The 56,211-nt window shown below is 65.9% G+C and carries 52 protein-coding genes, 1 tRNA gene and 1 pseudogene (2 of these 54 cut by a window edge); 29 read left to right on the top strand and 25 right to left on the bottom strand.

Going from position 1 to position 56,211, the window contains the following annotated elements; translation table 11 throughout:
- On the bottom strand, positions 1-1,212 hold the 5' portion of the coding sequence (locus OB916_RS09250) for a cytochrome P450 (protein ID WP_315909006.1). The gene continues 120 nt to the left of window position 1, outside the view; 1,212 of the gene's 1,332 nt are visible here — the first part of the coding sequence; its start codon is at positions 1,210-1,212; its stop codon lies beyond the left edge, outside the window.
- A 152-nt stretch (positions 1,213-1,364) separates the two neighbouring features.
- Here OB916_RS09250 and OB916_RS09245 point away from each other — a divergent pair, with 152 nt between their 5' ends.
- Positions 1,365-2,018 (top strand): HAD family hydrolase, encoded by a 654-nt coding sequence (locus OB916_RS09245; RefSeq protein ID WP_315909005.1) that lies wholly within the window; start codon positions 1,365-1,367, stop codon positions 2,016-2,018.
- A 328-nt stretch (positions 2,019-2,346) separates the two neighbouring features.
- On the opposite strand, the gene OB916_RS09240 is transcribed toward OB916_RS09245, so the two are convergent.
- Both OB916_RS09240 and OB916_RS09235 read right to left on the bottom strand, forming a co-directional pair.
- Positions 2,347-3,579, bottom strand: a complete 1,233-nt coding sequence (locus tag OB916_RS09240) for an MBL fold metallo-hydrolase (RefSeq protein WP_315909004.1) — start codon at positions 3,577-3,579, stop codon at positions 2,347-2,349.
- A 134-nt stretch (positions 3,580-3,713) separates the two neighbouring features.
- Positions 3,714-3,944: pseudogene (locus OB916_RS09235) on the bottom strand (RNA-guided endonuclease TnpB family protein); the annotation flags it as partial.
- A 105-nt stretch (positions 3,945-4,049) separates the two neighbouring features.
- Between OB916_RS09235 and OB916_RS09230 the strand changes: the two are divergent.
- From OB916_RS09230 to OB916_RS09215, 4 genes are read left to right on the top strand one after another with little or no spacing between them, the layout of a single operon-like run.
- Positions 4,050-5,150: an ABC transporter substrate-binding protein gene (locus OB916_RS09230; RefSeq protein WP_315909003.1), complete on the top strand. Its 1,101-nt coding sequence runs from the start codon at positions 4,050-4,052 to the stop codon at positions 5,148-5,150.
- The gene (locus tag OB916_RS09225; RefSeq protein ID WP_315909002.1) at positions 5,143-6,264 is read left to right on the top strand and encodes a FecCD family ABC transporter permease; all 1,122 of its coding nucleotides are present in this window, start codon (positions 5,143-5,145) and stop codon (positions 6,262-6,264) included. The genes OB916_RS09230 and OB916_RS09225 overlap by 8 nt, the downstream gene beginning before the upstream one ends.
- Complete coding sequence (locus OB916_RS09220) at positions 6,261-7,088, top strand: ABC transporter ATP-binding protein (RefSeq protein WP_315909001.1); 828 nt, start codon at positions 6,261-6,263, stop codon at positions 7,086-7,088. Before OB916_RS09225 ends, OB916_RS09220 begins: the two co-directional genes overlap by 4 nt.
- 47 nt (positions 7,089-7,135) lie before the next feature.
- Entirely contained in the window at positions 7,136-7,939 is an 804-nt protein-coding gene (locus tag OB916_RS09215; protein WP_315909000.1) for a DUF7839 domain-containing protein, read from the top strand.
- A gap of 51 nt (positions 7,940-7,990) precedes the next feature.
- Here the strand turns inward: OB916_RS09215 and OB916_RS09210 are convergent, their stop codons facing one another.
- From OB916_RS09210 to OB916_RS09200, 3 genes are all read right to left on the bottom strand, one after another.
- The gene (locus OB916_RS09210) at positions 7,991-8,851 is read right to left on the bottom strand and encodes a translation initiation factor eIF-2B (RefSeq protein WP_315909008.1); all 861 of its coding nucleotides are present in this window, start codon (positions 8,849-8,851) and stop codon (positions 7,991-7,993) included.
- Between the two features lie 157 nt (positions 8,852-9,008).
- Positions 9,009-10,238: an RNA-guided endonuclease InsQ/TnpB family protein gene (locus OB916_RS09205; protein ID WP_315908999.1), complete on the bottom strand. Its 1,230-nt coding sequence runs from the start codon at positions 10,236-10,238 to the stop codon at positions 9,009-9,011.
- Positions 10,183-10,653 (bottom strand): NUDIX domain-containing protein, encoded by a 471-nt coding sequence (locus OB916_RS09200; RefSeq protein ID WP_315908998.1) that lies wholly within the window; start codon positions 10,651-10,653, stop codon positions 10,183-10,185. The genes OB916_RS09205 and OB916_RS09200 overlap by 56 nt, the downstream gene beginning before the upstream one ends.
- Positions 10,654-10,789: 136 nt before the next feature.
- Between OB916_RS09200 and OB916_RS09195 the strand changes: the two genes are divergently transcribed.
- Positions 10,790-11,284: a metallophosphoesterase family protein gene (locus OB916_RS09195; protein ID WP_315908997.1), complete on the top strand. Its 495-nt coding sequence runs from the start codon at positions 10,790-10,792 to the stop codon at positions 11,282-11,284.
- Positions 11,285-11,374: 90 nt separating this feature from the next.
- Here OB916_RS09195 and OB916_RS09190 read toward each other — a convergent pair whose 3' ends face one another.
- Positions 11,375-11,593, bottom strand: coding sequence for a hypothetical protein (locus tag OB916_RS09190; protein WP_315908996.1), 219 nt, complete (start codon positions 11,591-11,593; stop codon positions 11,375-11,377).
- A 159-nt stretch (positions 11,594-11,752) separates the two neighbouring features.
- On the opposite strand from OB916_RS09190, the gene OB916_RS09185 reads away from it, so the two are divergent.
- Positions 11,753-12,505, top strand: a complete 753-nt coding sequence (locus OB916_RS09185) for a coenzyme F420-0:L-glutamate ligase (protein WP_315908995.1) — start codon at positions 11,753-11,755, stop codon at positions 12,503-12,505.
- Positions 12,505-13,485, top strand: a complete 981-nt coding sequence (locus OB916_RS09180) for a 5,10-methylenetetrahydromethanopterin reductase (RefSeq protein ID WP_315908994.1) — start codon at positions 12,505-12,507, stop codon at positions 13,483-13,485. The genes OB916_RS09185 and OB916_RS09180 overlap by 1 nt, the downstream gene beginning before the upstream one ends.
- On the opposite strand, the gene OB916_RS09175 is transcribed toward OB916_RS09180, so the two are convergent.
- A complete protein-coding gene (locus OB916_RS09175; protein ID WP_315908993.1) occupies positions 13,439-13,669 on the bottom strand; it encodes a hypothetical protein in 231 nt (76 codons plus the stop codon). The two genes, OB916_RS09180 and OB916_RS09175, sit on opposite strands and share 47 nt — an antisense overlap.
- A gap of 75 nt (positions 13,670-13,744) precedes the next feature.
- On the opposite strand from OB916_RS09175, the gene OB916_RS09170 reads away from it, so the two are divergent.
- The 7 genes from OB916_RS09170 (at position 13,745) to OB916_RS09140 (ending at position 19,730) form a co-directional block, all read left to right on the top strand.
- Positions 13,745-14,062, top strand: a complete 318-nt coding sequence (locus tag OB916_RS09170) for a DUF7573 domain-containing protein (RefSeq protein WP_315908992.1) — start codon at positions 13,745-13,747, stop codon at positions 14,060-14,062.
- A 171-nt stretch (positions 14,063-14,233) separates the two neighbouring features.
- A complete protein-coding gene (locus OB916_RS09165) occupies positions 14,234-15,193 on the top strand; it encodes an AAA family ATPase (RefSeq protein ID WP_315908991.1) in 960 nt (319 codons plus the stop codon).
- Positions 15,194-15,225: 32 nt separating this feature from the next.
- A complete protein-coding gene (locus OB916_RS09160; RefSeq protein WP_315908990.1) occupies positions 15,226-16,230 on the top strand; it encodes a DUF58 domain-containing protein in 1,005 nt (334 codons plus the stop codon).
- A complete protein-coding gene (locus tag OB916_RS09155; protein ID WP_315908989.1) occupies positions 16,227-18,515 on the top strand; it encodes a transglutaminase domain-containing protein in 2,289 nt (762 codons plus the stop codon). Before OB916_RS09160 ends, OB916_RS09155 begins: the two co-directional genes overlap by 4 nt.
- A 27-nt stretch (positions 18,516-18,542) precedes the next feature.
- Entirely contained in the window at positions 18,543-18,836 is a 294-nt protein-coding gene (gene yciH / locus OB916_RS09150; RefSeq protein WP_229122039.1) for a stress response translation initiation inhibitor YciH, read from the top strand.
- Between the two features lie 95 nt (positions 18,837-18,931).
- Positions 18,932-19,270, top strand: a complete 339-nt coding sequence (locus OB916_RS09145) for a high-potential iron-sulfur protein (protein WP_315908988.1) — start codon at positions 18,932-18,934, stop codon at positions 19,268-19,270.
- Positions 19,271-19,472: 202 nt separating this feature from the next.
- Positions 19,473-19,730 (top strand): DUF7123 family protein, encoded by a 258-nt coding sequence (locus OB916_RS09140; protein ID WP_315908987.1) that lies wholly within the window; start codon positions 19,473-19,475, stop codon positions 19,728-19,730.
- A 35-nt stretch (positions 19,731-19,765) separates the two neighbouring features.
- Here the strand turns inward: OB916_RS09140 and OB916_RS09135 are convergent, their stop codons facing one another.
- The 3 genes from OB916_RS09135 to OB916_RS09125 all read right to left on the bottom strand — a co-directional run bounded on the left by OB916_RS09135 (position 19,766) and on the right by OB916_RS09125 (position 21,878).
- The gene (locus OB916_RS09135) at positions 19,766-20,179 is read right to left on the bottom strand and encodes a CopG family ribbon-helix-helix protein (protein ID WP_315908986.1); all 414 of its coding nucleotides are present in this window, start codon (positions 20,177-20,179) and stop codon (positions 19,766-19,768) included.
- A 103-nt stretch (positions 20,180-20,282) separates the two neighbouring features.
- A complete protein-coding gene (gene npdG, locus OB916_RS09130; protein ID WP_315908985.1) occupies positions 20,283-20,948 on the bottom strand; it encodes an NADPH-dependent F420 reductase in 666 nt (221 codons plus the stop codon).
- Positions 20,949-20,987: 39 nt separating this feature from the next.
- Complete coding sequence (locus tag OB916_RS09125) at positions 20,988-21,878, bottom strand: TIGR01548 family HAD-type hydrolase (protein ID WP_315908984.1); 891 nt, start codon at positions 21,876-21,878, stop codon at positions 20,988-20,990.
- A 96-nt stretch (positions 21,879-21,974) separates the two neighbouring features.
- On the opposite strand from OB916_RS09125, the gene OB916_RS09120 reads away from it, so the two are divergent.
- Together OB916_RS09120 and OB916_RS09115 are read left to right on the top strand one after the other, a co-directional pair.
- The gene (locus OB916_RS09120) at positions 21,975-22,496 is read left to right on the top strand and encodes an archaemetzincin family Zn-dependent metalloprotease (protein WP_315908983.1); all 522 of its coding nucleotides are present in this window, start codon (positions 21,975-21,977) and stop codon (positions 22,494-22,496) included.
- A 385-nt stretch (positions 22,497-22,881) separates the two neighbouring features.
- Complete coding sequence (locus OB916_RS09115) at positions 22,882-23,673, top strand: inositol monophosphatase family protein (RefSeq protein ID WP_315908982.1); 792 nt, start codon at positions 22,882-22,884, stop codon at positions 23,671-23,673.
- 139 nt (positions 23,674-23,812) lie between these two features.
- Here the strand turns inward: OB916_RS09115 and OB916_RS09110 are convergent, their stop codons facing one another.
- Entirely contained in the window at positions 23,813-24,070 is a 258-nt protein-coding gene (locus OB916_RS09110) for a glutaredoxin family protein (protein WP_315908981.1), read from the bottom strand.
- Between the two features lie 53 nt (positions 24,071-24,123).
- Between OB916_RS09110 and OB916_RS09105 the strand changes: the two genes are divergently transcribed.
- Positions 24,124-25,077, top strand: a complete 954-nt coding sequence (locus OB916_RS09105) for an oxidoreductase (protein ID WP_315908980.1) — start codon at positions 24,124-24,126, stop codon at positions 25,075-25,077.
- A gap of 6 nt (positions 25,078-25,083) precedes the next feature.
- Here the strand turns inward: OB916_RS09105 and OB916_RS09100 are convergent, their stop codons facing one another.
- A complete protein-coding gene (locus OB916_RS09100) occupies positions 25,084-26,550 on the bottom strand; it encodes a right-handed parallel beta-helix repeat-containing protein (protein ID WP_315908979.1) in 1,467 nt (488 codons plus the stop codon).
- 171 nt (positions 26,551-26,721) lie between these two features.
- Here OB916_RS09100 and OB916_RS09095 point away from each other — a divergent pair, with 171 nt between their 5' ends.
- The 3 genes from OB916_RS09095 to OB916_RS09085 all read left to right on the top strand — a co-directional run bounded on the left by OB916_RS09095 (position 26,722) and on the right by OB916_RS09085 (position 31,024).
- Positions 26,722-29,361, top strand: a complete 2,640-nt coding sequence (locus tag OB916_RS09095) for a cation-translocating P-type ATPase (protein ID WP_315908978.1) — start codon at positions 26,722-26,724, stop codon at positions 29,359-29,361.
- 234 nt (positions 29,362-29,595) lie between these two features.
- Positions 29,596-30,810 (top strand): hypothetical protein, encoded by a 1,215-nt coding sequence (locus OB916_RS09090; protein WP_315908977.1) that lies wholly within the window; start codon positions 29,596-29,598, stop codon positions 30,808-30,810.
- Positions 30,803-31,024, top strand: a complete 222-nt coding sequence (locus OB916_RS09085; protein WP_315908976.1) for a hypothetical protein — start codon at positions 30,803-30,805, stop codon at positions 31,022-31,024. Before OB916_RS09090 ends, OB916_RS09085 begins: the two co-directional genes overlap by 8 nt.
- A 111-nt stretch (positions 31,025-31,135) precedes the next feature.
- Here OB916_RS09085 and OB916_RS09080 read toward each other — a convergent pair whose 3' ends face one another.
- The 4 genes from OB916_RS09080 to OB916_RS09065 all read right to left on the bottom strand — a co-directional run bounded on the left by OB916_RS09080 (position 31,136) and on the right by OB916_RS09065 (position 36,062).
- Positions 31,136-32,275, bottom strand: a complete 1,140-nt coding sequence (locus tag OB916_RS09080; protein WP_315908975.1) for a glycosyltransferase family 4 protein — start codon at positions 32,273-32,275, stop codon at positions 31,136-31,138.
- An 11-nt stretch (positions 32,276-32,286) separates the two neighbouring features.
- Positions 32,287-33,336, bottom strand: coding sequence for an NAD-dependent epimerase/dehydratase family protein (locus tag OB916_RS09075; RefSeq protein ID WP_315908974.1), 1,050 nt, complete (start codon positions 33,334-33,336; stop codon positions 32,287-32,289).
- A gap of 142 nt (positions 33,337-33,478) precedes the next feature.
- Positions 33,479-34,471, bottom strand: a complete 993-nt coding sequence (locus OB916_RS09070) for an NAD-dependent epimerase/dehydratase family protein (protein ID WP_315908973.1) — start codon at positions 34,469-34,471, stop codon at positions 33,479-33,481.
- 226 nt (positions 34,472-34,697) lie between these two features.
- Entirely contained in the window at positions 34,698-36,062 is a 1,365-nt protein-coding gene (locus OB916_RS09065; protein ID WP_315908972.1) for a glycosyltransferase, read from the bottom strand.
- Positions 36,063-36,139: 77 nt separating this feature from the next.
- Here OB916_RS09065 and OB916_RS09060 point away from each other — a divergent pair, with 77 nt between their 5' ends.
- Positions 36,140-36,400: a hypothetical protein gene (locus tag OB916_RS09060; RefSeq protein WP_315908971.1), complete on the top strand. Its 261-nt coding sequence runs from the start codon at positions 36,140-36,142 to the stop codon at positions 36,398-36,400.
- Here OB916_RS09060 and OB916_RS09055 read toward each other — a convergent pair.
- From OB916_RS09055 to OB916_RS09045, 3 genes are read right to left on the bottom strand one after another with little or no spacing between them, the layout of a single operon-like run.
- Positions 36,323-37,546 (bottom strand): glycosyltransferase, encoded by a 1,224-nt coding sequence (locus OB916_RS09055; protein ID WP_315908970.1) that lies wholly within the window; start codon positions 37,544-37,546, stop codon positions 36,323-36,325. The two genes, OB916_RS09060 and OB916_RS09055, sit on opposite strands and share 78 nt — an antisense overlap.
- A 1-nt stretch (position 37,547) precedes the next feature.
- On the bottom strand, positions 37,548-39,992 hold the full coding sequence (locus OB916_RS09050; RefSeq protein ID WP_315908969.1) for a DUF2206 domain-containing protein: 2,445 nt from the start codon (positions 39,990-39,992) through the stop codon (positions 37,548-37,550).
- The gene (locus tag OB916_RS09045) at positions 39,989-41,164 is read right to left on the bottom strand and encodes a glycosyltransferase (protein WP_315908968.1); all 1,176 of its coding nucleotides are present in this window, start codon (positions 41,162-41,164) and stop codon (positions 39,989-39,991) included. Before OB916_RS09045 ends, OB916_RS09050 begins: the two co-directional genes overlap by 4 nt.
- 216 nt (positions 41,165-41,380) lie before the next feature.
- Here OB916_RS09045 and OB916_RS09040 point away from each other — a divergent pair, with 216 nt between their 5' ends.
- Positions 41,381-42,637, top strand: coding sequence for a glycosyltransferase family 2 protein (locus OB916_RS09040; protein ID WP_315908967.1), 1,257 nt, complete (start codon positions 41,381-41,383; stop codon positions 42,635-42,637).
- Between the two features lie 51 nt (positions 42,638-42,688).
- On the opposite strand, the gene OB916_RS09035 is transcribed toward OB916_RS09040, so the two are convergent.
- The 3 genes from OB916_RS09035 to OB916_RS09025 all read right to left on the bottom strand — a co-directional run bounded on the left by OB916_RS09035 (position 42,689) and on the right by OB916_RS09025 (position 45,425).
- Positions 42,689-43,138: a DUF1616 domain-containing protein gene (locus OB916_RS09035; RefSeq protein ID WP_315908966.1), complete on the bottom strand. Its 450-nt coding sequence runs from the start codon at positions 43,136-43,138 to the stop codon at positions 42,689-42,691.
- 106 nt (positions 43,139-43,244) lie between these two features.
- Complete coding sequence (locus tag OB916_RS09030) at positions 43,245-43,871, bottom strand: hypothetical protein (protein WP_315908965.1); 627 nt, start codon at positions 43,869-43,871, stop codon at positions 43,245-43,247.
- A gap of 42 nt (positions 43,872-43,913) precedes the next feature.
- Positions 43,914-45,425, bottom strand: a complete 1,512-nt coding sequence (locus OB916_RS09025) for an oligosaccharide flippase family protein (protein WP_315908964.1) — start codon at positions 45,423-45,425, stop codon at positions 43,914-43,916.
- 147 nt (positions 45,426-45,572) lie between these two features.
- Between OB916_RS09025 and OB916_RS09020 the strand changes: the two genes are divergently transcribed.
- The 3 genes from OB916_RS09020 (at position 45,573) to OB916_RS09010 (ending at position 52,380) form a co-directional block, all read left to right on the top strand.
- Entirely contained in the window at positions 45,573-48,242 is a 2,670-nt protein-coding gene (locus OB916_RS09020; protein ID WP_315908963.1) for a glycoside hydrolase family 31 protein, read from the top strand.
- Between the two features lie 89 nt (positions 48,243-48,331).
- Positions 48,332-51,019 carry a glycoside hydrolase family 31 protein gene (locus OB916_RS09015; protein WP_315908962.1) on the top strand — a complete coding sequence of 896 codons (2,688 nt, stop codon included), beginning with the start codon at positions 48,332-48,334 and terminating at the stop codon, positions 51,017-51,019.
- An 80-nt stretch (positions 51,020-51,099) separates the two neighbouring features.
- The gene (locus OB916_RS09010; RefSeq protein ID WP_315908961.1) at positions 51,100-52,380 is read left to right on the top strand and encodes a dihydroorotase; all 1,281 of its coding nucleotides are present in this window, start codon (positions 51,100-51,102) and stop codon (positions 52,378-52,380) included.
- 131 nt (positions 52,381-52,511) lie between these two features.
- Here OB916_RS09010 and OB916_RS09005 read toward each other — a convergent pair whose 3' ends face one another.
- Together OB916_RS09005 and OB916_RS09000 are read right to left on the bottom strand one after the other, a co-directional pair.
- Complete coding sequence (locus OB916_RS09005) at positions 52,512-53,678, bottom strand: DUF4382 domain-containing protein (RefSeq protein ID WP_315908960.1); 1,167 nt, start codon at positions 53,676-53,678, stop codon at positions 52,512-52,514.
- A 275-nt stretch (positions 53,679-53,953) separates the two neighbouring features.
- Positions 53,954-54,028, bottom strand: a tRNA-Val gene (locus tag OB916_RS09000).
- 266 nt (positions 54,029-54,294) lie between these two features.
- On the opposite strand from OB916_RS09000, the gene trpD reads away from it, so the two are divergent.
- The 3 genes in view from trpD to trpE are tightly spaced (each overlapping or abutting the next) and all read left to right on the top strand, a layout consistent with a single transcriptional unit that may run on beyond the window.
- Positions 54,295-55,296, top strand: coding sequence for an anthranilate phosphoribosyltransferase (gene trpD, locus OB916_RS08995; RefSeq protein WP_315909007.1), 1,002 nt, complete (start codon positions 54,295-54,297; stop codon positions 55,294-55,296).
- The gene (locus OB916_RS08990; protein ID WP_315908959.1) at positions 55,293-55,928 is read left to right on the top strand and encodes a phosphoribosylanthranilate isomerase; all 636 of its coding nucleotides are present in this window, start codon (positions 55,293-55,295) and stop codon (positions 55,926-55,928) included. The genes trpD and OB916_RS08990 overlap by 4 nt, the downstream gene beginning before the upstream one ends.
- A protein-coding gene (gene trpE, locus OB916_RS08985) for an anthranilate synthase component I (RefSeq protein WP_315908958.1) crosses the window boundary here: on the top strand, positions 55,925-56,211 show its start. It continues 1,408 nt past the right edge of the window; 287 of the gene's 1,695 nt are visible here — the first part of the coding sequence; its start codon is at positions 55,925-55,927; the stop codon falls past the right edge of the window. Before OB916_RS08990 ends, trpE begins: the two co-directional genes overlap by 4 nt.

Below are 56,211 nucleotides of genomic sequence, written 5' to 3'. Positions count from 1 at the left end.
GATGACCTGCGCCTCTAGCATTGCGAGGTGCTTACCGATACAGTGGCGTGGCCCGCCTCCGAACGGGAAATACGCGAACCGGGGTCGGTCGCCCTGGTCGAGCCAGCGATCCGGATCGAACTGGTCGGGGTCGTCCCAGAAATCGGGCGATCGGTGGACTGCCCACTGTGGAAGCATGACTGCCGATCCTTTCGGGACGCGGTAGCCGCCGAGTTCGACGTCGCGTGTCGGCTGACGGAACATCACGTAGACGGGCGGATACAGCCGCATGGACTCCTGAATCACCCGCTCTATCAGGTCCAGTTCCCGGACGGCCTCGAACGTGACCGGCCCCTCGACGGCGTCGGCCTCGGCCTGGACTGCCCGCTCGGTCTCCGGGTGGTTCGCCAGCAGATACCAGCTGTAGGTCAGCGTCAGCGCCGTCGTGTCGTGTCCGGCCAGCAGCATCGTCACGACCTCGTCACGCAGCTGCTTGGCGGACTGCTCGCCGCGGTTCCGCGCACGCAGCAGGATCGACAGCACGTCCATCGGCGGGTCCTCGTCGTCCTCGTAACCCTCGGTCCCGCGACGCTCGGCGACGATTTCCGAGACGACCCTGTCCAGTTCGTCCAGGGCCGCCTGGTACTCGCGGTTGTTCGGCGTCGGGACCCAGTCGGGCGTGATGAACCTGATCGGATCGGGTTCGAACCGCGCGCCGATCGGCGCGAGGTTCTCCCGGATGGTCTCGCGCTGGCCCTCGGTCAACTCGACGTCCAGCATGAGGTCACAGATGACGTCCAGGGTCACCTGTGTCATCTCCAGTTCGACGTCGCGGCTGTCCCCGTCCCGCCACGCGTCGATCATCGCTTCCGCGTGACCGGCGATTGTGTCGGTGAACTCGCCCAGCCGGGTCATCGCGAACGCGGGATTGGCGAGGTCGCGCTGGTGCCGCCAGGTGTCGCCTTCGCTCAGTAGCAGCCCCTCGCCAAGGAGGTCGCCGATCGCGTCGTCCTGGAAATCCGGTTTGACGTAACTGTCCGCGTCGGCGACGAGCACCTGCTGGATCTCGTCGGGATCGGTGAGCATGTACGTCTCCAGCGGGCCGAGATCCAGACTGACGACGTCACCGTACGATCGTTCGCAAGCCGTCAAAAACCGAAACGGGTCGTCGGCGTACTGCCTGGCGTTGCCGAACAGCGGCTCGCCTTTGGGCTGAGGCGGGGTCGGGCGCATCACTCTTCGAAAGGGATCAATCGTGATAAGTCCCCGCACAGCGGCGAGCACCGGGTGTTTTCGGCCGTCGCGACTGGGGATGTCGATCGCGCCAACTGTCCTGTCAGTACAGTCGGCAGAATTGATTTACTGTCCCCACCCTGAGTGATGCTGTGGCATACGAAACGATCCTGTTCGACATGGACGGCGTGTTGCTGACTGGCTACCACACCGATCCCGACGTCTACCGCCAGGCAGCGGCTGCGACGCTCGCGGACTTCGGGATCGACTACGAGGGCGAGCCGCCACCGGGACTGGTCGGCCCCGACGACGTCGCAGAAGTGCGGACGACCTGTGACGACCTCGGCCTGCCGGCTGCTCCGGCCTGGGCCTATCGCGAGCGGGCCGCGACGACGATCGAAAACGAGCAGATCGTCGCGGGCGACCGCGTGCCTTTCGACGATACCCCTGTCCTCTCTGATCTCGCCGGCGACCGCACGCTCGCCGTCGTCAGCAACAATCGCCAGGGAACAGTCCGATTCGCTGCCGACCACTTCGACTGGCCGATCGAGGCCGCACGCGGCCGATTTCCGACGCTGTCGGAGTTCGGTCAGCTCAAGCCCGACGCGCACCTGCTTCGGTGGACGCTCGACCGACTCGAGGCCGACGACGCGCTGTTCGTCGGCGATCGTCACACCGACATCGAGGCCGCCCACCACGCCGGGATCGACGCTGCTCTGCTGTCTCGTGACGGCGACGTGCCCGACGGCAACCCGGAACCGACCCACCACATCGAGTCACTTTCCGAACTCCCGGATCTGGTGTGACCAGCGACGGCCCGTCACTCGGCGTTCCAGTCTGAATCAGTCTTCGACCAGAAACATAGGACTTTAGTGGAAGATTCCGTAGTTATTTCGGATTTTGGTTCTGCTTTCGAACTCATAGTACGGATAACTGTTCCTGATTGTTGTATTTATGTCTGGCCCTAAGTGAGTCGGTACCGATCTAGGCTGATCGATACAATATAAGGGGCTCTCGGGAAGTAGTCCGCGACGCGACTTCCTCTTTGGATCGAACTCCTTGCGGTTCGAACGAAGGACGCTCTACGCCAACTTGGATATTATCGAAATACTGCTTCGTCGGGCAGCCGACCTCTCACACCCGTCTGGCCGCCCCGAGGTCGGGTGCGCTCGCGTCGTAGCCGTCCTCGCGGAGTTCGTCCGCGAACGCCGGGCAGCGATCGCCGTGATTGACCAGGATCTCGGCGTCGCGATACGCGTCGAGAAAGTCCAGCAGTCCCTCTCGATCGGCGTGGGCCGAAAAGTCGTAGGCTTCGACCTGTGCGGCGACGGGCATCCGCCGGCCGTCGATCTCCGCGCTGCCGGTTTCGAGTAGCTCGCGGCCGGGCGTGCCCTCGACCTGGTAGCCGGTCAGCGCGATCTTGTTGACCGGCCGATCGGCGATCTCCGGGACGTACGTCATCGCCGGCCCGCCCGAGAGCATCCCGCTGGTCGTGACGATGACTGTGTTCTGCTCGGCGATCCGTCGTCGTTGGCCGTCGCGACCGTCGACGATCCGGGCGTGGGATTTCGACCGCTGCAGTGCCCCCGGGTCGCGAACGAACTCCGGATACTGTCGGAGCATCTCGGTCACGTCCGTGCCCATCCCGTCGACGTAACAGGGGATGTCGTGGGCCTCGCAGACCATGAGCATCTCTTGGGTCCGTCCGATGGCGAACGCCGGGACGACGACGGTCCCGCCCTCCCAGAGAGTCGTCCGCAGACTCTCGACGAACGCTGCTTCGACCGCCTGTCGATCGTCGTGGCTGACATCGGAATACGTGCTCTCACAGACCACTACGTCGGCTTCGGGACGCTCGGTCGTCCCGGCGACGAGCCGCTGATCGTCAGTGTGGAAATCCCCCGTGTAGAGCAAGCGCGTGTCTCCGTCGTCTACGAGTACGTGCGCCGATCCGGGGATGTGGCCGGCGTCGAAGAGCGTCACTTCGTGACCCGCGGCCTCGAACGGCTCCCGGTAGCCGTGCGCCTCCGAGACCTGTGTGACCCGCTGGACGTCCGTTTCGGTGAACGGACACTGCGGGGTGTTCCCGTGGAGTTTCAGCGTGTCCCGGGAGAGCGTGAGCGCGAGTTCCCGGGTCGGTGGCGTCCAGTGGATCGACGGGCGCGCGTCGCCGCTCAGTAGCGACGGCAGCGCTCCGACGTGATCGAGGTGGCCGTGACTGACCACGACTGCGTCGGGGTCGACGTCACCGAGCGGGTACTGCGGCGGCGTGGCCGACTGCATGCCGTAATCCAGCAACAGCGAGTCGTTGACGAGGATCGCACTTCGGCCGATCTCGCCAGCGCCGCCCAGAAACCGGATGTCCATCGAACCCGTGTTATGGCTCGGCGCGTTTGACGGTGGCGATGACATCCTCCGCGCCGTGAACAGAGCGGGACTACGTCCCGCAGGCAGTCGGGCGAGCCCGACGACGGCGCGGTTTCCCCTCCGACGTGGGAGTCTCAGACTGTCTGAGCGTCCCCGGAGGCAATATTCCCGTTGTGGTGGACGGTACTCGGGTCTGTGCGCTGTTCTTTGGGACTTTCCCTCGCGGGAGAGCGTGGTGACTCCGACCAGTCGTGGTCGTCCCACTCGAACCGCACGGGCCGTGCCATCGGCCTGACTGCCTGCTCTGTCTGCCGCTTCAGGAACGTTTCTGACGCTGTAAGGTCGGCGTGACCCTCGAACCCACACGGATAGAGACGCCACCCGTCCCTACTCCCGTCGTGCCTGTTCCTGAGTATTACGAATCGTCGAAAAAGTATTATTGGGGCGTTGGGTATCGTCAGACAACGAGCATGTACGACCGACGCACGCTGTTGCAGGCGATCGGCGCGGGGGCGACAGCCGCGCTGGCTGGCTGTTCGGTGCTGGGCGACTCGTCTGCAGGCGCCCGGACGGTGACCGACGACGCGGGTCGGGACGTCTCACTTCCCGAGTCGGTCGATCGGGTCGTCGCGGTCGGACCCGGAGCCCTGCGGCAGGTGGCGTATCTCGGCGCGACCGATCGAGTCGTCGGCGTCGAGGACGCCGAGAGCGGCTGGATACGGACAGTTCCGTACAACATGGCCAATCCGAGTCTCCGCGAGAAGCGAGTCACCGGCTCGGCGGGTCCGAACGCGGGCGGCAACGGCGAGGAGATCCTCGCTGCTGACCCGGACGTCATCTTCTTTTACGGCGATACCTCCCGGGCCGAAACGCTGCAGTCCCAGACCGACACGCCTGTCGTCGCTCTGGAACTCATGGATCTCGGCGGCGAGGCGACTCGCGAGGGAATCTACGAGACCTGGCGGCTGGTCGGCGACGTCCTCGATCTCGAGGATCGGGCCGCCGAACTGGAGACGTTCGTCGAGGAGACGGTTGCCGACCTCCGCGATCGGACGGCAGACCTCCCGGACGAGCAGCGAGTCGACGCCTACGCCGGGGCGGTCAGCTACAAGGGTGCACACGGGCTGGCGACCACGCGAAAGCGATTCCCGCCGTTCGCGTACGCCGGCGTCGACAACGTCGCGAGCGGGATCGGATCCGATTCGCCGTCGGTCCAGCTCAGCGAGGAACAGTTGCTCGAGTGGGACCCCGAGGCGATCTTCGTCGACTCTCACAACCTCGACCGGGCTCGTGAGGATCTCCAAACGACGGCCGCGTACGACGAGTTGACGGCCGTTTCCGGCGGGGAGATATACACCCTGCTTCCCCACGCCAGCTACAACCACAACTACGGGTCGATCCTGGCCAACGCCTACTTCGTCGGCACGACGCTGTATCCCGATCGATTCGACGACGCCGATCTCTCGGAAAGCGTCGATTCGATCTTCGAGACCCTGCTGGGTGCACCGCTGTACGACGATCTGCTCGAGACCCACGAGGCCTATCAGCGCCTCGGTGATCTCGATGGCTAGCGAAACCGTGCGGGACGGCGATCCGGGCCAGTACCGTCGATCGGAGGAGCCAGCCCGTCGACAGACGGGCCGAGAAACAGTCCGAGAGAATCGGACGCAGACGACTCGACGGGTCTACGCCGTCGCGAGTGGGTCGACGCTCGTGCTCCTGCTCGCGTCGCTGGCGGCGATCGCGATCGGATCGGTACACGTTCCGCTCGCCGACGTCGTCGCCGCTCTCGCCGGTGGCGGAACGCCGACTCAGCGTGCGATCGTCTGGAACCTCCGGCTCCCCCGAGTCCTCGGTGCGGTCGTCGCCGGGGCCGGACTCGCCGTCGCCGGCGCGGCGATGCAGACCGTCCTCCGGAACCCCCTGGGCGCGCCCTACACGCTGGGGATCTCCCAGGCTGCGGCGTTCGGCGCGGCCGTCGCAGTCGTCCTCGGATTCGGCAGCGCCGCCTCGGAACTCGGATCGATCGGACCCTATCTCACGACCGTCGCCGCCTTTCTGGCGGCGATGGTCTCGACGGGGTTGATCCTCGTTCTGGTGACTTACCGGCAGGCCACCCCCGAGACGCTGATCCTGACCGGCGTCGCCGTCGGATCGCTGTTCACCGCCGGCATGACGCTACTGCAGTACTTCGCCAGTGACACCGAAGTTGCCGCTATCGTCTACTGGACGTTCGGCGACGTCGGTCGCGCCGGCTGGATGCACGTCGCACTCATGACGGCGGTCGTGGCGGCCGGGCTGGCGTACTTCCTGGTCAATGCCTGGAACTACGACGTCATGGACGCGGGGACGGCGACAGCGAAGAGCCTCGGCGTCCCGGTCGAGTCACTGCGGGTCAGGGGGATGGCCGTCGCCTCGCTGGTGACGGCGATCGTCATCTCGTTCGTGGGGATCATCGGGTTCGTCGGACTGGTCGCTCCCCACGTCGTCCGGATGCTCGTCGGCGGGACCGAGCGACACCTGCTGCCGATCACGGCCGTCGTCGGCGGTGCGCTGCTGGTCGCGGCTGACACGCTCGCCCGGACGGTCCTCGCGCCGGTCGTCCTGCCGGTCGGAATCCTCACCTCGTTTCTGGGCGCACCGCTTTTCATCTACCTCGTCATCAACGGGAGGGAGTACTGGTGACGCTCGACGTCCGCGATCTCGCGTTCGCGTATGGAGATGAATCGGTACTCGAAGGTGTGAACCTGACCGCCGAGTCGGGCGAGTTGCTCGGGTTGCTCGGGCCGAACGGATCCGGCAAGTCGACGCTGTTGCAGTCGCTCAACCGGATCCACGAGCCGGACGCGGGAACGGTCCTGGTGGACGGCGATCGTGTTTCGGAACTTGATCGCACGGAACTCGCCCGCCGGGTCGGATACGTGCCCCAGGACGAACAGGGCGCGTTCCCGGCGACGGTCTACGAGACGATCCTGCAGGGACGACGGCCACACGGCGGCTGGTCGCCCGGCCGGGTCGATCGCGCGGCGGTCGAGGGGACGATCGAGCAGCTCGACCTCGCGGCGTTCACGAGTCGGAACGTCGCCGATCTCAGCGGCGGCCAGCGCCAGAAAGTGCGACTCGGGCGTGCGCTCGTGGGTGATCCGTCCGTACTGCTACTGGACGAACCGACCAGCGCGCTCGACCTGAAACACCAGCTAGACGTGATGGAACTGGTCGGCGAACACGTTCGCGACCGGGGAGTGACCGGGATCGTCGCCATCCACGATCTGAACCTCGCGGCACGGTACTGCGATCGGGTCGCGCTGCTCTCCAACGGCGAGATATACGACGTCGGTGGGCCGGACGTGCTGACCCCGGAGACGATCCGGGCGGTCTACGGCGTCGAGGCGACCGTCAAACATCACCGCGGACGACGCCTGATCGTCACCGAGCGTTCAGCGAGAACGCCGTCAGTCGCCTCGGCGGCGCATTCGGGCCCTGACGACGGCCGGTACTGTACGCGATAGCGCACTCGTGGCAAAGATACATGCGGGGGGCGTCCCGAACGTCCGCCATGGCCGCGCCCGAGGAAGACGCCGGTGTCCTGGAGAGCAAGCGCACCGCAACGCGATACCAGATTCTGGTCGAGATCGCCGAGCGCCAGCCGGCGGTCAGCCAGCAGGAGATCGCCGACGAGATCGGCGTCACCGCACAGGCGGTCAGCGACTACCTGCAGGAACTGGTCGAGGACGGCTACGTCGAAAAGCACGGCCGGGGGCGCTACGAGGTCACGAAAGAGGGCGTCGACTGGCTGATCTCACAGACGGCGTCGCTCCAGGACTTTCTCGATCACGTCTCCGAAGACGTCATCGGCCAGGTCGAAGTCGAGACGGCGGTCGCCGCGACGGACCTCGAGGAGGGACAGACAGTCACGCTGACGATGCAGGAGGGGCTGTTGCACGCCGAGGCCGGCGAGGCCGGCAACGCGACGGCAGTCGTGATGACTGACGCGTCGGCCGGCGAAGACGTCGGCGTCACGAACTTCGAGGGGGTCGTCGAGTACGATCTGGGGACAGTGACAGTCGTCGCCGTTCCACACGTTCGAAACGGCGGCTCTCGGGCGGTCGATCCGGAACGCGTCGAGGCTGAAGCCGACGACCACGATCTCGTGGCGGCCGCGGGCACCGAAGCACTGGTCGCAGTCCGTACGGCCGGACTCGATCCCGACCTCCGGTTCGGCACCGCCGAGGCCGTCCAGGAGGCCGCGACCAAGGGCCTGACCGTGTTGCTGGTGGCGACGACGACCAAGCTCTCGCGTCACACTGACCGTCTGCGCGAGAACGGCATCAGCTACGAGGTGCTGGACGCCGGCGAGTAGCCAGACGGGCGGCTGCGTTTCGACACCGGGGCCGACAGCTGTTCTCCCGCCTCACCACTCGCGGAACGACCGATGTCGGGCGGCGACATCGGCCACGTCTGCTTCGTCGAGTGTCCCCCTGTCCGTGCAGACGTCCGCACACAGGTCGGCAGGTGTCACCTCGAACAGCGGGTTCGCGACCGCGATATCGGCGTCACCCTCGTACAGCGCCGTCGGTGCCTGCTCGATCTCGACGTCGGTCTCGGGTGCGATCTTGTCCGCGGCGGCGACGACGTAACACGGCAGGTCGTGAGCGACCGCCGCCAGCGCGAGCCCGTACGTTCCCACCTTGTTCAGTACACGACCGTCCGGTAGGATCGTGTCGGCGCCCACGATCACCGCGTCGGCGTCGAACTCGGCGAGCTGGCCGGCCAGCGCGGCGTCGCTCGTCAGCGTCACGTCGTGGCGTGTCGCCAGCGACTCGGCGACGCCGATCCCCTCGCCGCCGGGGCGCGATTCCGCGACCAGTACGGCCTCGGGATCGGCCAGCTCCAGTGCCGCTCGGACCGTTCCGGATCGCGAGAGCGTACAGATACGCGCACCGTCGATCCGGTCCGCGGCGACGGCCGCGGCCGCTCGATCGGCCTCGACGGCGCTCGCGATCCCCTCGCGAGCCGACCGTTCGACGGCCCCCGGCGCGTGCTCGTCGGCTTCGCTCATGACGCGGTTGAGCCGGTTCTCGACGACCGCCATCGACGGGCGAGCGGCGAGCAACTCGCGAGCCACGCCGGCGACACCGTCCCAGTCCTCGGCCAGCGCGGCTTCGTCGCGAAGGACTTCGAGGGCGCGAACCGACAGCCAGGCCGACCCGTGTTCGTCGTCGGCCGCGACGGTCTTGACCGTCGGCCGGACGCGGTCGTAGGAACGCCACAGCTTGGGGACCGTCTCGCGTCGTCGGATCTCGGTCGCGTGACACCATTCCCAGTCCGCGAGCTCCCAGTTCGGGTCGATCTCGCGCGTCTCGGCCTCGAACAGGAACGGGTCAACTGCCCCGGGGTCAAGCCCCGAGGCTTGTCAGTGGACTCCCGCTCTATCCGCGCAGGGCGGAAGGCCGGAATTGGCCGTTCGCGTTCAGCGTCCCTGACTTGAGGGCCAGTTGACTGGTGGCCCGTCCAGCCCCAGACTTGAGCCAGTGCTGGACAAGCCGCCACCCGATATTCCGAGCGGCGTTATAATCGGCGTGGAGTTCCTTTCCACACTTCAGGCACTCGAACTCGTCACCATCACGATTATCCTCGTGCGTGAACCCGCATTCGCCGTGACTGCACCGTTGCGACGTGTAGGCAGGCGCAACATCGTCAACATCGATGCCGTATTCTTCGGCTTTGTATTCGACGTGGTGCTGAAGTTCACGGAACGCCCACTGCTGGAACTTCGAAGCGTTCGAGATGCGCTCCCGGATATGCGTCAGGTTCTCGAACGCAATCGCTGTGCAGTCGTTCTCGACGGCTTCCTGCACAATCGCTTTCGAGACGCGGTGGAGGTAGTCTGCACTCCACCGAGCGAACCGTGAGCCGATGCTCTTGATTGTGAGGTGCGCGGAACGAGTCCCCGTCTGTTGGAGATTACCGCGCCGACGTTCATACTCGTCGCGCTTGTGGTTGAGATAGTCTGCATTGCCAAAGAACGCTCCTGTACTGGTGACGGCGAGGTAACCGTCCACGTTCAAATCGACGCCGAGAACCACTCCGTTCTCGGTCGATTCATCACGAGAATCAGCGGGTTCGACTTCTTTCTCGACTGCGACGTGGAGGGAGTACGTGCCGTCACGCTTGTGGAGTGTTGCTTCTTTGCGCTCCCAGTCATCTGTCCAATACTCCGCGAACGGCGTGCCCTCGTCGTCTTCGGGCGTGACGAACTCGGCGGTCACGCGGTCGCGCACGGTGGCAAGGGTCACGTGGTCGTCGTTGTACGTGATGGTTCGCCCGTTGTACACGACGACGCTCCCTCGGAACTCGGGCTTGCTTGCCTTTTTGCCGTCGTCGAGGATGCGGTCTTTGCAGTTGCCGAGTGCGTCGGCGGCGAGGTTGCGGGCGGATTGGACGAGACTGGCTTGCAGACTGGTCTGCTCCCGAACCTCCGTGTAGGTTTGGTTGTGGAGCGTGTTCTTTGTGTCCTCGATTTCTGTGGGGTCGTCGTTCCATCCAGCGTCAGCGACGTGTTGGGCCGCCTGACGGAATTGCTCGAACGTCTCATCGAGGATGCTATGAGCGTCCTCGGGAACGTCGAGCTTTAGCTGGATGTTGCGAACGACCTCCATACTTCATCAGTATGCTTAGAGATACTTGAAAGTATTTCTCCAGTCGTTGGGGAGTCGGACTTGCCATCGCGTGAGGTTTGTGTCGTCGAGTGTCGGCTTCCTCCCCGACCTCAAGGGTCGGGGTATCCGCCTCGCAATCTCTATGAACGCGCCAGCGAGTCCCCCGGTCGGCGTCCTCGACCGCGAACGGATCGCCCTGCCGGACGAGCGCCACGTCCTGGAGGCCAGTCTCCTCGCGGATCTCTCGTCGTGCGGCAGTCTCCGGACTGTCCGGTGGTGCACCCCGTTCCGGCGCGAGATAGCCGGTGATCGCTCCCCACCGACCCGGGTACGACCCGGCGTCGTCGCTACGACGGACGAGCAGGACCGCCCCCTCGTTGCGCAGAACGCACGTGACGACCTCGTGTTCGTCCATACCCCCGCTTCACGGCCGACTGGGAAAACGCCGACGCCGCGCTCAGGGGCAGTTGACAAAGCGCCGACGCGCGCTCGGGGGCAGTCGACAAAACGCCAGCGCCGCGTTTTTGACCCGTGCTCGTTTATCCTCGCCCATGAACGTCGCGATCATCAGCGATACGCACATTCCGTCGCGAGCCCACTCGATCCCGGCGTGGGCGCGCCGACGCGTCAGCGAGGCCGATCACGTGATCCACGCGGGTGATTTCGACTCCACGAAGGCGCTGGCTGACGTCCGCGAGTTCGCCTCCCGGCTCACGGCCGTCGGCGGGAACATGGACCCCCGCGGGCTCGACCTGCCGGACGTCCGGACCGTCCGGCTCGGCGGCGTCACGTTCGTCGTGACTCACGGCACAGGAAACCGTCGGGATTACGAACATCGCGTCGCCCGGATCGTCGACGACCAGGACGTCGACGGGCCCGTCGTCGGCGTCGCCGGACACACTCACGAACTGCTGGATACGACTGTCGACGGCGTCCGACTGCTCAATCCCGGGAGCGTCACCGGTGCCGCTCCAGCCCAAGCGGCGACGATGTTGACCGCCGAAGCCAGTGACGGCGAACTGGACGTGACGGTGCATCGAGAGTGACGCAGCCGACCGGAAGCGATGGTGACTGTCGGAGCCGGTCGAGGATCGCGATTCGCTTTCCTGGCGGGATCTGTGACGATCGCTGCCGTGCTAGATGGCGGGTGCCTTCACGCTGATCGACCACCCACATTCCGGACAGGTCCAGTCGTAGTAGACTGTACTCGACGTGAGCACTCCACCGCGCTCTCGCGTCACCTCGAGGTTCCCGCTCGCTCGCGCACAGGCCACGTGGTATCTCACCCCACACCGCGAGCAGGAATCATCTATTTGCCCCTCCCCACAGAGTGTGCAATCGTCCTCCCTGTCCATCACAATCTAATATAATTTTAGTTACGGGATATAACGGTTGTCGATGGTTTCAGGCCGAGGTGCCGATGAGGTATGCACCTATATTGTGAACTCTTCTCACACCTGGCAGGTTGCGCTCCTACCGGGTCACTTTTTGCGGATCTGCCCCGAGAGAGGGACATGGAGGTCTTCGCGGTCCCGGGGCTGCCGGAAGTGCAGGCCGGTGACGACGTCGCTGCATTGATCGCCCGGCAGGCCGACCTGCAGGACGGTGACGTGCTCTGTGTCGCGAGCACGATCGTCTCGAAAGCGGAGGGACGGGCGTTCGATCTCTCGGATTTCGAGGCGAGTCACCGCGCTCGGGGCATCGCCCGCCGACTCGAAGGGATCACCGGCGACCGGAAGGACCCCAGATTCGCCCAGGCAGTCCTCGAAGAGAGCGAGGAGCTGCTGATGACTGCCCCGTTCCTGCTGACCGTCACCCGGTTCGGTCACATCACGGTCAACGCGGGGATCGACCGCTCGAACGTCCCCGGCGCGGACCTGCTAATGTTGCCCGAGGATCCCGCTGCCAGCGCCCGGGCGATTCGGGAGGGACTGTCGGTCGATGCGCCCGTCGTCGTCACCGACACTTCCGGTCGGCCGTTCCGCCACGGCCAGCGTGCGGTCGCGCTGGGCTGGGCCGGGATGGCTGCCAACCGCGACTGGCGCGGCGAACCCGATCGTGACGGGCGCGAACTCGGCGTCACCGTCCAGTCCGTGGTCGACGAACTCGCCGGCGCCGCGAACCTCGTCACCGGCGAAGGTGACGGCGGGACGCCGGTCGCCGTCGTCCGGGACTGGACTTTCGGCGATCACGACGGCCACGACCGGCTCTTCCGGGATCCGGAGACCGACTTCGTTCGACAGGCGCTACGCCAGTGGAGTTACTGATGTACGGACTCGAACTCACCCCAGAGCATCCAGTCGAAACGCTTTCAGACTTCGCGGTGACGGCCGAATCGGTCGGCTTCGACGCCGCGTTCGCCAGTCACCACTACAACAACCGCGACCAGTTCATGGCGCTGACCGATATCGCCCGCGAGACCGAGACGCTACAGGTCGGTCCGGGCATCGCCAACCCCTACGAGACTCACCCCGTGACGCTGGCTTCGCGGATGGCCACGCTCGAGGAACTCTCCGGCGGCCGGGGCCTCTTCGGGATCGGTCCGGGTGACAGGTCGACGCTCGCGAACCTCGGTTACGACCAGGACGGCGCGCTTCGCCGGACCCTGGAGACGTTCAAGGTCGCCCAGAAACTGTGGGCCGGCGAGCGCGTCGATCACGACGGCACGTTCCAGGCCGAGGACGCCGCTCTCAACTACGAGGTCGGATCGATCCCGGTCTACGTCGGCGCGCAGGGGCCACACATGACCAGAATGGCCGCGAAACACGCCGACGGCGTGCTGTTTAACGGCTCGCACCCGCGGGATTACGAGTGGGCGGCCGAGCAGGTCGCGCACGGACTCGACGAGCGGCCCGAGCACCGCGGGGCGTTCGACTTCGGCGCGTACGCGTCGGTTTCGATCGCCGAAGACGAGGACGACGCGCGGGAGGCGGCCCGGCCACCGGTCGCCTTCATCGCTGGCAGTGCCGCGCCGCCGCTGCTGGATCGGCACGACCTCGACCGCGAGCGTGCCGAGGAGATCAGCGCGGCCATCTCCAGTGGGGACTTCGAGACAGCCTTCGGGGCCGTGACGCCGGCGATGATCGACGCCTTCTGCATCACGGGCACGCCCGAGACGGTCTCCGAACAGATCGAGGCCGTCCTCGAGTACGTCGACAGCTTCGTCGCCGGGTCACCGCTGGGCCCGGACGTCGGGACGGCTATCGAGCTCCTGGGGGATGTGTTCGGCCGGATCGACTCGGCGTGACCAGATCCACGATCGCTCCCAGCGTGAGCACGCCCAGCACGCCAACCGCCACGAGGACGAACAGCGCGCCGAAAAGCACGAGAATTCCCGCCAGTGGATCCCGCGTCGCCACGTCGACGAACTCCGGGCCGATCGACTGCACGCTTTCGAGCAGTTCCGAGAGGAACGTCTCCAGGGATACCATACCACCACTTGCCGGGCTTGGTACTTGTGTGTTCGTCCCGCGAACTTTTCTCGCTGCTCCCCGTAACTCGTGGATATGGAACGGGACGCCACTCTCGAAGACTTTCTCGACTCCGGCGAGGGCGACCCGCCGGATACGGCGTCAGGTGGACCCATAGACGCGGACCGAGATGATGAAACGCCTGATACCGCGGACCGAGATGATGAAACGCCTGATACCGCGGACCGAGATGATGAAACGCCTGACACCGCGGAGCCGGACGACGCTGATATCGCGACCTCGGCGATGAGCTACCGATCCGGTGGCGGTGCCTGTGCGGTCTGTGGCACGGTCGTCGAGCGCCGATGGCGTGACGACGACGGACTGGTCTGCCGGGACTGCAAGACCTGGTAGCTCGGACGATCGGTTATTTCAACTGACTGCCATTAAGAAACGTTAACATATCCTCAGCCGCTAGGCGCGGTAACGACTACGTCGGGAGTCCGGACGGCAGCGTCTAGCGGCCGAGCGAGCGTCCGTGGCCCGCTCGAAGCCGGACGCCCGGCGAGCACCCGAGGTCATACAATGACGGATTCCGAGACACACGCCGGGTCGCAAACGGCCTCCAGCGTCGAGACGGCCGCCGAAACCGTTCACCGCGTCATCGACAACGTCGAACAGGTTATCGTCGGCCACCACGACGAAATCGAGCACGTCCTCGTAGCGATGCTTGCCGGTGGGCACGTCCTGCTGGAAGACGTGCCCGGCGTCGGCAAGACGATGCTCTCGCGGGCTGTCGCCACGTCCTTCGACGGGACGTTCAAACGGATCCAGTTCACGCCTGATCTGCTTCCGGCTGACGTCACTGGCGTCGACGTGTACAACCAGCAGACGAGCGAGTTCGTGTTCCACGAGGGGCCGATCTTCGCGAACGTCGTCCTCGGCGACGAGATCAATCGCGCCCCGCCGAAGACACAGTCCGCGCTGCTGGAGGCGATGGAGGAACGGCAGGTTACCGTCGACGGGACGACCCGGCCCGTCCCGACGCCGTTCACCGTGATCGCGACCCAGAACACCGTCGAACAGAACCGGACGTACGAACTCCCGCTGGCCGAGCGCGATCGCTTCACCTCGAAACTCCAGCTCGGCTACCCCGACGCCGACGAGGAAGTCGCGATGCTCGACCGGATCGTCGGCCACCACCCCATCGAGGACATCTCACCGGTCGTGACGCTCCCGGAGTTCCAGACGGCACGCGACACGACTGCCGCGGTGACGGTCGAACGACCTGTCCAGGAGTACGTCACCGAGCTGGCCACCTACACCCGCGAACACGCACAGCTGGGGGCGAGTCCGCGGGCGTCACTGTCGCTGTTACGGGCCGCCCAGGCGCGGGCACTGCTCGCCGGTCGCGGGTACGTCACGCCTGACGACGTGCAGGTGGAGGCACCGGTCGTCTGGCCGCATCGCATCCGGACGGAAACGGGCGAACAAACGCCGACCGGACTCGTGAGCGACGCGCTTGAGGCCGTTCCGGTCGTGTGATCGATGCCGTACTCGAACTGGCCCACAGTATGATGAAACCGACACGACGGGGGGTTGTCGTCTTCGCGCTCGCCGTCACCGGGGTCGTGCTTGCCCGGCTGTTCGGCCCCCGCAGTCTCGACGCTGTCGCGGTCCCCGCGGTCGTCGCGCTCGCTGCGGGCGCGCTCCAGCTCGCGCTCGCAGCCGATCCTTCGGTTCGGCGTCGCCCCCTCTCGCCGACCTTCCCTGGCGACGACCACACAGTCTCCCTCGATGTCGAGGGGGGCCACGGGGTCGTCACGCTCGACGATGCCGTCCCGGAGGGCGCAATTGCGTCTGATCCGACAGCGACGGTTCTCGCGCCGGCGACGGTGAGCTACGACGTCCGCCACGAGCACCGCGGCGAGTACGTCTTCGGTCCGACGACGGTCCGTGTCCACGACGTATTCGGGCTGTTCCAGCGGACGACCACGGCAGCGACCGAGCGAGCACACCTCGTCTACCCGCCCGTGCACGACGTTCGCGAGCGGGACGTACTCGCACGGTGGCTCGACCGGGGTCGCTCGACCGACCGCCAGACAGTCTCGAAACTCAGAGAGTACGTCCCCGGCGACTCACCCCGGGACATTCACTGGCGTGCGAGCGCCAGATGGCCGGATTCGCTGCTCGTCGCCGAGTACGACGCCGATAACGACGAGACGGCCACGATCGCCGCCAGCGCTCCAGCCGGTGCGGCTGACCCGATGGCGGCTGCGACCGCGAGTATCGCCGTCGCACTCCTCGGGGCAGGGGTGGACGTGGAGGTCACCGTCCGGGACGGCACGGCGAGCGATCGGATGGCGATCCTGTCGTTGCTGGCCCGGACCGATCACGGCCGCCCGGCCGTCGGCGACGCCGACATCACCGTCGAAGCGCACCGATCCGGCACGGTCACGGTCACCGCCGACGGCCGCGAGACGACCTTCGAGGCCATGCGGGCCAGCAGGGCGGTAGGGCTGAACTCTCTGTCCGAGCAGACCGACAAGTCCGACAGGTGGACGGAGGTGATTCGACAGTGAGCGATTCGACTGCCCGGGAGTCCGACGCGAGGCGGGGGAGTCGTCGACGCTCGACCGACCGACCGCTCCTGCCCGAGACGCTGCGTCGTCACGTCGCCGCTCCCCGGATGTCGGCACTTCGGCTTGCGTCGTTGCTCGCCGCGGGGCTGGTACTCGTGTCGGTGCTCGCGACGGTCTACCGCGTGCTGGACGTCGTCGGAGACCCGACCGACGTTCTCGGGCTGGCGGCGGTTATCATCGTCGCTGCGACGCTGGGCGCACGACTGTTCGGCGTCCGGCAGGCAGCGATCACCGCCGGCGGCCTCCTCGCTGTGGGGCTCGGGTGGTATCTCGCCGAACTCCCCACCGAGAACACGTTCGCGCTCGCGGTCCACGTCGAGTACGTCCTGGCGCTGCTATCGGGTCGATCCATTCTGGAGATCGTCAACGTCGAGCAGTGGCTCCTCGCCGTCACGCCCGCACCGGTCTTTCTCACGTGGTTTCTCGCGCTCCGTCATCGCTACGTGCTGGCGGCGGTCGCGGGCGGATCGGCGGTCGGTTTCGTCGTGCTGACCGGCGACGCGACGCTGCCGGTCGCGACGATGGGGTGCGTCGGTGCCCTCGCGTTGCTCGGGTTCGGGACGCTCGAACGGGCCGGCGGGACGATCTCGGACGCCGACGTCGTGGTGGTTGTCCTCGCGGTCGCCGTCGGAGCTTCGCTGTCGATTACGCTCGTCCCTCAGGAGGCGACGATGACTTACTCTCCGGGTGTCGGATTCGAGCGCGCGACGGAGTACGCGACCGAGGGGACGCTCGAAGCGGATCTGCTCGCGACGAACGATCGAGTCAGAATCGGTGGACGTACCGAACTCTCCGCGGAGACGCGCTGGACGGTCGAGAGCGACCGCGAGCGGTACTGGCGTGTCGGTGCGTACGACCTCTATACGGGCGAGGGCTGGATCAGACGGCCCAATTCGATCGCCGAGACGTCCGTTCGACGCGCAGCCGCGGAGACCGTCACGCAGCGATTCACGGCCGAGTCCCGTATCGCGACGGTACCGGCCGCGTGGCGTCCGATCGGCGTCGAAGGGATCGACGTGCGCACGACCGTGTTTCGCGGATTCGAGCCGATCGGATCGTTACAGCCCGGGGAATCGTACGTCGCTGAGAGTCGCGTCATCGATCCCTCCCCCAGTCAGTTGCGACGGGCTGGCGACTCCTACCCGGAGACGGTCACCTCGCGGTTCCTTCAGGTCCCGGACAGCACGCCTGATCGCGTCGCACAGGCGGCTGAGGCCGTCGCCGGTGACGCGGAAACGCCGTACGGAACTGCCGTTCGCATCGAGGGGTGGCTCAAGAACACCAAGGATTATTCGCTGTCGATCGATCGCCCGTCAGGTGACATCGCCGACTCGTTCCTCTTCGAGATGGAGGCGGGCTACTGCACGTATTTCGCGACGACGATGGTCGTGATGCTTCGCACGCAGGGCGTCCCGGCCCGCCTGGCCGTCGGGTACACGCCCGGCGAACGGGTCGGGGACGACACCTGGCGCGTCCGCGGCTACAACTCACACTCCTGGGTCGAGGTGTATTTCCCCGAAGTCGGCTGGGTGCAGTTCGACCCGACGCCGTCACAGCCGCGCGAACAGGCCGCCAGCGAACAGTTCCCTGACGTTGAGACAGCGTCCGATAGCGAGAGTGATACCGGGGAGAACTCCGAAGAAAGCGGTTCGGGGCCGACGCCGGACGCAGGTCGCGTTCCCGGCTGGGTTCCGGATCCCGACTCAGGGGGATCGGATCCGGCCGGCCAGTCAGATGCGACGGACACGCGGACGCCGATTCCGGCTGACGATTCGGGACCGACACTCCAGGATCCCGCGATCAACGCTCCGTCCGTCGACCGGCCGGATCGGCCGGGCTGGGAGCGACTCCTGCTGGGATCGATCGTCGTCGTTGGCCTGCTCGCTGGCGTCCGTCGCTCCGGTGCGTTCGGACGTCTCTACCGTGTGATCTGGTTGCGCTGGCAGCCCCGATCCGATCCGATGACCGACCTCACGCGAGCCTACGACCGGCTGGAGTATCTCTTCGAGCGCGTCCACCGCCCCCGTCGCGCTGGCGAGACGCCGCGGCAGTATTTCGAGGCGATCGAGGCAGACGAGCGCGCGATGACAGTCCGACGGCGATACGAGCAGGCCCGGTACGCCGGCGAGGTCGATCCGGCAGCAGCCGATCGCGCCGTCGCGCTCGCGGACGCAGTCGTCGCCGAACACGTCCGGTTCGTCGTGGCAGGTCCCGATAGTGTTTAATAGGTCGATTTCGTACCGGGATGTGTAATGTCGGAAGTCTGCTCGACGTGCGGGTTGCCTGAGGAGCTCTGCGTCTGTGAAGACGTCGCCAAAGAGTCCCAGGAAATCAACATCCGCATCGACGAGCGCCGTTACGGTAAAGAGGTAACGATCATCGAGGGATTCGACCCGAACGACGTCGACATGGACAGCCTGTCCTCGGATCTCAAATCCAAGTTCGCCTGTGGGGGGACTGTCGAAGACGACATGATCGAGCTCCAGGGCAATCACACCGGTCGCGTCGAGGACTTCTTGCGCGATAAAGGGTTCAACGTCGCCTGACCGACTCGATTCGGGAAACCGCACGAGTGCGGTCTTCCCGGTCTGGTGCCGTTCTCGACCATAGAATCTTGTTTCCGGAGTGCGTAGAGTTACAGATGAGCGAACAACGTTCGACCCGGCGGCGGTTCGTCGCGGGTGCGACGGCGGCGACGGCGATCGCACTGGCTGGCTGTGCGGGCGGGGACGACGACGGGGGCGTGCCCGAAGAGTACCGGACGGCGACGAGCATCGGCGGCAACGAGCGCGACCCCGACAGCCTCTCCAGCAAGAACGCCGCAGCGTACCAGGAGTCGCCGAGTGGCGATCGCCAGTGCTCGAACTGCCGGTACTTCATCGAAGACAAGAACGGCGACGGCGTCGGAGCGTGTGCGATCGTCGCCGGTGAGATCCAGCCCGACGCCTACTGCGCGCGATACGTTCGTCACGAGGGGTGATGGTTCGGACTGGTGCTCTGCGAGGGTGATGGTTCGGACTAGTGCTCGGGGGAGCGGCTCTGTTTCCTCCGCGTACCAATCTCACATCGCAGGCCGTTCATCCGTCTGTCTGCGATCGGCGCAGCTCCGAAAAGCGCACGAAGGCGGCGTGTTGACCGATCGTACCAAACCCACTATTAGTGGGTCGTCCGTATCGGGTAGTATGAGCGCGACAGCACGACAGCAGGCAAGCGGGGCCACCCAGTCCACGCTGACAGACAAACAGCGCGCGATCCTGGAATACCTCCGGGAGCACGCCGATTCCCGGACCTACTTCAAGTCGCGGCTCATCGGCGAGGAACTCGGGATGTCGGCCAAGGAGGTCGGGACGAACATGGCACCGCTTCAGGAGGGGGACTTCGACGTCGACATCGAAAAGTGGGGCTACTCCTCCTCGACGACCTGGATGGTCACGGCCTAGCACTCTGTCAACTGTCATTTCTTTCGACACATTCGCTAGGTAACTTTCACGTCCATCGGTGTCACCGAATAGTCGACAGTCGTCGTCCTCTGTGTCGCACGGACCTTGCCGACGAACGTCGAGATGTCGTCGAGACCGCCCTCCAGGATAAACAGCTCCATGCACTGGTGGTCGCCGACGTGACTGTGGAAATTCGAAACCACGAGCCGATCGTACTCGTGGCGTAGCTGCATCATCCGCTCTTCGGCGTTCGAGGTCTCGTAGTCGAACAGCACCGTCACGATCCCCAGCAGGTCCCTGTCTTCGAGTTTCTTGTCCTCGAACTCGCCCATGAGGTTCCGCGCGGCCTCACGCAAGACCTCGCTGCGACCCGTGTAACCGTGTTCGTCGGCGAACTCGTCGATCCGATCGAGTAACTCCTCCGGCATCGAGACGCTTGCGACGGTCATATACTAACCGAGCGGGTGTGAGTTAATAAACTTCAGCATTCCAGAACCGAATCGAATGCCACTCGGTCGAGCGTCGACGGGGCGACCACCTGCTCGAACGTCGCTACTCGAACCGAACGCCCAGGTCGTGCAGTCTGTCGTTGTGCTGGGCGACGTTGATCAAAAGCGGCGTGATCCCCTCGATCTCGGGCGCGTTGGCGATCCCGCCGGCATCGAGCGGTCGCAGCCCTTCGATCCCGCCGGCCAGATCAGCGACCGTCGACTTGGCGTCGGGATCGTCACCGACCAGGAGCGTGTCGATCCCGAGATCGGCGTCCAGGTTCGCCAGCCGGCCGGCCGCGAGGTTGTGGAACGCGCCGACGACAGGCACGTCTTCGGGTGCGGCGTCGGCTGCCAGTGCGGTCACGCTGCCGGCGCTGGGCGGATTGTAGTGAAAGCCGTCCGCGTCGCGTTGCATGCCGACCGCGGGACTGACGAGTACCGCGTCGTCCAGTTCGTCCGCGACCGCGTCGATCGTATCCGTAAGATGGTACGCCGGGACCGCTGCGACGACCACGTCGGCGTTGGCCGCGGCGTCGGAGTTTTTCGCTCCCTCGATAGTCACGTCCAGGCCACGGCTGTCCAGTTCCGTCTCGTACTCGTTTGCCTTCGCTCGGGCACGGTCGGCCTCGCGCGAGCCGATCACGAGCTCGTGATCGGTGTCATAGCCCCACCGCAGCGCCAGTCCCTCGCCGATGTCTCCCGTACCGCCGAGTATCGCGATTCGCATACCGGTATCTTCGCCGAGAAGTGGTTAAGCGTTCCGCGATCAGTTCGCCGGCGGCTCTTCGACGCACTCTAGCAACTCGGGCAGGTCGTTGACCGACTCGACGACAGCGCTCGCGCCGGCGCGTTCGAACTTCTCACGGCCGCTTTCGCCGCTGAGCCCGCCAGTCAGTACGCCGATTCCGTGATAGGTTCGGTCCGGGTCCGCGTCGGCGGCGTTTTGTGCCGTCCGGACGTCGTCGAGCGTATCGCCCGCGAAGGCGATCACCTCGCCGTCAAGACGTTCTGCAAGGGTCACCAGTGCGGTCGGATCGGGTTTGCCCGCTTCCCAGTCGTCCATCGTGAACCGGTGTTCCTCCGGCACGTCGAGCCCGACGCGTTCGAGCGCGATGTCGGCCTCGGCGGCTGGACGACCGGTCAAAACGCCGATCTCGAACCGCTCGGTCAGTGCCTCGCGGGTCTCCGGATCCAGCAGGACTGGCTCGTCGTGGATGTAGCCTCGGGTGTGCAGTTCTGGCGAGCCGCCTTCGAGTTCCCGGTAGAGATTTGCCCCGAGATATAGCTGCTGGAAGACGTCCCGGAGTCGGTCTCGGTCCCAGGCGTCGAGGACGCGCTCGCGCGGGGCCGGATCCAGTTCGTCGTCGACGACCGACCGGGCCGCGGCGAGGCCGCCACCCGAGGCGTCGATCCGGCTGGTGAAGGTCTCGATGCTCAGCGGGAACCCCTCGCGACCGGCCAGGACGTACAGCGCGACGGCGTCGGTCAACTCCCAGTCGTTGTTGAACCCACCGGCGTCTTTGAACTGCTGGATCGCGGGCTGGGCGATCGCCTCCCCGTAGACCCGTTCGACGCTCTCGACGATCGCACGGCGATAGGACCCGGCGACGTCCACCAGGACGCCGTCGACGTCGAGAACGAGTGTGTCTGCGTGCATGTCTGTTCACTCGGCGTCCTCGTTGATAGGGATTGCTGTCGGGAATGTGGCCTCGCGGGAGTAACATTCACTTTGCTGTCCCCCATACCGGGATACATGCACGTCGATATCGTGCCGGTCGGTGACGTGTCCGCCTCCGTCAAGCGTGAGGCGTCGGCCGGACTGCGCTCTGTCTATGACTGTGACGTGACTGTCCACGACACCCAGCCGATTCCGACGGGCGCGTACGACTCGAACCGCGAGCAGTACCGGGCCGAGGAGTTCATCGAGCTCGCCAGCGACATCGGGGAGGGGCAGAAGAACATCGCTATCACGGACAAGGACCTGTTCTACCGGCGGCGCAACTACGTCTTCGGGCTCGCCTACCTCGACGGCAACGGCTCGGTCATCTCGACGTATCGCCTGCAGACGTCTTCCGACGGCGGGCTCACGAACCGCTCGTCCGGTGAGGTCTTCGCCGAGCGCGTCCGCAAGGAGGTCGTCCACGAGATCGGCCACACGCTCGGGCTCGAACACTGTGACAACAAGCGCTGTGTCATGAGCTTCTCGCCGACCGTCCGCGAAGTTGACGTCAAGGAACAGCACCTCTGTGGCTCGTGCCAGCGCGAGGTCCTCTAGCGTCTCATCAATCACCCTGGAAATGACGACAATACCCCCTGGATCCCACGCACAAGGCCGCTGCCACCTACTTTCCTGATTGGCTCGTTTCATCCCCTGGGTGCCGGTCAAACACTCGTTCTTCGGTCCCGTTCGTTCGGTCGGCGTGCGTCTGGGTACCACCCCTGGTCTCCCGTTGGCATTCTCCCCTTTCCCTTTTTGCTGTCGTTCCGACGCAGAGAATGCCATGGCTCAATAGTTAACGATTAATAATAAATGTATCTGCGCCGGCAGTGGTTACCGGGTCGTGCACTGAACGATCCGGGATCGATCCCCCCGCACATCGATCCGTAACGAGGGGACGCCAGCCGACGGGTTCTTTCCCCGGTTGCGCGTCAGTCGATATATGTCCGACCTGCTGGCGGTCGCCGAACGAGCAGCCGACGCCGGAGCCGACCTCGCGATGGAGTACTTCCGCGGCGATGTCGCCGTCGAGACCAAGGCGACGTCGATGGATCTCGTCACCGAGGCCGACCGGCGTGCCCAGAAACGAATCGTCGAGGTCGTCCGCGAGTACGATCCGGACGCGGCCATCGTCGCCGAAGAACAGGACTTCCGAAAGACTGTCCCGGACAGCGGCGAAGCCTGGGTGATCGATCCCATCGACGGCACCACGAACTTCGTCCACGGGCTTTTGACGTGGGCACCCGCCGTGGCAGTCGTCCGGGACGGCGACCCCGTCGCCGGTGCTGTCGTCGCTCCGGCCCGGGACGAGCGGTATCTCGCCGGGCCCGAACGCGCGACCGGGGACGGCGCTTCGCTGGCCGTCAGCGACCGATCCGACCCCGACTCGTTCGTCGTCGCGCCGATCCTCCGGTACAGCGGGAGTCGGGCCGACAGGGAACGGTTCGCCGGACTGACGACCCGACTGGTGACCGAACTGGGCGACGTCCGACGGCTCGGCTCGGCGCAGGTGACGCTCGCGCTCGTCGCTGCCGGGTCGCTGGACGCGACCGTCGGCCCCTTCCCGCCGCATGCCTGGGACACTGTCGCCGGCGCGCACATGGTCGAGCGTGCCGGCGGAACCGTCACCGATCTCGCCGGCGATTCGTGGACGCCCGACAGCGACGGGATCGTCGCGACCAACGGCGGGGCGCACGACGCCATTCTCGACCGACTCGACGGGTTCGACGAGTGAGTCTCGACTGACCGATGGGTTCGACGAGTGACCGGCGGCGAGGCGCACGATGCTGTCCTCGACCGATTCGGCAGGTTCGCGACGTGGTCCTCGACCGGCTCGACGGATTCGACGAGCGCGTCTCGTCGGATCGGAGCGTTTAGCTGGCGTCCCTGAGCGCGCCGGCCAGTTCGGTTTCGTCGACGAACAGCTCGAACCGCTCGAGACCGTCGACGGCCACGACCGGCACGCGGTCGCCGTACCGCTCGCGGAGGTCGGGGTCACCATCCACGTCGACAGTCTCGATTTCGACGGTAATCTCCGCCGCGCTGGCGACCGATTCGATCGTCTCGATGGCCTCTTCGCAGAGCTCGCAGGGCTGGCGGCGATACACGGTGATCGGGACCGGATCGGTCATCGACCGTGCTTCGCGTCGTGTCCGTTTTTGCCTTCCGGCCCGTTTGGCTGTCCATGAGAAACTGGTCAGTCGACGACGTGCCGCGCCTCGACGATCATGTGATCGTCGTCACCGGGGCGAACAGCGGGCTCGGGTTCGAGGCGACGCGGGTGTTCGCACAGCGCGGGGCGACCGTCGTGATGGCCTGCCGGAGCGTCGAGCGAGGCAACGACGCCAGGCGGCGGATCGAAGCTACGGATCCGGACGGCCACCTTGACGTCCGCGAGTGTGATCTGGGCGACCGCAAGTCGATCCAGGACTTCTCCGAAGGCGTTCACGAGACCTACGACTCGCTCGACGTCCTCTGCAACAACGCCGGCGTCATGGCGATCCCACGACGCGAGACCGCGGACGGCTTCGAGGCGCAGTTCGGCGTCAACCACCTCGGACACTTCGCGCTCACGGGCCACCTGCTCGATCTCTTGCGGACGAGCAACGGCGAAGCACGCGTCGTCACACAGTCCAGTGGCATGCACGAGCGCGGGGAGATGGACTTCGACGACCTCCACGGGGAACGCAACTACGACAAGTGGGACGCCTACGGCCAGAGCAAACTCGCGAACGTCCTGTTCGCCTACGAACTCCAGCGGCGGCTCGACGCAGCGGGGATCGACGAGGTCACCAGCGTCGCCGTCCATCCCGGCTACGCGGACACGAACCTCCAGGCCCGGACGGGTCGCGAATCCGGCTCGAAACTCGTGTATGCGGCGATGAAACTCGCAAACACCGTCTTCGCGCAGTCGGCTCGAAAGGGCGCTCTCCCGATGCTCTACGCCGCCGTCGTCGACGATCTCGATGGCGGGAGCTACGTCGGACCCGGCGGTTTCCTGAACATGCGCGGCGCGCCCGACGTACAGCGGTCCAGTGACCGATCCTACGACCGGGACACCGCGACGCGACTGTGGGACGTCTCCGAAGACGCGACCGGCGTCACCTACGACCTCCCGGCGACGGCGGCTGACGGTTGAGACTGCTTAGGCCGTCTCGGCACCCGCGGTCGGCTCCGGAGGCGGCGACGTGGCCACCGGATCGAATCGGACGCTCGCCACGCCGGCGGTCCGCCCGCTCGATATCCAGTTACCGTCCCCGTCGGCCGCTGTGCCCGTCTCCGGGTCGACGAGCTGGTCGATCTCGGGATCGGTTCCGGGACCGTCCTCGGTGCCCCACCAATTGTCCGTTGCGAGCAGCGTTTGCGACCGGCTCCCGTTCCTGATTCCGTAGGTCTCGTTGCCTGCGATCTGACACGTTTCGACCACGTTTCCGTCAGCACTGACCAGCGGCTGGAGGTCCAGCCCGATCGCGTTGTTCGCGAGGATCGTCTCCGAGACCGCGAACGTCTCCGTGCTGCCGATCCGTGCGTCCGCGAGTGACAGCCCGATCCCCCCGTTGTCGGTCAGATTCGACGACGAGACGTTCGCCTCGTCGAATCGTACGAGGCGAACGCCGCTGGTCTCGTTGGCCGTACTCGCCACGCCCGACAGCGTCACGTCCGAGGCCCGGTTGCAGTCGATCCCGGCCGCACCGTTGTCGCTGGTTGTCGTTCGGTCGATGGTCACCGTGTCGACCTGGTCGATGGCGATCCCGTGGAACCCGTTGGTCCGGGTGACGGTGTTCGTGATCTCGGCGGAATCGTTCCCCTCGAGATCGATGCCGTTGCGATTCTCGTCGGCGACGACCCCCTCGATGGTTACCTCCCCGCACTGTTCGATGTCGACGCCGTAGCTCTCGTTGCCGGTAGCCGTGCTGTCGCGTACGGTCGCCACGTCGACCCGGTCCAGGTCGATCCCACGCGAGGCGTTGTTCCGGACGACTGCCCCCTCGATCCCGACCGTCGTCGTCCGATCGACGTCGATCCCCGGACCCCCGTTCGACTCGACTGTCACGTCCGTGAACGTCGCGCTCTCGCCGTTCCTGACGAGGACGCCGCCGGTGTTGCAGCCGCTTACTTCGGTCGCCTCGATCGTGACGGTGCTCGCGAACGTCCTGACTCCGAGGAACCCGTCGGTGACGACGGTGTTCCGTACCGTCGCGTCGTCGCCCCGGATACTGATCGTCCCGCGCGAGCCGGTGAAACCGGTGACGGTAACGCCGTCGATCGTCACCCCTGATGCCGACTCCGCGACGCTGATCCCCGCGGTATCGACCGTCTCGCCGGGCGAGACGGTCACCTCGCCCGTTCCGACGATCGTGAGATCCGGTTTGTCGACGCTGATCGCTTCGCGATAGCGGCCCGCCGCGATCTCGACGCGCCCGCCCGCCGCGACGGTTTCGATCGCCGCCTGGACCGAGTCGAACGATCCCCCCTCGCCGACTGTCACGCTGTCCGGGCCCGGTGTCGGTGTGCCGTTTCTGTCTCCGTTATCGGAACCACGGAACGAACAGCCGCTCAACGCCACGAGTGATCCAGCCAGGACCGTCCGGCGGGTGATTCTGTCATCCATGCGCTGATATCGTGATCAGAGGTCATAAAACATCGTCATAAGGTCTGTCAATAATATACCACCCCTCTCCCTGCTCGAACAGTCCACGCTGACCTGTATAACTATTGAGGAGAAGCACGTGGTTTCATTTACCGGACGGGGGACCTTCGAGTATCTGTCTCCGGAGATCGTATGGACTGGCACACCCGCTCGCTCGAAGCCGTCTACGAGGAACTCGACACGTCGCCGGAGGGACTCGGCCGAAGCGAAGCCGACGTGCGCCGCGACGCCGTCGGGCCGAACGAGATAACCGGCGAGGAGGGCCGCAGTCTACACCGGATCTTCCTCGCTCAGTTTTCGAGTGCACTCATCGGGGTGTTGTTCGTTGCAGCCGTCCTCTCGTTCGCTATCGGGCACGTCGTCGACGCCGTCCTCATCGGTAGCATCCTTCTGTTGAACGGGGTGTTCGGATTCGTCCAGGAGTACCGCGCCGAACGCAGCCTCGACGCGCTCCGCGAGATGGCGACGCCGTCGGTCACCGTCCGCCGCGAGGGCGTCGAGCACGACGCTGACGCGGTCGATCTCGTCCCTGGCGACGTCGTCGTTCTCGGACAGGGAGACGTCGTCCCGGCGGACTGTCGGATTCTCGAAGAGCAGAACGTCGAGGTCGACGAGGCGGCACTGACTGGTGAGAGCGTCCCCGTCGAGAAGGCCGTGGCAGTGATGGACTCCGGGACGCCGCTCGCCGAGCGCCAGAACATGCTGTACAAGGGGACGAACGTCACCCGCGGGCATGCCGTGGCCGTCGTCGTGACGACGGGGATGGAGACGGAAATGGGGAAGATAGCGACGGCTCTGGTCAGCGTCGAAGACCGCCAGACGCCACTCCAGCGAAACCTCGACCAGCTCGGTCGGCGACTCGGCCTCGGGGTCGTCGCGCTCTCGGCGCTGGTCGTCCCGCTTTTGCTCTTCTCCGGTCGGGGACTCCTCCAGGCCGGACTGACAGCTGTCTCCCTCGCTGTCGCCGCTGTGCCGGAAGGACTCCCGGCCGTCGTGACGCTGACGCTCGCACTGGGCGTTCGAAAGATGGCAGATGAGAACGCGCTTGTCCGGACGCTCCCGGCCGTCGAAGCGCTCGGCTCCGTCGACGTCGTCTGTACGGACAAGACCGGGACACTCACCGAGGGAGAGATGCGCGTTCGAACCGCGTGGGTCTACGACGAGGTGATAGATGTCGGCGGCACTGGTTTCGAGCAGACAGCGACCAACAGCAGCGAGACGGACGAACTCGTCGTGAGCGACCGTCTCGAACACCTCTTCGAAATCGGCGCGCTCTGCAACGACGCAACGCCCGAGAGCGGTGATCCGACCGAGCGCGCACTCCTGAACGCGGCTGTCGACTACGGAATCGATGTCGAGGAGCGTCGCAGTGCCCGACCGAGACGTGACGAGGTGCCGTTCTCGTCCGAGCGAAAGCGGATGGCAACTGTTCACGAGGACATCGTCTTCGTCAAGGGCGCGCCGATGGTCGTGATCGATCGCTCGACGCGCGTGCTGACAGCCGACGGTCCCCGCCCGCTCGACGAGGAGACGAGAGCGACGATCGAAGCGCAAGTTGCGGACTTCGCCGGAGACGCACTCCGGGTTCTGGGGTTCGCGTTCAAGGACTCTGGCGACGCCGGCGGTCCGGAGGAGAACCTCGTGTTCGTGGGCCTCCAGGGGCTGCTCGATCCCCCACGGGCCGAGGTCCGAGACGCCATCGCAGACACACACCGGGCGGGCATCGACGTGAAGATGATTACCGGCGACAACGCGGTGACGGCTCGTGCCATCGCGGAGCAGGTCGGTATCGAGTCGGACGTCCTCACCGGCCAGGAGATCGAGGCTCTCGACGAGGAAACGCTCCGAGAGCGCGTCGCGGACATCGACGTGTTCGCACGGGCTGAACCCAGTCACAAGGTCCGGATTCTCACCGCACTCCAGGAGAGCGGGTACGCGGTCGCGATGACCGGGGACGGCGTCAACGATGCGCCGGCTCTGAAGAACGCGGACGTCGGCATCGCGATGGGTATCCGGGGGACGGACGTCGCCAAGCAGGCCAGCGACATCGTCCTGCTCGACGACAATTACACGTCCATCAGATCCGCCATCCGTCGCGGGCGGACGATCTTCGACAACATCTGGAAGTTCGTCGCGTACCTGCTCAGCGCAAACGCCGCGGAAGTCGCCGTCGTCTTCGTCGCGTCCCTCTTCGGCTACCTCATCCTTCCGGCGGTCCAGCTGCTGTGGGTGAACCTGCTCACCGACGGTCTCCCGGCGCTCGCGCTCGGGGCAGATCCCGGCGGCGACGTGATGGACCGCCAGCCACGGGAGGAAGCGACCGGGATCATCGACAGGGGGATGCTCGGATTCATCGTCGGTGCCGGGTTGATCGCGACTGCACTCCTGCTCGGCCTGATGTTCTACACGCTCGGGGGCGCCCCCGAGGTGACGCCCTACGCCCTGACGATGGTGTTTACCGGCCTCGTCGTCTTCGAGTTCGCCAAACTGTTCGTCGTCAGGTGGACGCGGGGGACACCGGTACTGTCGAACCAGTGGCTCCTCGCGGCTGTCCTCGGGTCGCTGTCTCTCCAACTGGCCGTTCTCTACACGCCGCTGAACCGCTATTTCGGCACTGTCCCGCTGGACGTCGCCGACTGGGGCCTACTGGGCGTTGTTTTCTTGATCGGTCTCCCTGCGCTCGTACTCGTCGGCTGGGCCGTACGGCGCGCGAACGATAACGTGAACGCCGGAATTCCCTCGCTGTCAGAAGATGGGACTCAGATCCGATAGTCTCTGCGAAACCTGTGGTAGAGGGGTCGAGAACGCCGGAATACGTCGTATTCTCTCATTCTCAGAAACGAGGCTCGGAGTGGAGGACTTATATCGCTCGACGTTTCATCCACGACTACCGAAGTCCGGTATCGCGCGTGAGACACCCTCACGCCCGGGAAGGCAACGGTTTGTCTCCTCACCGACGTAGCCCGCGAGATATTCCGGGTTGGGTCGACCGGACAGGGAACTCACATGAGCAACGACGAATCAACAGGCAATCACGGGTATAACACTCCTGCGAAGGGAACGAAAGACTGGGGTCGCCTCCTCAACGAGAACTTCTCGTTGCTCGACCGCGGCGTCGAGATCAGGGACGCGGCCGCAAACCGTAACGACTACGAGCCGAAAAACGGCGCAAAGTTCCTCGCGATCGACACCAAGACGGTGTATCTCGGTGACGGCAGCGAGTGGCGGGAGTTCGCGACGTTCGGATCGGGCGGTGACGACACGGCCGGTAACGAAGTGTTCGCCTCCGAGTACGACGGCGCGACACTGGACGAGCGTATCGACGCCGCGCTCGCGGACCTCCCGAACGGACAGGGACGGGTTCGGGTCGGCCCGAACCCCGACGGGACGGTCTGGCAGTGGAGCGCGTGGACCGTCGATCCGACGGCCTACAGCGGCGTCCACATCGATATCGACCGGAACGTCCGCATCGAATACCAGGGCGACGGCGTCGCGATCACCGTCGATCCAGCGGGCGATCTCCGGTCCCAGGACACGTTCGGCCATCGGTTCACCCTCGAGGGCGGGATCTGGGAGAACACGGGGAATACGACCGGCTGGTTCCGGGGGATCGACGTCAACCGCGCGGTCGTCCACCCGGCTCACGTCAGCGGTCTGACCAACGACGCTGGCGACTGCTTCGGAATCCAGCTCCGCAACAACGCCTACTGGAGCGAAGACGTCGACGTCGACGGCAAGTACGTCGACGTCGACGTCGGTGTCGACCTCGTTCCGGCCTCGATGACTGGTGGGAGCGGAACCGACTCGTTCCACGACTGCCGGTTCTTCGGGACGTTCACCGGCGTCCAGAACTACGGCTTCCGGTGGGAGGGCGAACCCTTCGACGTGGTCTGTGGCGCGACGGTCATCCTGGCCGGCGAGGAGGCGACCGCCCACTACCTCAACGGCAACTTCCAGGACGCGGTGTTCCAGGGCAGCGACAGCGAGAGTATCAACCCGACGGACACCCAGTCGAGCTTCGAACTCGGCCCGGACTACTATCACGGTCCGCTACTGCTCAACCACACCGACCACCGTGGCGTCGACAGCGCCAGCGACATCGCCGCGCTGTTCGGGATCGAGGTCCAGGGGCAACAGCTCCGCATCAAGAACCTCAACCGTCCGGAGACGGCCTTCACGATGTATCGGGACGGGACCGTCGACTTCACCAGTAATGAATGACCACCAGCACGGGGAATCGGAACTGACGCTTCGCCGCCGCGATATGCTCGCAGGCACGGCGACTCTCGTCGCACTGGGAGCCCCGGCTGCGGCGGCAATCGACGTGTCTGACGGTTATGGCGAAGGCGGCTACGGTCAGGGAGCATACGGTGGCGACACCTCCGAGAGCGGCTACGGCGAAGGCGGCTTCGGCCAGGGCGAGTTCGGCGACTGATCGGGATCGGCGTGTCGCTGTTCCGGTGACCGAATCGACACTTCCGACCGAAAACGATGGGCTTCTGTGCAACCGCTGCGCACGATTGTTTCGCTGTACGGTATTTCTGCACTACTCTCGTGTGTCGACCGCGTCCCGGTAGATCCGTTCGACGTCGTCGACGATACACTCCCAGTCGAACCGCTGTGCAGCCGTCTGTGGCGCGGTCGCGGGACGCTCGCCGTCGAAGACGGCCGTCAGTCCGTCGGCGATTCCCTCGACCGTCGAGTCGACGAGTAGTCCCGCGTCGTCGAGAACCTCTTCGACGGCCGAATCCGGATGACGGACGGCGACGATCTGACAGTCGGCGGCCATCGCCTCCAGCAGCGCCATCCCGAACCCCTCGCGCGTCGAGGGGGAGACGAACGCGGTCGCTCCTCGCATGAGCGAGTACACGTCGGTGTCGTCGTCGATAGACCCGTAGAAGGTGATCCGGTCGCGCGAGTCGAGCGCACTCGCCTGCGCACGGAGGCGGTCGCTTTCGGGTCCGTCGCCGACGATTCCGAGTCGGATGTCTCGGTCGGCCGCGACGCGGTCGAACGCCGAAAGCAGCTGATCGACGCGCTTGCTCTCGACGAGCCGGCCGACGAACAGCACGTCGGGCGCGTCCGGATCAGGCTCGACCGCGGCGATCCGGTCGGTCTCGATCCCGTTGTACACCGTCGTGATGCGTTCGCCCGGCACGCCGATCGCACCGAGCCGGTCGGCCGTCAGCCGCGAGACGGCCACCGCCCGCCGGGAGAGCCGCGCGGCCAGCCGTTCGACGACGATCCCCCCGACGCCCAGCGCGCCGAGATACTCCAGCCAGTAGCGGTTCCACACCTCGTGCCAGGTCGTCACCAGCGCGGCGCCCGACCGCACGGCGGCGGCCGCCGCGGGAAAGACCGGAAAGTACGGGAACGCCGACACGTCGATCACGTCGTGCTCGCTGGTCAGCAGCGGCCGGGCGAGCCGCAGCGAGAACTCGACGGCCTCGCCGATCGACCGCCGCTCGCCGGCGTACAGCTCGCGCTGGGGCGCCACCGCGCGCAACGTCATGCCCTCCTGCTCGTACTCGTCGCCGCCCTCCCAGTAGCGTCGCGTGTAGAGCGTCACGTCGTGACCGCGGTCGGCGAGGCGGCGACCGATCTCGTAGAACCGTCGCTCGGCGCCGCCCTTGACGAACGGATAGGCGACGTTGGAGACGAACGCGACGTCCAGATCACCGCTCATCGATCCGGATCTCACCGTTCGTAGAGGAGCCGTTCCAGGTTCTCGCGGACCGTCTCGCGGTCGTTGTGCTCGGTGTAGTAGTCGATGGTTCGGGCCAGCCCTTCTTCGAGCGTGTACCGCGGTTCCCAGTCCAGCACCTCCTTCGCGCGGGTGGTGTCGGCTGCGCGGTGGCGGACGCCGACCGGCTTGTCCGGGCTGTACTCAATCTCCTCGGGGTGCCAGTCCATGTACTCGAAGATGGCCTCGGCACACTGGTTCAGCGAGATGTGATCGGGGATGCCGGCGTTGACTGCGCTGCCGTCGGTGATGTGCGTCGACGCCAGCCGGAGCGCACGCGTGATGTCGCTGACGTACGTGAAATTGCGCGTCTGCTCGCCGTCACCCCAGATGGTGAAGGGGTCCTGTCCGGCGAAGGCTTTCGCGATCAGCGCGACGACGGCGTGTGTCTCGTTCTCTCTGGGGCCGTAGGCGGTGAAAATGCGGACCGAACTCGCGTCGACGCCGTACTGTTCGTGGTAGGATCGCAGCGAGAGTTCGCCCATCAGCTTCGCCCAGCCGTAGGTCTCGTCGGCGAAGGCACCGCCGCGCTCCTCGAAGGTGATCATGTCCTCCCGGAGCGGGACCTGCTGCTTCTGGATGTCCGTCGGATACGTACACGCGCTGGAGGCGAACGTGATCCGGTCGACGCCGTTCTCGACGGCCGTCTCGAAGACGATGTTGTCCAGCGCCATGTTCGAGGCGCAACTCGCCGGGTGGGTCGCAATGTACCCTCGACCGCCGTGGTCGGCCGCGAGGTGGAACACCGTTTCGATGCCCTCGCTGGCTTCGCTGGCGACGTCCCAGTGTTTGAGGTCGCCGACCAGCAGTTCGATGTCGTCTTCGACCGCCGCGAGGTTCTCCCTGCGGCCGCTGGAGAAGTCGTCGGCGACGCGGACGTTCGCGCCGCGCTCGACGAGTTCCTCGACGAGGTGCGACCCGATGAACGAGGCACCCCCCGTGACGAGAACGTTCTCGCCGGTCCAGTCGCGGTCGTCTCTCTGTGCCGTGTCAGTTTGTGTCATATATTATCATCTGTATTTTCGCGATGTGTTCTGATTTCGTATGTGTTCTGGCAGTTCGGTGTGTTCCAGTCGCGCGTTCTGCGTGTGTATTCAGGGACTCTGTGTGCGTGTTCGGGCGATCTGTCGTCGGCTCCGCCGGCCTTCACCGCTCCGGGCCCCGGGGCACATCGACAGTCGGCTCGTCGAGCGGCGTCTCGCCGATCGGTCCTTCCTCCGCCTCGAAGGCGGCGACGAATCGCCGAAGCCCCTCGTCGATGTCGATCGTGGGTGCATAGCCCAGCTTCCGGAGCTTCGTGACGTCGGCTCGTAGCGCCACGGGATCGCCCTTCCAGCTGGAGCCGGTGAATCGCACCTCCGTGTCGAGCCCGAGCAGTTCGATCATCATCGCCGCGAGGTCGCGGATGCTGATGACTCCCTCGCCGGAAACGTTGTAGGCTTCGCCGGGCTCGCCGCGGTCGGCGAGCAACAGGAACGCCGAGACGGTGTCGTCGATGTACGTGTAATCCCGGACCTGCTCGCCGGTGCCCAGCACCTCCAGCTCCGTCGGGTCGGCCTGCAACTTCTGCAGGAAGTCATACATCACGTACCGGGGCTGGCGCGGGCCGTACGTGTTGAAGATGCGCAGCGCCGTGGTGTCGAACCCGTGTTCGGTATGGTAGGCCCGAACGTATCGATCGCCGGCCAGCTTGTGGACGCCGTAGGGCGAGATCGGGTTGTACGGGTGGTCTTCGTCCATGGGGGCGTACTCGGGGTTGCCGTAGACGGCACACGAGGAGGCGTACACGATCCGCGGATCGAGATCGGCCGTCCGCAGCGCTTCGAGGAGGTTCAGCGTCCCCTCGGTGTTGACCGCCAGATCGTCGTGGGGCGCGTCCCACCCGGCCGAGGTTCGGCGCGTGTCCGCGGCCGCCGCGAGATGGAAGACGACGTCCGGGTCGTCGATCGCGTTCGCCAGTGCCGTCCGGTCGCGAACGTCGACCCTCTCGAAGGCTGCGTCGTCGTGGACGTACTCTCGGCGCCCCGACGAGAGGTCGTCGAGGACGGCAACTTCGTTGTCCTCCACCAGCGCGTCGACGAGGTGCGAGCCGATGAAGCCCGCGCCGCCAGTGACGAGAATCCGCTTTCCCTCGATCATCGCTGCACCTTTGTCTGCCCAACAGTCACTGAAGTAATAGTACCACCCTCATTATATAGATAAATTGCCGGGAACCCTAATGAACGTTTGGGTGAGATAATGGCATGCAAACGGACCTTACTGGACACGTAGTGGCCGATCGGTGACGCTATCTCTCACGGCTGTCACCGGCCAGTAAGACCGTCTTTCACGTTCACCCCTGTCGACGCTGACTCTTGACACCCTCCTAATCGGTGACACTGTCCTCTGTCGCGTTCTCGTACACAGCACGGAGCTCCTCGGCCACGCGCTCGAAGGTTCGCTCGGACGCGAACGTGCGCATCGACTCCGCGTCGTAGGTCGCGGCAGGGTCGGAGGCGAATCTCGCGAGCTTCCGCCGGAGGTCGTCGGCGTCCTCGGGAACGAACGTCAGGCCGAGATCTCGATCGCGGATCTGCCGGTCGAAGACGCCGAAGGCTGGTGCCAGGATCGGCTTGCCGGCCCCGCAGGCTTTGAGGAACGGGCCGCTGGTTCGCCGCAGGCCGAACGCCGGTCGGTAGGGGACGACGAGCCCGTCGGCGGCCGCATAGTACAGCGGGACGTCCCCGTCGGGGATAAAGGACAGCACGTCGTGGATCGGGACCGACGTCCGGCGCTTGGCGGCCTGGACGTCCTCGGCGGTCACGTCGACCGGTTTGCCTGCCAGCACCAGGGTGAACGGCGGACCGTCGTAACCCGAAAGCGCTTCGAGCAGCACGTCCACTCCCTTCTCGTGACGGAGCTCGCCGAACTGCAGGAGGACAGTCCTGTCCGCGTCGATCCCGAGACGCTCACGCGCCGTCTCTTGGTCGGGGAGGTCCGTCCACAGCTCCAGCGTGTCCGGGACGTACACCAGTCGCTCCGTGGCAAAGGCCGGATCCATATCCCGGACGTATTCGGCCGCCTCGATCGATTTGACGACCAGCCGGTCGAGTGCGCCGGCGTCGATGCAGTTTTCGAGCATCGGCGGTGAGAGGAGACTCGCGAGTACGTCCTCGAACAGCGCCCGGTCGAACCGGTCCGCGTAGGACGTCGCGCCGGCGACTCTAGTGCTGGCCGCGTACAGCCAGTTTTTGAGCAGTTGCGCCTGCTCTCGCTCACCGAGCGCCGCCCGATGAATCCCACGTAGCAGGCTCGCACCCGGCTCGGTCCCCATTGCCGCCGAGACGATTCGATGGCGTCGCGTGTTCCTGAAGAACCGGCCGCCGTCGAGCGTCCCGACCACTGCGGGGCCCGTTCGATCGTTTTCGGCGTGCTGGTAGAGGTACTCCAGCACGTCGTCGATCTCAACGAAGTGAAGCAGGTCGTAGTCGCCCTCGCGAGCGACCCGGAACGCGGCGTCGACGGCCGCCCGGCGGTAGGCGTCCGTGCCGCGGTCGTCGGTGCCGGGAGCGAACGCCGGAGCTTCGATCAACCGCTCGGCCGGGAACAACTGCTCGTGACGGTCCGTCACGTCAGTCGTGAGCAGATCGACCGTGAGCCCGGCGTCCGGGTCGTGTAACGCGTCGACGATCTCGCTCCCGAACTCCAGGTGATAGCCCGCGTCGTGCAGATCGAACAGCAGAACTTTCATTACACCGAAAATAGCAGCCCAGACGTATCAATCTACGTGGGGAAACATTCACACGACCGCCGCCGGTGGGTGGTGGTATGCGAACCAGTGGGCCTCGCGTCCTCGCCGCCGTCGGACTCTGGATCGGTCTCGTCGCGGCCGTGCTGCTCGCAGCGGGGTCGTTCACCCCGGCGCTGGCCTTTCTGCTCGCGTATCTCGGCTACGTCGTTGCCTACCTGTTCGTCGAGCCGGCGGGGCTGTCCCCGCAGTGGCGACGCGTGCTAGTGGCCATGCTCGTCTTCGGTGCCCTCGGGACTGCTGTCATCATCGGCTTCGACGTCGTCGCTATCCTGGAGTAGCGGCTCGTCGGCGAGTTGGTAGGCCTCCGGCGCGTTCGCGAACGTCTCGACAGCCTCTCGCAGCCGCGTCTCGAAGCGATCGGCGGCGAACGGTGCCGCTGCGGCCCGCAGCGTCCCCCGATCGAACGTGGCGTCGGCGAGCCGTTCGACGCCGGCCGCGACGCCCTCAACCGTCGGTTCGACGACGACGCCCGTCCGTCCGTCTTCGATGACACGTCCGGGAAACCCCTCAGCCACGGTCACGACCGGCGTCCCGACTGCCAGCGCCTCGATCGGAACGAGACCGAAGTCCTCCCGGACCGGGACGTAGACGACGCCGGTCGCCCGCCGCAGGAGGTCGATCTTTCGTTGCTCGGAGACCGTCCCGAGGAACTCGACGTTCGAGGGAGCGTCGTGACCGATGTCGCCCGACCCGATACTCCCTGTCGACGCACCGACGACCTTCAGCGGCCGTCCCGACTCGGCGAACGCCTCAAGGACCGTCTCGGGTCGCTTCTCGGGGACGAGTCGGCCGATGAACAGGAAGTACGGCTCGCTCCCGTCGGATCTGGACACCTCGGGCAGGTCGACCGGCGGATACACGACCGTCGCTTCCCGCCGGTAGTAGCGTCTGATCCGCTCGCGGACGAGGTCGCTGTTGGCCAGGAAGGCGTCCACGCGATCGGCGGCGCGTCCGTCTAGCAGGTCGATCGCCGTCAGATACAGCCGCGCGACGGCCCGTGCCGGCGTCGAGAGCCGCTCGAGCGTGTCGGCCAACAGGTCGTTCGCCGGCCGGTACGGAGAGTGACAGTAATTCAATAGGTACTGCCCGTCGGTCGTCCGGTACTGGCGGCTGGCCCACCCAGAGGAGACGACGATGTCGAACTCGCGAAGGGGAGCCGTCTGCCAGTCGAACACGAGACTGAGTTCCTTCAGCCCGCTTCGCGTGAATACGCCGAAACGGTCGTACTTCTCGTCGGCGAACGTCCGGAGTTCGACTCCGCGATCGGCCGCCTCCGAACGAGCTTCCGGCCCGGCAGCGGTCGTCACGACGGGCGCGTCCAGCGTCTCCCCGATTCTGAGCGCGACGCGCTCGGCGCCGCCGAACTCCCACAGCTGGTCGTGCGCGATGGCGATGTCCAGGTCGTCGAGTGTCGTGTTGGTCATTCTATTGGCCTCCAGCGTGCTGTTCGCTCGCTGTCAGTGTCCGGTTTCTCCCACGGTCAAGATAGACGGCTGTCTGCCCTGCGCTGTAGAGCCGCGCCGAGTCAGGGATCACCGTCCGTTCGAAGGGGATGAAGCGCGTGTTGCCGAACCGCTGGTCGCCTTCGCGGTAGTTGATCGCGCCCGTCCGGCTGCTGTACTCGTCGACGAAGACGTAGCCCGCACCGCTCGTGGCGTTGCGGCGCACGAGCGCTCCGAAGGGGCCGGGCGGCCGCTTGTCCGACGGGTCAGTGTAGTAGAAGTACGACGGGTACGGATCGGTCGCCTCGGAGCCGTAAACCCTGACCTCGTCGACGCGGGTGTCGTGCAGCCAGCCGGCACCGGCCACGTCCGTTCGCGGCGTGTAGTGGGCGTAGAGGTGAAACACCTCGGGCGGTTCCCCTTCGTCGAGGGTGCGCTCGCGATCCAACAACGGCTGGGTGGAGCGCTCCTCGGTCACCGTCGCGGCGACGACGCCGCCGTTGACCAGCAGGAGGATGGCGAGGACGACCGGCACGCCGACTGCGAAGACGGCCGACCGCCTGTCGCCGGCGGGTCGCCGGTCGCTTTCGCCGGGGATCTCTTCGCTCGGTGCGAACCGCCCGAGTACGCTGATCCGGCTGCGTGTGTCGGCACGCCCGCCAACGGTGTGGACTAGCCAGGAGCCCGACTCCCTGATGGCCGTCCGCGTCGCGTCGAAAAAGACGAAGACGTACGGGAAGAGGACGGCGCCGGCGATCATGTACGATCGTTCGATCCCGAGGATAGTGGTCGGGGCGAACCCGGACAGCAGCACGCCGAGCGCGGCAAACGTCGCAGCGAGGTAGAACCCGCTGTCGGCCATGACAGGATGGCGCTGGCCGACGTCGGCACGGACCACTGCGAGGCGGCTAGCGATCGGCCGCGGAACCAGCCGGTTCAGCGGCGGATACCCGAGCGCGACGAACAGTGCGCCGAATCCCAGCAACAGCGTGAGAACGACGAACTCGACTCGGATGAGTTCGTAGGTGAGCGAGAACGTCTCCGCTGTCGCAGCACCCGCCGCGCTCTCGCCGAGGGAGACGTCGCCGCCGAGTATGCGTCCGACGACCTGTGCGGTCGCTCCGACGATGACCTCCAGCGCCTCGCCGCCCGCGAACCGCGAATACCAGGTGTGCGTGAGGACGACGGTGAGTATCGCCGTCGCCGCCGAGACTGCCGGCCGGATCGACTCGCGGACGCCGAACAGTACCGCGTAGGCCACGCCGACGACGAGGAACCCGCCGAGGATAATCGCCGTCCCGTAGAAGGAGGTGACGACGACGAACACAGCCGTCACCGCGACCGCAGCCTTACCGGTGTAGTTCAGGTCGCTGTCGGTGGCGGCCACGACGATCGCCAGCAGTCCCAGGAGCCCGAAGGCCGTCCTGGTGTCCAGTGAATATCGCGTGAAGAACGGATGGAGATAGCAAAACAGCAGGACCGAGAACAGCGTCGTCCGCCGGCCGAAGTACTGCTCGTAAGCCGCGTACAGCCCGATCGCGACGGTCGCGAACAGGAACGGGTGGACGAGCCGATACTCCAGTTCGAGCGGGAGGCCGGTGAGCTGTGCGTGGACCGGATGGAGGACGGTCAGACGCAACATCGCGTTCTTGTTCACGACGAGCGCGGGATCCCAGTAGCCGGCTGACAGCGCCAGGTTCGAGAAGTAATACTCGTAGTTGGCGTCGCCGGACTTGAGGAACTCCGTCATCACCGTGTTCTGGAGCAACAGCGCGAGCGCGACGGCGTAGCTGACGAGCAACTGTTCGAGCCGGTTGAACCGGGCGAGTACGGCCACGAGGGGCACGGCGGCAATCGCGACGAGCGCGACGAGCGCGGAGACGTTGGGCCCGTCCACCGTCAGGACGGCCGCCCCGACCGCAGCCAGCACCGGAAGTGCGACGGCCACCACAGCGACCGACGGACGGACGGCCCTCGCGCCCCCCATTCGGGGAAGCGATATCGCGGGTCTGCGGATCGCGACGGCGGCCCCCAGCAGCGCGACCACAGCGATCGTCCCGCCCATCACGAACGGCTCCGACAGCGGCGGGGCGACGCCCCACGGCCAGACGCCGTAGACCAGACTTGCGACCGCGAACACCGCCGACAGCACGGCCGTGCTCGCGACGACGGCGTAGACGAGGACAGGCGCTCGTCCGAGCGAGACGCCGGCCAGCGCCAGCACGAGCACCCCGGGGACCAGCCCGGCGTAGGGGATCGAAAGCGCCACCCGGAGCGCGTCGAAGACGCTCGCGGCTACGCCCGCCTTCTGCATCGCTGTCGCCGCGAGCAGGGCAAGCGTCCACAGCGCGACGACGACGAGCAACCGCCCCCACGCTCGCTGCCGGATCGCTCTCGCTCGTTCGACGACGTCGGACGCTCCGCTCATGGTTCTGATCGGTCCGTCGTTTCCGTCCCGACACCGATCTCCTCGTAGATGTCGACGATCTCGGCCGCCTTCGACCGCCAGGAGTACTGCTCCTGACACAGCGAGCGGGCAGCCGCCGCGTCGAACGTCTCCCCGAGGACGTCCTCGATGGCCGCGGCGAGCGCCCCCTCGTCACCGGGCTCGACGACGACACCGAGGTCGTGGGCGCGAACGTCGTCCGCGACGCCGACCACGTCCGTACAGACCACCGGGACGCCACAGGACAGCGCCTCCAGCAACACCAGCCCGAACCCTTCCTGGTCGCCGTCGGTCGAGGGGAGGACGAACACGTCCGCCGCGTTGTACGCGTCGACGAGTTCGGCTGTCGAGAGCCGACCGGCGAACCTGACCCGATCGGCGATCCCGAGTTCCGCGGCGCGGTTCTCGTATCCCTCGCGGGCGTCGCCCTCCCCGCCGACGACGAGCCGTGGCGGCTCCGACCACTCGTCCCCTGCCAGCGCCGCCAGGAGCACGTCCAGGCCCTTGTACTCGTGGAAGGAGTCCAGGACGCTCAGGAAAAAGCAGTTGCGACCGTCGGGGTCGAACCCCAGTTCGCGCTGTCGGGCTGGGGGGACGTCCCCGGGAGCGAATAGATCCGTATCGACGCCGTTCGAGACGACCCGTACTTTCTCCGCGAACGGCTTCAAGTGTGGCGATCGCTGCAGGTACGCGGGCTGGGTGATGAGAATCCGGTCGGCGATTCGAAGCGTCGCCTGCAGGACCGTCCGGTTGTACAGCTTCGCGACGCGGTCGGCCAGCCCGGTGCCGACGATGTCGTTGTGGTAGGTGACGACGACCGGACGGTCGGCCACCAGGCCGAGAAACGCGCTGACGTCGGCAGACCACGGCGTCGGCAGGTGGGTGTGCACGACGTCGGCCCGCCGGAGCTCCCGGAGCAACGCCACGGGCAGGCCCGGTGTGAGATCGGTGTTCGCGATCCGGCCGGTCGTCCGCAAGCGATGGACTTCGATCCCGTCGACGGTTTCGAGTGCCGGCACGTCGACGTCGGGGCTGGCACAGACGACTGACACCTCGTGGCCTGCCTCGACGAGTGCCCGCGAGAGCGAGTGGACGTACGTCTCCACACCCCCGATAGACGGCGCGAAACGAACGGGGGTCTGGAGGACGCGCATACGGAACCGTTGGCTGGTGACGGCAAAAAGATTCCCTCGAATCGGTCCGGTTGACTGTCGCTGCCCGAAAGATATAACCTTTCTCACGGTAAGTATATCATACCTGATAATCATGTTTTCTCCACTTCTAGGTGTGACGGCGGGATCGGAGTGTGACACCGGTGTGCTCGCACTTTCGCGACCCGTGGGCGCCCGGCCGGGCCCGGAGACTGAGTAATGACACCGAATGATCACCCGTCGGCGTCTCGCGAGAGCGTAGAGCGTGACGACGGCGCGGCCAGGGAGACGGTCTCGTTTCTCGGTCCCGACAGCGAGACGACACCGATTCTGAGCGTCGTCATTCCCACGCTGAACGAGGAGGGCGGTATCGGGCCCACGCTCGAATCCCTCCGCGAGGGCGTCGCGGACCTCGGCGTGCCGACGGAGGTGATCATCTGTGACAACTCCAGCGATCGGACACCGGAGATCGCCCGGGAAGACGGTGCGATCGTCGTCACGCCCGACCAGCGGGGATACGGGGCCGCCTACAAGTACGGCTTCGAGCGCGCTCGCGGCGAGTACATCGTGATGGGCGATGCCGACACGACGTACGACTTCGGCGAGTTGCCGGCCCTGTACCGGTTGCTCGTCGAGGAGGAGGCCGACATGGTACTGGGAAGCCGGTTCGCCGGGACGATCGAACCCGGCGCGATGCCCTGGCTGCACAAGTACGTCGGCAACCCGGCGTTGACTGCCTTCCTGAACCTGTTCTACGATCTCGACGTGACCGACGCGCACACCGGCTTCAGGGTGTTCCGGTCTGACGTCCTGGAGGCGCTCAGCCTCCGGAGCGACGGGATGGAGTTCGCCAGCGAGATGATCATGCAGGCCGGGGCGATCGGTCTCGACGTGGTCGAGACGCCGATCACCTACCATCCTCGAGTCGGCGAGGCCAAACTGTCGACGTTCCGGGACGGCTGGCGCCACGTGCGATTTATGCTGGTCAACGCCCCCGGATACCTGTTTTCGCTTCCGGGACTGCTCCTCGGACTCTCGGGAATCGGCGTGCTGCTCGGGGCTCAGTTCGGCGTCGGGCCCGATCCCGGGCTGCTGGGGCTGATCGTCGGCTCGCTGCTCATCGTCGTCGGCTTCATGGCCGTGAGCTTCGGCGTGTTCAGCGCGCAGATCACCTCGCCGATACGCAAGCCGCGCGATCCGGTGACCCGCTGGGTGGAACACCACTTCAACCTGGAGGGCGGGGTCCTGTCCGGCATCCTGCTGGCGCTCTTTAGCCTGCTCGCGCTGTTCGCGAGTCTCGTTGGCACGGTCACGTCGGGATCCGGACCGCTCTCGACGCCGACGATAGTGTTGCTGGTGACGGTAATCGCGCTCGGCGTCGTGATCGTCTTCGAGGCGTTCTTCTTCGCGACGCTCATCGAGACGCGGCTGTTCGACCACGCGAACCGCCCCGATCTACACGTCGACGACGATTGATCGGCGTTCGTGCTGCCGAGGACGGTCGATCTGTGCTTCGTCTCGTCGGTTTCATCTCGTCGTGACGCGCGTCGTGAAGTACAGTACATCCACGGGGGGACCGCTCGCGTCGTCGCCTTCGTACAGCAAGACCCGCACGCGCTTTTCTCCGGGAGACGACGGCGCGAACGACAGCCGGTCGCGCCACTTCTGACCGGAACCAAGACGGATCGTCCTGGTCGTTTCGGTCCGGTTGCCGAGTTCGAGCACTACCGTGTAGGTCCGCTCGGCGTCGAAGTGGTTGACGACACCGACCTCGATCGTCGCCGTCTCGTTGACGAACAGGTCAGCCGGGTATCCGCCGGCCTCCCCGCCGGGTCCGAGGACGTAGAACTCCGTGTACTCGCCACTCCGGTCGGCTGTCCCGAGCGTGTAGATTGCGGCCGCCGTTCCGACCAGGAGCACAGCCACCAGGACAGCGAGCGACGCCCGTCCGACCAGCGGCGTCGACGTATCGTTCATCGTCGTCGCTCCGTTCGCAGTTCATACTGCCGGCTGTACCATTTCGAAATGATTCGCCACACTGGAGTGGCGAATATCTGTACGAACGTACCGCCAGCAGTATCACTCACCATCGGAACCAGCGGTGACGACCGACGAAGCAGGTGACCTCCGAACTGTCAGTGTGTATTGCCGTTGCCAGCGCCCGGTGGTTCCCGTCTTCGACGTAGCCGGGCATCGCTCTCACGTCCCACGAGCCGCCGTGATGGCGCTTCATCACTTTCGCCGATCGCTGGACCCAGCCCGGCTCGACGACGATCGGGGGGAACTCGGCGATGAGGTTCAGGACGGCTTCGAGGTTCTCGACGTACTGGACGCTGTAACTATCACTGTCCACGGCTTCGATCTGCTCGCGGACGTACGCGACCACGTCGGTGAACGGGCCGGTCAGCTCCGACGGTGGGAGATCGCCCGTCTCGGGCAACACCGTCCCGAGATCCTCGATGGGGTAGGACTCGAGCGACCACTCGCAGTGTTTCATCCGGCGGGCACGGCGCGGCCGGTACTGTTTGACGACCCGGTACTTCTCGCTGGTGGAGAACTCCTCGTCGAACCAGTTGCGATTGTTGCGGGCCCCTTCCAGCAGGGCTGCTTCCGGCGGTGTCGGCGACGCATCGAGCATCACCCTGACGAACTGTCTCGACGTCTGCCAGGCCAGGTACGAACCGAGCATCCGCCCGAAGACGTCACTCATTCGCTCCCATCTGGGTGTGACCGGACCTTAGTTCCTTCCCTGCTAGCGACTGGCGAGCGTCGCGCCGACCCGCAGCTGTGACCGGGAGAGTAGCCCCATCCAGACCGCGAGCCCGAGAAACAGCAACGCGCCGGCGACCCCGCCGACGACGATCGAGGGAAGCGGGCCGAGCGGGACGATCGCGATCAGCGGCAGGTACAGCACCGCGAACGCCAGCAGATGGAGACACAGGACGCCGACGATCCGCAGCGACGGGAAGCCGAAGGGCGTCCGTCGCCAGACGAACAGCGATCCGGCGAGCATCACTCCGTAGGAAATCGCCGTTCCGGTCGCCGCACCGGTCATTCCAAACCGCGGGATCAGGAGCAGATTGAGGACGACGTTCACGACTAGCCCGACGCCGGTAACCAGCTCCGTCGCCACGTTGTGGCCGGTCGCTTTCAGCGTCGGCGTGAACGCGCGGCTCAACCCGAACAGGAACGCGCCAACGAGCAGGATGCGAAGCGGCGTCGCCGCCGAGGCGTACGCCGGGCCGAAATAGAGGACGACGAACTCCTCTGCGAGCCCGAACAGCCCGACGCCGAACAGCGTCAGCGCGAGGAAGGCGTACTTGAAACTGCCCGCAGTGTCCGTGTCGATCTGGTCGATGTCCCCCTTGGCCCAGTGGCTCGAGGCGTTCTGCAGCAGCGACAGCTGGATAACAAAGGGGACGAACCAGATGACCTCCGCCGGGACGAGCGCGGCGCGGTAGATCCCGCTCTCGGTCACTGACCGGAAGTAATTGACCAGCAGGATGTCGGTCCGGTGCAGCAGGATGCCGGCCAGTCCGCCGAGCGTCTGGACCGCGCCGAAGCTCGCGATCGGCCGCCCTTGCGACCGCAGCGCGCGCCCGATGCGCCCCGCCGTCACTTCGACGTCGCGGGTGAACGTCCACCAGAGGACCGCCGTCGCGACGAACATAGCGACGACGTAGCCGACGAACACGCCCACGAGTCCCATCGCGACCGCGAGCGCGACCGCGAGCACGGCGTACAGCAACTGCCAGAGCACGCCCACCCGCTCGGCGACCCACTCCTGGCGACGGCCGTAGTAGACCCCCTGGAACGCCGTGAAGAGGTTCCCGACGAGCAACCCCGACGCGAGGACGAGCAGGTGCAGCTCGTACGTTTCCGGAACGATCGACAGCCCGACTGCACCCGCCAGGACGATCGTGATGACCACCCCGTAGACGGCGGCGAGGGCGATGCCGGCGAGGCTAGCGTCGCTCTCCTCGCTGTCGCCGGGGTCGAATTTCGCGACCTGGTTGGCGATCGCGCTGAACAGCCCGCCCTTGCCGACCGCTTCGACGACCGTGAACATGGCCATCACTGTCGCGAAGACGCCGAACTCCCGCGGCGTCAGGAGTCGGACCAGCACCGGGGTGAACGCGATCGTGATCACGAGGACGGTCGCCCGCCCAGTGAACACCGAGACGAACGACCGGAAGAGGCTCCCGCCGCTGTCCGGGACCGTCTCTGACTCGGCGCCGCTCTTGTTCTCGGCGCCGTCCGTCATAGGTCCGTTCCCGGCATTTTCGGCCGTCCGTACACACCAGACACGTCACGGCGTACGTCCGACCGGGTTATAATGTTCGGGGACAGGACGTTGCGGCGACGATTGCCTGGAGTGATACTTATACACGAGGAAACCGACGGGCGAGTCATGTCCCTCGCAGACTATCACGTTCCCGAGTTCTCCCCCGTGGCCGACGAGGCGGCGACCGTCGAGACCGACTCCTGTCGGTTCACCGTGCTCGCGCCGCGACTCATCCGTCTGGAGCACGACCCCGGGGGCGAGTTCGAGGACCGGCCGAGTCAGGCCATCTGGTATCGCGACCAGCCGGTCCCCGAGTTCTCGGTCGCGCGCACGGACGGCACGCTGGAGATCGAGACCGAACACCTGTACCTGCGATACGACCTCGGAGCCGGGTTTACGAGCGAATCGCTGGCGATCACGCTAACCGAGCTCGGGGCGACCTGGCACTACGGCGACAGCGAGGACAACCTCGGCGGGACGACGCGGACGCTCGACGGCGTCGACGGCCAGACCGACCTCGAACCCGGATTGCTCTCCCGTGATGGCTGGACCGTGCTCGAAGACACCGATCGTCTCGTCTTCGAGGACGGCTGGGTAACCCCACGCGACGCCCACGAGGACTACGAGGATCTGTACTTCTTCGGGTTCGGCCACGACTATCTCGGCGCGTTGCGGGCATACACCGACATCGCGGGCGACGTCCCGATGATCCCGCGGTGGGCGCTGGGCAACTGGTGGAGCCGCTACTGGGAGTACTCTCAGGACGAACTCCGCGAACTGATGGAGCAGTTCCGCGAGGAGGAGGTGCCGCTGTCAGTGTGTGTCCTCGACATGGACTGGCACGTCGTCGACAACTCGAATCACAGCGGCTGGACGGGCTGGACCTGGAATCGCGAGCTGTTTCCCGAACCGGAGGGCTTTCTGGAGAGCCTCGACGAGATGGGTCTGCGGTCGACGCTCAACATCCACCCTGCCGACGGCGTCCACTCTCACGAAGACGCCTACCCTGACATCGCCGAGCACGTGGGGATCGATCCCAGCAGGGGCAAGCCGGTCGAGTTCGACGCCAGCGACCCGCAGTTCCTGCGCGGCTACTTCGAGCACGTGATCGGCCCCCTGGAGGAAGACGGCGTGGACTTCTGGTGGATCGACTGGCAGCAGTGGCGCGAATCCCCCGAGATGGCGGGGCTGGATCCGCTGTGGGCGCTGAACCACCTGCACGCGCTCGATCGGACTCGCGACGGTCGGCGACCCTTCGTTCTCTCGCGGTGGGCGGACGTCGGCAATCACCGGTATCCGATCGGGTTCTCCGGGGACACGATCGTCTCCTGGGACTCGCTTGCCTTCCAGCCGTACCTCACCGGCTCGGCCTCGAACGTCCAGTTCGGGTGGTGGAGCCACGACGTCGGCGGCCACTTCGGTGGGACGGGCGACCCACACGAGTTCGGCGAGCTGTACGCCCGCTGGACGCAGTTCGGCGCGTTCAGTCCTATCAACCGGATCCACACCTCGAAGATGCCGTACGTCGACAAGCGACCCTGGCAGTACGACGGCGAGGTCGGTGACGCGCTCGAAGACGCACTCGTCCGACGACACGAACTGATCCCCTATCTCTACACGATGGTCCGGCGCAACCACGCCCGGAGTGAGCCGCTGATCCAGCCGCTGTACTATCATCATCCGGAAGCGGACGTCGCCTACCACCGTCCCAACCAGTACTACTTCGGCAGCGAGTTGCTCGCCGCTCCACACGTCCGCGAACGCGGCGACGACACCCACCTCTCGCGTCGTCCCGTCTGGCTGCCCGACGGCGAGTGGTACGATTTCACGTCCGGCGAGCGATACGAGGGTGGTTTTCACACCCGCTACGGCGATCTGTCGGACGTGCCGGTCTACGCGAAAGCGGGTGCGATCGTCCCGCTGGACGGCGAGCCCGCGTTCGGCGACACCGAGGCACCCGAGACGCTGCGGGTTCTCGCGTTCCCCGGCGCGGACAACACTTTCGACCTCTACGAGGACGACGGCGTCACCTGCGCCTCCCGTGATGGGGACTTCGCGACGACTGAACTCAGACAGGAGTGGCACGGTGACCGGCTCTTTTTCGACATCGGACAGAGCCAGGGCCAGCTCGGACACGTGCCCGACGGTCGGACCTACGAGATCTGTTTCCGCGGTGTCCGGGACGACCTGGACGTGACCGTCGACGGTGCCGAGTACACCCGGACCTACGACGACGAGACGGCGACGCTGACCGTGACTGTCGACGGGATCGACGCGGACGAGGCAGTGTCCGTCTCGCTCGACGGCGACGGCACGAACGTGCGTGCTGACGCGGACTGGCGGCTCCCCCAGGTTCGAACGCTGCTCCGGCACTTCTCGATACCTGCTGGCTCGAAACCGCCGCTCGAGGAGCACGCGGCGGCGTTCCTGCGAGGCGACCGCATCACGCTCGACTGGCTCGGGAACTTCGCCGCGGTGCTTTCCGATCGACAGTTGCGCGCGATCGCGGAGACGCTGGTCGATGCGGGCGCCGAGCGAATCGACTACGCGGGCGACGACCGACTGTTCTTCTGGAACGACTCCCGACGGACGGACATCACTCACCAGTTCGTCCGGTACGACCGCAGTGGCGTTCCGACGAACCGTGAGGGCGAGTCACGACACGGAACGCTTCCGGAGTACGACTGGATCCCCCTCTCGAAAATGGAGGCGTACGACTGGCGGTTCTCCCTCAACTACGGCACCTTCGTGACCGTTTCCCACGGTACCAGGGACGAATCGACGATCGACATCTGATACGGGCCGGTGCGACTGCGTGCATGAACTCAGGTCGGCGCGGTCGCGTGACAGTACGCTTTTGCCCTCGCGCCGAGGAGGTCGTTGGTATGGCACTCGCGTCGTACCACGTTCCTGAGTTTTCTCCCGTGGCCGACGAGGCGGCGATCGTCAGCGGCGACCGGTTTCGGTTCACCGTGTTGACACCGAGACTCGTCCGCGCGGAATACGATCCCGACGGCGAGTTCGAGGACCGGCCGAGTCAGGTGTTCTGGCACCGCGAGCAGCCCGTTCCGGACTTCGAAATCTCTCGGACGGACGGTCGGCTCGTCATCCAGACCGAAGCGATCCGCCTGGAGTACGTGGCCAACGAGCCGTTCGCCCCGTCGACGCTGTCCGCGCACGTCCGGGATCTGGGATCGGTCTGGCACTACGGCGACGACGACCTGGCTAACATGGGCGGGACGGTCCGGACGCTCGACCGAGTCGAAGGCAGCACCGACCTCGAACCGGGGCTGCTCGGCGGCGACGGCTGGACGGTGCTCGACGATACCGACCGACTCGTCTTCGAGGACGACGGCTGGGTGACGCCGCGCGACGCTCACGAGAACTACGAGGACATCTACTTCTTCGGATACGGCCACGACTACCTCGGCGCGCTCGAAGATTTCACTGCCGTCTCCGGGGACGTGCCGATGGTCCCCCGGTGGGCACTGGGCAACTGGTGGAGCCGATACGAACACTACAGCGCCGACCGGCTCCGTGACCTCATGACCCGGTTCCGCGAGGAGGACCTGCCGCTGTCGGTGTGTGTCCTCGACATGGACTGGCACGTCACCGACAACGAGTACCACGGTGGCTGGACGGGCTGGACGTGGAACCGCGAGCTGTTCCCCGATCCCGAGGGATTCGTCGACTGGCTCCACGAGGAAGGCCTGCGGACGACGCTCAACATTCACCCCGCAGAGGGTGTCTACCCGCACGAGGACGCCTATCCCGACATCGCCGAGCACATGGGGATCGATCCGGCGAGCGAACGGCCGGTCGAGTTCGACGCCAGCGACTCGCAGTTCCTGCGTGGCTACTTCGAGCACGTGATCAACCCGCTCGACGCGGACGGCGTGGACTTCTGGTGGATCGACTGGCAGCAGTGGGAGGAATCGCCTGAAATGGAGGGACTGGACCCGCTGTGGGCGCTCAATCACCTGCACGCACTCGACCGGACGCGGGACGGTCGGCGACCCTTTCTCCTCTCGCGATGGGGTGGCCTCGGCGGCCACCGGTATCCGGTCGGCTTCTCGGGTGACGCCTACGTCTCCTGGGACTCGCTTGCCTTCCAGCCGTATCTCACCGCGACGGGCAGCAACGTCAACTTCGGGTGGTGGAGCCACGACGTCGGCGGTCACTTCGGCGGGACCGGGACGCCGACCGGCTTCGGCGAACTGTACGCCCGCTGGGCACAGTTCGGCGCGTTCAGTCCGATCAACCGGATCCACACCGGTAACATCGAGTACATCGACAAACGGCCCTGGACGTTCGAGCCGACGGTCCGGGAGGCCCTGGGCGAGACGCTGCGGCTGCGCCACGCGTTGATTCCGTATCTCTACACGATGGCCTGGCGCAACCACGACCGCGGGGTCCCGCTGGTCCGGCCGATGTACTACCACCACCCCGAGATCGAACTCGCCTACCACGTCCCCCAGCAGTACTACTTCGGCAGCGAACTGGTCGTCGTCCCGCACGTCCGCGAGCGTGACGACGAGACGAACCTGGCTCGCCAGACCGTCTGGCTACCCGACGGTGAGTGGTTCGAGTTCGACACCGGGCGACCGTCCCGCGCCGGGCTGCACGCCCGCTACGGTGATCTGTCAGACGTGCCGGTCTACGCGAAAGCGGGTGCGATCGTCCCGCTGGACGGCGAGCCCGCGTTCGGCGACACCGAGGCACCCGAGACGCTGCGAGTTCTCGCGTTCCCCGGCGCGGACAACACCTTCGACCTCTACGAGGACGACGGAACGAGCCGGGCCTATCGCGACGGCGAATACGCGACGACGACGCTTCGGCAGTCCTACGAGCCCGGACAGGTCGAGCTGACCGTCGAAGCCGCCACGGACGCGACCGAACACGTCCCGACGACGCGGGACCTCGAACTGTGCGTCCGCGGTGTCCGGGAGGATCTCGCGGTCGAAATCGAGGGTGCGGACGGCTCCGTCGAGTACGACACCGAGACCCGGACACAGGAAGTCACGATCCCGGAACACGACGCAACCTCGTCGGTGACGGTGCGGCTTGTGGCCCCCGACGCCGACGTGGTCGTCGCCGAGGATCCCCGCCACGATCGCGTGCGGGAGCTGCTTCACCATCTCGAACTCCCGGCGCGTTCGAAATCGAAACTCGATGACTACGCGAGCGCGTTCGTCGCGGGCGAGCGCGCCGACCTGGATTGGCTCGGTAACTTCCGCGAGCGGCTGACCGGCGAGCAGGCCCGCGCGATCGTCGAGACGCTCTGTGACGTCGGCGTGGCCCACATGGACAGCGCCGAGACGGAGCGAATCCTGCTCTGGAACGGCGACGGTCGGACCGACATCACCTATCGTCTCTCGACGTTCGAGCGCGGCGAGATCCCGCTTGCGACCGAGGGCGACCTCGAATCCGGACCGCTCCCGGCGTTGAAGATCCTCGAACTCGACGATCTGGGCGGGAAAGACTGGACGCTGACCGTTGAGTACGCCGACGCGGGGAGCGTCTCCTTCGAGGGCGAGGGCGAGGCACCGGCCTACGACGGCGACATCTGGTGATCGGGCCAGGCCACGGTATCGCCGCGCGCGGCGAGTGATAGACCGTCAGCGTTAGGCACTCCCGCGCTCCATTCCGGTGTATGCTCATCACGGACGCGACGTTGCCGGACGGCCGCACCCGGGACGTCCGGATCGAGGGCGAGACCATCGCCGAGATCGGGGAGCTGCTGTCGACCACTGCCGAGGAACGGTCGATCGACGCTTCGGGCAAGCGACTCATGCCCGGAATGATCGACGTCCACGTGCACTTTCGACAGCCCGGCTACAGCCACAAGGAGACCTGGGCGAGCGGCTCGAAGAGCGCTGCCGCCGGCGGGGTGACCACGGTCGTCGACCAGCCCAACACCGATCCGCCGACGATCGACGGCGAGCGCTTCGATCACAAATCGGAGCTTGCTGCCGACTCGCTGGTCGATTTCGGGATCAACGGCGGCGTCACCGACGAGTGGCAGCCGGAGGAACTGTTCGCTCGCCCGCTGTTCGCGCTCGGGGAGGTCTTTCTCGCTGACTCGACGGGGAACATGGGGATCGACGCCGACCTGTTCGCCGACGCCGTCTCGCGGGCGAGCGAGCGCGACGTGACCGTTACCGTCCACGCGGAGGACGCGAGACGGTTCAACGAGAGCGCACGCGAGCGCGACGACGCCGACGCCTGGAGCGCCTACCGCACCCCGCAGGCCGAGATCGACGCCGTCCGCCGGGCCTGCACCGTCGCGAACGACCACGACGCGCGGATCCACGTCGCCCACACCTCCACCCCCGAGGCGATCGACATCGCGGCCGACGCGGGAATGACCTGCGAAGTGACGCCACATCACCTGTTTCTCTCGCGTAACGACCTCCCCGAATTGGGGACGTTCGGCCGGATGAACCCGCCGCTCCGCCGGGAGAACCGCCGCCGAAAGGTCTTCGAGCGCGTCGCCGACGGCACCGTCGACATGATCGCGACCGACCACGCGCCGCACACACGCGAGGAGAAGGACGCCTCGATCTGGGAGGCCCCGAGCGGCGTCCCAGGCGTCGAGACGGCGCTCCCGCTGCTGTTGAACGAGGCTCGCGAAGGGAATCTCAGCTACGAGCGCATCCGCGACCTGACGGCCGCCAACCCCGCAGCGGTCTTCGGGCTCTCGAACAAGGGTCGGATCGAGGCGGGATTCGACGCCGATCTCGTGCTCGTCGATCCCGACGACCCGCGGCCGATCCGCGGCGAGGAGACGCACACGAACTGCGACTGGACGCCCTTCGAGGGCATGGACGCGGTCTTCCCCGAACTCACGACGGTCCGCGGGACGGTCGTCTACGAGAACCGCCACGAGGAACTGTTCGGCGAACCCGTGGGCGAGAACGTCAGAAGCGCATAGTCCACGCTCGCCTGGTACGCGCGCAGTCCGTCCCGTCCGTCTCGCTGTGACGGACCTCTCGGCTCATACTGCTGACTGTCCCATTTCGAAGCTGTCTGGCGAATATCTGCACGAACGTACAGCCGGCAGTATCACCCCTGGTCCGGATTCCCGTTCCCCGGGCTTCCCTGGCTGCTTCCGGCCTCGGTTGTCTCGTTGCCGTCCCCGCTCGTCCCTTCCTCTCCGCTCGAATCCGTTTCGTCGCTCTCGTCCGCGTCGGTCTCGTCGCCTTCGTCCGCGTCCGTTTCACCATCCTCGCTCGTGTCTCGTCCGCTGTCTTCGCTTCTCTCGTCCGGATCGATCTCTTCGACATCGACGTCTTTACCGGCGACGCCACTCTCGGAGATCACCGGCAGGAGATTGTATCCGCCCGACTTCCCCTTCTTGACGACGTTAATGTCAAAGACGAACTCGAGCGTCTCTCCGGGGGTAACTTCGAAGGGTTTGACGATCTGGAGCTTGCCGCTTGGTATCTTGACCGAGACCGATTCGCCGTCGACGATCCCCTCGACGTCTGCCGCGTGGAGCTCGATCTTCGAGTACCGCCCTGCCGGGAGGTCGTCTTCGAAGACTCCCATCGCCTTGTCACCGACGACCTGCGTCAGATCGACCGTCGCGCCGTCCAGATCGAGAACGAAGAACCCGCGTTCGTCGTCCGGATCGCCGTTCTCGTTGCCGTCGTCCTCGTCAGCTTCGGTCTCCGTCTCGTCTTCGATGATTTCCGTCACAGTCTCCGTCTCGTCTTCGATGATTTCCGTCACAGTCCCCGTCTCGTCTTCGCTGATTTCCGTCACAGTCCCCGTCTCGCTTTCGTCGCGTTCAGTCTCTGTTTCGGTCTCGGTCTCCGTCTCGTTCTCGTCGACTTCAGCCTCGGTTTCCGTCTCAGCTCCGTCGACTTCGGTTTCCCCGTCGTCCGAGTCTCCGTCCTGCTTACCGCTCTGGAACACCCGCGCTCGGTCGAAGGTGACGTCCAGCGAATCGAACTCGTCGATCGCGACCGGCCGATCGCTGATGAGCAGTCGGAACGTCCCGACATTCGGGTCGCTCTCTGCGTCGCTCGTCGACGTCTCCCCGGGTGTGGAGTCGTCGGTCGCCCCACCGTCGCCCGTGTCGGTGCTGTTCGCTCCGCCGTTGCCGGTGTCGCCCGAACAGCCGGCCAGGAGTGTCGTACCGACTGCAGTGCCGGTGAGAAGGAATCGTCGCCGCCGGATGTGTCCGTTCTCATCTCGTGGCGTCGATGGATGTCGGGATGGGGTCATCGTACCTATCTCTTTCCACTGGCGGACCTATATATTCGAACGACGGTTCACGGCGTTTTGACCCCTTGAACTGTTCACGTCCCGGGATTTTGTACGAATACGCAACGCGTGCGGATGGAATAAAATGGATACGCATATGCCGTGTGCGACATCGGTGATGCCGAACATCACGACCAGTTCGAGCACGGACTGAACGTTCGGCATTCTGATGGCGGCGACCGTCGAACGAATCGGGACCAGTCAGTAGGGGACCAGACGTGTTGGAGAATTTCGGATGGGTTCGGACGGATTTGAACCGTCGGCCTCCTCCATGTCAAGGAGGTGTCGTAACCGGTCTAGACCACGAACCCTCGCTGATCGAACGCATCCCATCGTTGCAGGCAGAGGTAATTGAAGGTTTCGAAACGATCGTCTCGTCAGGCGATTGTCCACGTGTATCACGGCTGCCGTCCTGCGTCTCTCGGTCGTCGTCACGCCAGACCCGTTACTCGCGGCTGCCCGCCCCATCAAATCCGTTCCGGGTCCGAGATCGACACACCCTCGTCCGTTCCCGACACGCTTAAGTCGATGAACGAATTTGTACACTACAACACGAATCAGTCCATTGGTGGTCACGATGAAGGAATACATCGAACGCGTCACAGACGGGGAGGATCTCACAGTCGAGGAAGCTCGCGAGGCCGCGAGGGCGGTGTTTGAGGACGCCACCGAGGCACAGATCGGGGCGCTGCTCGCCGCGTTGCGGTCGAAAGGCGAGACGGAGGCCGAGATCGCGGGCTTCGCCCAGGGGATGCGCGAGGCCGCACACACGATCGAGCCCGACCGGTCGCCGCTGGTCGACACCTGCGGCACGGGCGGGGACGACTACGACACGATCAACGTCTCGACGACCAGCGCGATCGTCGCCGCCGGCGCGGGCGTCCCGATCGCCAAGCACGGTAACTACTCTGTCTCTTCGTCTTCCGGCAGCTCCGACGTGCTTGAGGCGGTCGGCGTCACGCTCGAGAGCGATCCCGACTCTGTCCGCAGTCACGTCGAGTCGTTCGGGATCGGGTACATGCACGCACCGGCGTTCCACCCCGCGATGAAGGCCGTCATCGGCCCGCGGAAGGAACTGGGCGTCGAGACGATCTTCAACGTGCTCGGGCCGCTGACCAACCCTGCCGGGGCAGACGCGCAGGTGCTGGGCGTCTACGACGACGACCTCGTCCCGTTGATCGCCGACGCCCTCGCGCGCATGCCCGTCGAGCACGCGCTGGTCGTCCACGGGGCCGGCATGGACGAGATCACCGTCCACGACGAGACGACCGTCGCCGAAGTCACGGGCAGCGACGTCGAACAGTACACGGTCGCGCCCGAGGACGTGGGGCTCGATCGGCACGACATCTCGGCCGTCGCGGGCGGCACGCCCGCCGAGAACGCCGCGGACCTGGAGGGGATCCTCGAGGGATCAGTCAACAGCGCGAAACGGGAGATCGTCCTCGCGAACGCCGGCGCGGCCGCCTACGTCGCCGGTCAGGCTACCTCGCTGGACGACGGCGTCGAAGTCGCCCGCCAGGCCATCGACTCGGGCGCGGCCGCCGAGAAGCTCGACGAGCTCCGCGAGGCCAGTGCATGACGCGGGTCAAGGTGTGTGGGTTCACCCGCGAGGTCGACCTCGCGGCCGCGGTCGCAGCCGGTGTCGACGCGGTCGGGCTGATCGCCGGCGTCACCGTCGAGACGCCCCGGGAGATCGGTCTCGCCGACGCGTCGCGGCTGGCAGCGACCGTTCCCCCGCTCGTTTCGACCGTCCTCGTGACGATGCCCGACGACGCGGGCGAGGCACGCCGACGGATCGAGCGCGTTCGTCCGGACGCCGTCCAGCTCCACGGGCTCGATCCCGCGGACGTCGCTGCGCTCGCGGACGCCCCGGCGGATGTGATCGCCGCGGTCGACCCGACTGACCCTGATCTGGACGCTTACGCCGGCGCCGCCGACGCCCTGCTGGTCGACTCGATCGACGACGCGGGTGGCGGCGGCACCGGCGAGACCCACGACTGGGAACGCACACGCGAGATCGTCACCTCTCTCGATGTCCCCGTAATCCTCGCCGGCGGGCTCACGCCCGAGAACGTCGCCACAGCCGTCGAACGGGTCGATCCTTTCGCCGTCGACGTCGCCAGCGGCGTCGAACGCGAGGGTGGCGTCAAAGATCACGATGCCGTCGGGCGGTTCGTCGAGCGGGCCACCCGCGCCAGGATCGCACCATGACGGGGGAGATCGATTTCGATCGCTCGCGCGAGGCGTTCGCCGACCTGGCCGCAGGTGATCGGCCCGCCGTCGTCCGGCTCGAGGCCGACCTCGGCGCGGACGTGGATCCGCTGTCCGCCTACGCTGCGCTGACGGGCCGGACGACCGATTTCGAGGGGGCCGACTACACCTTCTTGCTCGAAAGCGCCGAGAAGGTCGCCTCCAGCGATCCCGACGGTGCGTTCGCGCCGACGCCCGATGATCGCCACGCTCGCTACTCGTTCGTCGGATACGATCCCGTCGG

This window comes from Halapricum hydrolyticum, from assembly GCF_025517535.1.
Classification (GTDB): Archaea; Halobacteriota; Halobacteria; order Halobacteriales; family Haloarculaceae; genus Halapricum; species Halapricum hydrolyticum.
This window is presented reverse-complemented; position numbering and strand designations above follow the sequence as displayed.

What these genes read in the sequence shown, in the direction of transcription:
- OB916_RS09240 (WP_315909004.1), bottom strand. Translation starts at nt 3,579, where the DNA reads ATGGACATCCGGTTTCTGGGCGGCGCTGGCGAGATCGGCCGAAGTGCG.
- OB916_RS09230 (WP_315909003.1), top strand. Translation starts at nt 4,050, where the DNA reads ATGTACGACCGACGCACGCTGTTGCAGGCGATCGGCGCGGGGGCGACA.
- OB916_RS09225 (WP_315909002.1), top strand. Translation starts at nt 5,143, where the DNA reads ATGGCTAGCGAAACCGTGCGGGACGGCGATCCGGGCCAGTACCGTCGA.
- OB916_RS09215 (WP_315909000.1), top strand. Translation starts at nt 7,136, where the DNA reads ATGGCCGCGCCCGAGGAAGACGCCGGTGTCCTGGAGAGCAAGCGCACC.
- OB916_RS09205 (WP_315908999.1), bottom strand. Translation starts at nt 10,238, where the DNA reads ATGGAGGTCGTTCGCAACATCCAGCTAAAGCTCGACGTTCCCGAGGAC.
- OB916_RS09200 (WP_315908998.1), bottom strand. Translation starts at nt 10,653, where the DNA reads ATGGACGAACACGAGGTCGTCACGTGCGTTCTGCGCAACGAGGGGGCG.
- OB916_RS09195 (WP_315908997.1), top strand. Translation starts at nt 10,790, where the DNA reads ATGAACGTCGCGATCATCAGCGATACGCACATTCCGTCGCGAGCCCAC.
- OB916_RS09190 (WP_315908996.1), bottom strand. Translation starts at nt 11,593, where the DNA reads ATGGACAGGGAGGACGATTGCACACTCTGTGGGGAGGGGCAAATAGAT.
- OB916_RS09185 (WP_315908995.1), top strand. Translation starts at nt 11,753, where the DNA reads ATGGAGGTCTTCGCGGTCCCGGGGCTGCCGGAAGTGCAGGCCGGTGAC.
- OB916_RS09180 (WP_315908994.1), top strand. Translation starts at nt 12,505, where the DNA reads ATGTACGGACTCGAACTCACCCCAGAGCATCCAGTCGAAACGCTTTCA.
- OB916_RS09175 (WP_315908993.1), bottom strand. Translation starts at nt 13,669, where the DNA reads ATGGTATCCCTGGAGACGTTCCTCTCGGAACTGCTCGAAAGCGTGCAG.
- OB916_RS09170 (WP_315908992.1), top strand. Translation starts at nt 13,745, where the DNA reads ATGGAACGGGACGCCACTCTCGAAGACTTTCTCGACTCCGGCGAGGGC.
- OB916_RS09165 (WP_315908991.1), top strand. Translation starts at nt 14,234, where the DNA reads ATGACGGATTCCGAGACACACGCCGGGTCGCAAACGGCCTCCAGCGTC.
- OB916_RS09160 (WP_315908990.1), top strand. Translation starts at nt 15,226, where the DNA reads ATGAAACCGACACGACGGGGGGTTGTCGTCTTCGCGCTCGCCGTCACC.
- yciH (WP_229122039.1), top strand. Translation starts at nt 18,543, where the DNA reads ATGTCGGAAGTCTGCTCGACGTGCGGGTTGCCTGAGGAGCTCTGCGTC.
- OB916_RS09145 (WP_315908988.1), top strand. Translation starts at nt 18,932, where the DNA reads ATGAGCGAACAACGTTCGACCCGGCGGCGGTTCGTCGCGGGTGCGACG.
- OB916_RS09140 (WP_315908987.1), top strand. Translation starts at nt 19,473, where the DNA reads ATGAGCGCGACAGCACGACAGCAGGCAAGCGGGGCCACCCAGTCCACG.
- OB916_RS09135 (WP_315908986.1), bottom strand. Translation starts at nt 20,179, where the DNA reads ATGACCGTCGCAAGCGTCTCGATGCCGGAGGAGTTACTCGATCGGATC.
- npdG (WP_315908985.1), bottom strand. Translation starts at nt 20,948, where the DNA reads ATGCGAATCGCGATACTCGGCGGTACGGGAGACATCGGCGAGGGACTG.
- OB916_RS09125 (WP_315908984.1), bottom strand. Translation starts at nt 21,878, where the DNA reads ATGCACGCAGACACACTCGTTCTCGACGTCGACGGCGTCCTGGTGGAC.
- OB916_RS09120 (WP_315908983.1), top strand. Translation starts at nt 21,975, where the DNA reads ATGCACGTCGATATCGTGCCGGTCGGTGACGTGTCCGCCTCCGTCAAG.
- OB916_RS09115 (WP_315908982.1), top strand. Translation starts at nt 22,882, where the DNA reads ATGTCCGACCTGCTGGCGGTCGCCGAACGAGCAGCCGACGCCGGAGCC.
- OB916_RS09110 (WP_315908981.1), bottom strand. Translation starts at nt 24,070, where the DNA reads ATGACCGATCCGGTCCCGATCACCGTGTATCGCCGCCAGCCCTGCGAG.
- OB916_RS09105 (WP_315908980.1), top strand. Translation starts at nt 24,124, where the DNA reads ATGAGAAACTGGTCAGTCGACGACGTGCCGCGCCTCGACGATCATGTG.
- OB916_RS09100 (WP_315908979.1), bottom strand. Translation starts at nt 26,550, where the DNA reads ATGGATGACAGAATCACCCGCCGGACGGTCCTGGCTGGATCACTCGTG.
- OB916_RS09095 (WP_315908978.1), top strand. Translation starts at nt 26,722, where the DNA reads ATGGACTGGCACACCCGCTCGCTCGAAGCCGTCTACGAGGAACTCGAC.
- OB916_RS09090 (WP_315908977.1), top strand. Translation starts at nt 29,596, where the DNA reads ATGAGCAACGACGAATCAACAGGCAATCACGGGTATAACACTCCTGCG.
- OB916_RS09085 (WP_315908976.1), top strand. Translation starts at nt 30,803, where the DNA reads ATGAATGACCACCAGCACGGGGAATCGGAACTGACGCTTCGCCGCCGC.
- OB916_RS09080 (WP_315908975.1), bottom strand. Translation starts at nt 32,275, where the DNA reads ATGAGCGGTGATCTGGACGTCGCGTTCGTCTCCAACGTCGCCTATCCG.
- OB916_RS09075 (WP_315908974.1), bottom strand. Translation starts at nt 33,336, where the DNA reads ATGACACAAACTGACACGGCACAGAGAGACGACCGCGACTGGACCGGC.
- OB916_RS09070 (WP_315908973.1), bottom strand. Translation starts at nt 34,471, where the DNA reads ATGATCGAGGGAAAGCGGATTCTCGTCACTGGCGGCGCGGGCTTCATC.
- OB916_RS09065 (WP_315908972.1), bottom strand. Translation starts at nt 36,062, where the DNA reads ATGAAAGTTCTGCTGTTCGATCTGCACGACGCGGGCTATCACCTGGAG.
- OB916_RS09060 (WP_315908971.1), top strand. Translation starts at nt 36,140, where the DNA reads ATGCGAACCAGTGGGCCTCGCGTCCTCGCCGCCGTCGGACTCTGGATC.
- OB916_RS09055 (WP_315908970.1), bottom strand. Translation starts at nt 37,546, where the DNA reads ATGACCAACACGACACTCGACGACCTGGACATCGCCATCGCGCACGAC.
- OB916_RS09050 (WP_315908969.1), bottom strand. Translation starts at nt 39,992, where the DNA reads ATGAGCGGAGCGTCCGACGTCGTCGAACGAGCGAGAGCGATCCGGCAG.
- OB916_RS09045 (WP_315908968.1), bottom strand. Translation starts at nt 41,164, where the DNA reads ATGCGCGTCCTCCAGACCCCCGTTCGTTTCGCGCCGTCTATCGGGGGT.
- OB916_RS09040 (WP_315908967.1), top strand. Translation starts at nt 41,381, where the DNA reads ATGACACCGAATGATCACCCGTCGGCGTCTCGCGAGAGCGTAGAGCGT.
- OB916_RS09035 (WP_315908966.1), bottom strand. Translation starts at nt 43,138, where the DNA reads ATGAACGATACGTCGACGCCGCTGGTCGGACGGGCGTCGCTCGCTGTC.
- OB916_RS09030 (WP_315908965.1), bottom strand. Translation starts at nt 43,871, where the DNA reads ATGAGTGACGTCTTCGGGCGGATGCTCGGTTCGTACCTGGCCTGGCAG.
- OB916_RS09025 (WP_315908964.1), bottom strand. Translation starts at nt 45,425, where the DNA reads ATGACGGACGGCGCCGAGAACAAGAGCGGCGCCGAGTCAGAGACGGTC.
- OB916_RS09020 (WP_315908963.1), top strand. Translation starts at nt 45,573, where the DNA reads ATGTCCCTCGCAGACTATCACGTTCCCGAGTTCTCCCCCGTGGCCGAC.
- OB916_RS09015 (WP_315908962.1), top strand. Translation starts at nt 48,332, where the DNA reads ATGGCACTCGCGTCGTACCACGTTCCTGAGTTTTCTCCCGTGGCCGAC.
- OB916_RS09010 (WP_315908961.1), top strand. Translation starts at nt 51,100, where the DNA reads ATGCTCATCACGGACGCGACGTTGCCGGACGGCCGCACCCGGGACGTC.
- OB916_RS09005 (WP_315908960.1), bottom strand. Translation starts at nt 53,678, where the DNA reads ATGACCCCATCCCGACATCCATCGACGCCACGAGATGAGAACGGACAC.
- trpD (WP_315909007.1), top strand. Translation starts at nt 54,295, where the DNA reads ATGAAGGAATACATCGAACGCGTCACAGACGGGGAGGATCTCACAGTC.
- OB916_RS08990 (WP_315908959.1), top strand. Translation starts at nt 55,293, where the DNA reads ATGACGCGGGTCAAGGTGTGTGGGTTCACCCGCGAGGTCGACCTCGCG.